Consider the following 57,671-nt stretch of genomic DNA (forward strand, 5'->3'; position numbering starts at 1 on the left):
CTACATATTGAGAAGTGGGCCTTAAGATGTGGTATACTGAAGAGTATGAATGAAATGCAAAGAGGAGGTGCCTTGGAAGATGAAGGGCAAGCTAGTGCGGGCTGAGGGACACCTTGCCAATATTATACCGATTCACTTGGATGCTTCTTTCTTCTTTGAAAGAGCTGTCCGCTCGCTGGACCGAAATCATGTCGACAAGGCATTAAAATATTTTCGCAAAGCTGTTGAATACGAACCGGAAAATCCGGTAAATCATTGCAATATGGCGGGTATATTATCGGAGAAGGGGGATTACGAAGCCTCCAATGCCATTCTGGCTAACGTGCTGGAAGTGGTAGATCCGTCAATGACGGAATGTTATTTTTATATGGCGAACAATTATGCAAATATGGATCGGTTTGAGGAAGCCGAGCAAGCACTTGTTACCTATCTGGAGGAGGACACCCAAGGTCAGTTCATGACGGAAGCCGAAGAGATGATGGAGCTTCTGTACTATGAGCTGGATCGTCCGACCAAACTGAATCGAATCAAATCACGCAAAGGTGTAGTGGAGCACGATCAGGCACGGGAACTACTGGAAGAAGGAAAATTTGCACAGGCTGCTGAATTGCTTGAAGGCATGTCTTCTGATTATCCTGATTACTTGGCTGCCCGTAACAATCTGGCACTCGCCTACTATTATATGGGTCTGTTTCCCAAAGCAAAAGAGACCATTGCCGAAGTGCTTGAACAGGAACCAGGTAATCTGCATGCACTCTGTAATCTGGCCATTTTCCATCAAAATGAGAACCGGGCTGATCAAGTGCTGCTTCTGATCAAGAAATTGCGGGTCATCGTGCCATTCCAGCACGAACAAGTCTACAAACTGGCGACAACGATGGGAATTTTGGGCCAACACGATACGGCCTATGTTCACTTCCGGCGTTTGCTCAAGGACGAAGAGACAGCTGCTGATCCGGCACTTGCTCACTATGCAGCCGTGGCGGCTTATAATACAGAACGGTACGATGCTGCTGAGCGTTTATGGCATCATGTGTCCAAGCTTGATCCGGGTTCCGAAGTATCCCGGTATTATCTGTCAGGTCTTGAGGCTGTAAAACAAGGCGAGCAAGAGCCAGAGAAGCTGAGCTATCACTATCATCTGCCATTTGATGAGCAGTTCAGACAGTGGGAGAACTATGGTAGTGGCATACCTGAAGAAATGAAGAATGATCCACTGATTCGCTCATCCTTCTTCTGGGCATTGCGTCATGGTGATCGGGCAACCAAGCTACAGGTTATTCATGCGCTTGGGATGATCGGTGACTATGAGGTGCAACAGGCTCTGCAATCCTTTATTGAAGAGCCTGGAGAAGAACAGGATCTGCTTGAGGTAGCACAAACTGTACTGAACGGATTGAAATCGGCTGAACATGAGGATCGGAATACTCAGGTGGTTCGACCCTTTTCTCCTGTAGCCTTGAAGTCTATTGGGAAGGTTCAATCCACTTCAGAGCAATCGGACAATGGATCAACCTCCCATTGGCAGGCTGTTGTTGATCGTGCGTTACAGATGTCTGAAGCCAAGGCTGAGTTGCAGCAAGAGATGGAACGGCTCTGGACGGATTATGTATCCCGGGTACATCCGGAGGTTCCAGGTACGAAGCAGATTGAGGGTTGGGCTGCAGGACTTGAATATTTAGCAACGAAGAATCACAGACGGCCCGTTACCTATCAAAGCATTGCTGAGCGGTATGGGATATCGGCATCAACGGTTAGCAAGTATGCTAAACAGATTCATTCGGTATGTAACAGCAAGCCACCACTTGTATAGAAAAGTTCGCTTTAACTCGTTTTCAGAAAGACATCATCAGGTGAAGGATACAACAACCGGGAAAACGGGTAAACTTAACGAATGGGCCTCGTAAACGCCTGTAGGATATCATCTTGGCAAGTTCATCGCTAGTACAACACATTCTCACCTTAATTAAGGAGGCTGTATCTATATGTCTAAATACAGAACGATTGTGATCGGAACGGGACCTGCGGGTCTGACAGCAGCGATATATCTGGCTCGTGCTAATCTGAAACCACTGGTTATCGAAGGTCTTCAGCCGGGTGGTCAATTGACGACGACAACGGAAGTTGAGAATTTCCCCGGTTTCCCGCAAGGTATCATGGGTCCGGAACTGATGGACAACATGCGTAAGCAAGCTGAACGTTTTGGAGCAGAATTCAAAAACGGTTGGGTAGAAGAGGTTGATTTCAGCAAACCACCCTTCAAGGTAAAAGTTGGAGGAATTGGTGAACTGGAAGCTGAATCGATCATTATCTCCACAGGTGCTTCCGCTCGTTATCTCGGTATTCCGGGTGAGCAGGAAAATGTGGGACGTGGTGTAAGTACATGCGCGACATGTGATGGATTCTTCTTCCGAGGCAAAAAAATCGTGGTCGTGGGCGGCGGAGACTCCGCGATGGAGGAAGCGAGTTTCCTGACTCGTTTTGCAACAGACGTGACATTGGTTCACCGCCGGGATGAATTGCGTGCATCCAAGATTATGCAGGATCGGGCTCGCAGCAATGAAAAGGTGAAGTGGGCGCTGAACCGTACTCCACTCGAGGTCGTACCAGAAGCTTTGGGTGTCAAAGGATTGAAGGTGCGCAACAACGAGACGGGGCAGGAAGAGTTGCTCGAAGCAGATGGCGTATTCGTTGCCATTGGTCACACACCGAATACAGGATTCCTGGGGAATGCGATCACACTGGACGAACATGGCTATGTTGTCGTTAAACCGGGAACAACGGAGACCAATATTCCGGGTGTATTCGCCTGTGGTGATGTTCAAGATACGAAGTATCGTCAAGCTATTACGGCTGCAGGATCAGGATGTATGGCCGCGATGGATTGTGAGAAGTTCCTTGAAGGAAGCATTGTACATGATTGGAGCGAAACGTTGGATAAATAAGCATTACATGCTTGAAGTTAGGCATATGTTAGGAATAAGAGACAACGGGAAGTCTCATGAAATGAGAGAAGCCGGAAGGCTTCTCTTTTTTTGAAACTACAGTGGGCGTGAGTTCGTATACATATAGGGCATATTAGCTGTGAGGTGAAGATTTTGGGGGAAATGATAAAAGATTGGTTACAGAATGCGACAGTGAGACGGTTTTTGATCTTGCTCTTGTTCTGTTTAATTTTGTTCAGTATGGGGAGTATGCTGCACATGATTCTGCTGTTGTTCCTGGTGACATATGTCATGAACAGGTTACAGCATTTCATTACAGGTGGTCTGAATCGATTGTTTCCGATCAATTATAAAGTTGTGGTCATCCTGCTCTATATGATCGTGATCGCAGTCATTGTGCTTGGCATTTCCAGATATTCACCACGGATCGTGGATCAGGTCGTTCAGTTGACCAACGAGATTATGAAATTTCTGGATAGTGCAGACGGTGATAATTTTGCATCCAAAATTGCGGGTTATCTTCAATCCTTCGATATTAAAAATTACACCAATGATGCATTGAAATATATTTTCGCTTTGAGCAAATGGCTGGAGTTTATTCTGCTCGTCATCATTCTGAGTCTGTTCTTCTTGTTACAGAAGCAGGAGATATCCAAGTTCACGTCCAAGTTCAAAACAAGTAAAATTGGATGGTTCTACAATGAAGTGGCTTATCTGGGAGACAAATTCGTGTCTTCTTTTGGTAAAGTCATTGAGGCACAGCTTCTTATTGCGGTGTTTAATACGGTGCTGACGATACTCGGCTTGTGGATTCTGGGCTTCCCGTATCTGTTCGCTCTGACTATTCTGGTGTTCATGCTCAGTCTGGTTCCCGTTGCGGGAGTTATCATCTCACTTGTACCACTCTGTCTGATCGGGTATCAGATGGGTGGACTGAAATTAAGCATTATTGTAATCATTATGATTATTGTTATTCATGCTTTGGAGACGTACTTCCTGAATCCAAAACTGATGGCACACAAGACCAAATTGCCAATGTTCTACACCTTTATCGTACTAATTCTGTCGCAACACTTCCTGGGGATCTGGGGACTGATCATTGGTATTCCGATCTTTGTCTTCCTGCTCGATATTCTGGATGTGAACAAGATGGAGAAGACAGAAGAGCCGGTACGTGTGGAAACGAAGTTATAACGCAGAAAAATCAACTGAGTTTAACCCCCACTCTACAACTTCAGAATTTTCATAAAAGTAAGGGTGCCTTCTATATGTAGAAGGCACTTTTTTGTTGGCAATACCGTCATTAGATAACTTTCTGCATGAGAATGACAGGTGGCGGGGTGCATAAGACGAGTCACCACTCTGAGGGGACGATGTTGATCTTTTATGAATGGAACGAGTGAAGATGCAATATCATGAGTTGAGGCTTCCTCTGTTATGGAGGAAGGAATAAAGCGTGCGTTTATAAATGAAGGTAATGAGGATGTATACGTATTCAAAAATGCTATGTGATGTGGTTCACAACCCTGGTGAAGCATGATGTGTGCAAGGTCTTATCGTCTTGACCCAGGCGTATCCTTCAATTATAGTTGGTACGTAGGACTTAAACTATTTTAGATAGATAAAGGTGGCTTGCAGCATGTCTGAGAAAATCTACGTTGGGGTCGATCTCGGCGGAACAGCAATCAAGGTCGGTATATGCGATGAACAAGGTCAGCTAATGCATACGTATGAAGGACCGACTGAAGTGGATAAGGGCGTAGACACGGTCATCGCCAACATCGAGAAGTATGTCCGACATATCGTAGCCGAATCACCGTACAGCTGGGAACAGCTTGAGGGTGTAGGTGCTGGAGTGGCCGGTTTCACGAATGTACGCGAGGGAATTATCGTTCATGCCCCTAACATCGGATTTCGGAATGTGGCCATTCGTTCGATTCTGGAAGAACGTCTGGGCAAGCCAATCAAAATAGATAACGATGCAAACGTGGCTGCGCTGGGTGAAGTATGGGCAGGTGCTGGCAAAGGCGTAGACAACTGCGTATGTTATACACTCGGTACGGGTGTTGGCGGAGGCTTGATCTTGAATGGCAACATCTATCAGGGTTTCTCCGGTATGGCGGGAGAACTGGGTCATATCAGTGTTGTACCTGATCTGGAGGCCATCAAGTGTGGTTGTGGTAAAATGGGATGTGTTGAAACAGTGTCGTCTGCAACGGGTATTATCCGTATGGCAAAGGATGCAGTAGAACGTGGTGATCATACGTCACTGGCTCTGGTCGACAAGATTGCAGCCAAAGAAGTATTTGATGCTGCCAAGGCAGGCGATGAAGTGGCACAGCGCATTGTGAATCGTGCGGCCTTCTACTTGGGCAAGTCCATGGCTACTGTAGCAGCTGTCATTAACCCGGAGATGTTCATCATCGGTGGTGGCGTATCCAAAGCAGGTAATTTCTTGTTCGATGAAATCCGTACCGTATTTGCTAAGTTGACACCGGAACCACTCCAAGAAGGGGTTCAGATTCTGGAAGCTACACTTGGTAATAATGCAGGTATTGTAGGTGCGGCAGGTCTTCTCTTGCGTTCCTAGTGACCTCGTAACAATATATGAAGACAGCAATATGATAAGGAGGGGACATTTATGCTTGAAGGTGAAGGCTCACCAGGCACAGGCGCCACGCTCATTATCATTACGGGCATGTCCGGAGCAGGTAAAACCATTGCAGTACAAAGCCTGGAGGATCTGGGTTTCTTCTGTGTGGATAATCTGCCGCCGGTATTGATTCCGAAATTTGCGGAACTAATTGAACAGTCAAACGGCAAGATTGGTAAGGTTGCATTGGTTATCGATCTGCGCGGGCGTGAATTCTTTACGGCTCTGTCCGAGTCTTTGAACTATATTAAAGATCATTTTACCATTCATTGCGAGATTTTATTCCTGGATGCTACAGATTCTGTACTTGTTCAGCGTTACAAAGAAAGTAGGCGCAGACATCCACTGGCTCCTGAGGGCATGCCGCTGGACGGCATCCGACTGGAACGCAAGATGTTGGAGGAACTCAAAAACTCTGCGACTCAGGTACTGAATACAAGCACAATGAAGCCTGCTCAACTGAAAGAACGCATCATATCCCGCTTTTCTCATCTGGAAAGCCAAATGCTGTCAGTGAATATAACGTCGTTTGGATTTAAGTACGGCATTCCGATTGATGCTGATCTGGTATTTGATGTACGTTTTTTACCGAATCCGCATTATATTGAACATTTACGACCGAATACGGGACAGAATAGTGATGTGTACGAATATGTTATGAAGTGGCCAGAGACACAGGCCTTTCTGACGAAACTGCTGGATATGCTGCATTTCCTGATTCCGCAATACCGGAAGGAAGGCAAAAGCCAGGTTATTATTGGAATCGGCTGTACCGGAGGCAAGCATCGTTCGGTAGCAATATCGGAATATTTGGGCAAGATGTTGGGAAGCAGCGAGACTGAAGCTGTCACCGTAAGCCATCGCGACGCTGACCGGGACCGTCATTGAAGAGGGTGAAGGGATGAAAGAGGCCGGACCACGAAGAGAACGTCCGAGAATAGTTGTAATGGGCGGCGGAACCGGATTATCCGTGATGCTGCGCGGTTTGAAAGAGAAGCCGCTGGATATCACGGCCATCGTCACAGTTGCAGATGACGGTGGGAGTTCAGGCATCCTGCGCAATGAGCTACAGATGCCGCCTCCGGGCGACATTCGCAACGTGCTTACGGCACTGGCTGATGTAGAACCATTGCTTTCAGATATGTTGAAGTACCGTTTCAATACAGGCGCGGGGCTTGCAGGCCACAGCTTGGGGAATTTGATTTTGGCTGCAATGACGGATATTTCGGGCGACTTTGTGACCGCAGTGCGGGAGCTTAGCCGCGTGTTTGCCGTTCGAGGTGAGGTATTGCCAGCAGCCGGGCAGGCCGTTGTGTTGCATGCGGAGATGGAAGATGGGACAATTATTACAGGTGAGTCCAAGATCCCTGAGGCGGGTGGGCGCATCAAGCGTGTTTTCCTTGAACCGGATCACGTGGAGCCGTTGCCAGAGGCAGTAGAGGCCATTCGTCAAGCTGACGCCATTCTGATCGGGCCAGGAAGCCTCTATACAAGCATCCTTCCCAATCTGCTCGTACCTAAGCTGGCTGAGGCTGTGGTAGAGGCTGATGCGGTGAAGATGTTTATCTGTAATGTTATGACACAGCCGGGAGAAACAGATAACTATACAGTAAGTGACCACCTTAAGGCGGTACACGAGCATATCGGTCATCAGCTCTTCGACTATGTTATCGTAAATAATGGTGATATTCCGCTGCAAGTACAGAATAAGTATGCGGAAAAAGGAGCAAAACCGGTTGTACTGGATATGAATGTACTCGAAAGTGCCGGCTATCAGGTGGTTGCAGATACCCTTGTTCTGTTCAAAACCTATCTACGTCATGATGCCGACAAGTTAAGTCATCACATCTACCAACTGGTACAAAATTGGATGTTACGGAAGAGGTGAAGTCCCATGTCGTTTGCAGCACAGACCAAAAAAGAGTTAACCATGATCGAGAGCGAACCGTGCTGCGAAAAGGCGGAACTTTCAGCCCTCATCCGTATGCTTGGTGCAGTGCAGTTATCGAATAAAAAAGTGATCTTGGATATTTCGACGGAGAATGCCGCCATTGCAAGACGGGCATACTCTCTGCTTAAAAAGCATTTTCAAGTGCATACGGAATTACTGGTCCGCAAAAAAATGCGGCTGAAAAAGAACAATGTATATATTGTTCGTATTCCAACCATGGTACAGGAGATTCTCAACAGTCTTCATATTGTATCGGAAGGTTTTCTGTTTACGCCAGGAATTAATACGGAGTTGTTTCAGCAGAATTGTTGTAAACGGGCCTATCTTCGCGGTGCATTTCTGGCCGGTGGATCGGTTAATAATCCGGAAGGCTCCTCGTACCATCTGGAGATTGCGTCCATGTATGAAGAGCACTGTCAGGCACTCGTTGACCTGGCCAATGAATTTCATCTGAATGCCCGGTGTATAGAACGGAAAAAAGGATTCATCCTATACATTAAGGAAGGCGAGAAAATCATTGAGCTGCTCAGCATCATTGGTGCTCATCAGGCCTTGTTCAAGTTTGAAGATGTACGAATTATGCGAGACATGCGTAACTCCGTTAACCGAATTGTCAATTGTGAGACCGCCAACCTGAACAAAACCATTGGAGCGGCGGTAAGACAAATCGATAATATTCGGTTATTGCAAAAGGAAGTTGGTCTGGAGTCGCTGCCTGAGAAGCTTCGCGAAGTGGCGGAGGTTCGACTGGCTCATCCAGATATCAATTTGAAGGAAGTGGGCGAACTCCTTAAAGGTACAGTTAGCAAGTCAGGAGTGAACCATCGGCTTCGTAAAATTGATGAGCTGGCTGAGAAAGTACGCACAGAACGTTATGGTTAAGACGGAGTAGGGTAAAGTAACAAGGTCGGCTGTTTCTGCTGAACAGAAAGGTCGGGAAAGTCAACCGTTAAGGGTCAAGGGGACTTATTTAGGGCATTGGATGCGCTGTGCAAAAGATGAAATAGGGCAAGATAATGTCCATCAAAGCACCCTGAGTTTTTTCTTCTAGTGTCCTGCACGGGTTAATGGTATAATGTTGTATAAATATAATTGTGTATTTAATGTCCAGATTTCATAATAGGGGGTAAGTTTCCATGACAAAGCACCCGGTAGTTGTCCGTTTGAAAACGGGTCTCCATGCCAGACCTGCGGCACTGTTCGTTCAAGAAGCGAATAAGTACTCGTCTGAAGTGTTCGTCGAGAAGGACGACAAAAAAGTTAATGCAAAAAGTATCATGGGGATCATGAGCCTTGCGATTAGTACAGGTACGGAAATCCAGATTAGTGCAGAAGGCGCGGATGCCGAACAGGCTGTAAACGCTTTAGTTAGTCTGGTAAGCAAGGAAGAGCTCGAAAACCAATAAGATATGATCAATCCAATGAAGAAGTCCCGAAAGGGGCTTTTTTGCGTTTTTCACGTTTATGCTATCGTCAAGTGCAACATTATGGAATTTGTCCCGTCTGTTAAGGTATCAAATCGTTTAAAGTTTGAGATGTTAACACATAAGGAGGCTATCGTGATGGGTAAACAATGGATGAAACCGTTTGGTGCGGTGCTGGTGGCAAGTACGTTGCTTGTTGGAGGAACGGCATGGGTTGCACCAGGTAACTATGCGTACGCTGCAGAGGTTCAGGGAGTACAACAGAATGTGATTAATGTTGTGGGTAAAGGTGAGATTCAAGTGAAGCCTGATATCGCATATCTGTCCATTGGTGTGAACAGTACTGCAGAGACAGCTGCATCTGCTCAAAAAGCGAATGCTGCCAAAGTTCAAAAGGTATCCAACTTGCTGAAGAATACGTGGAAGATCAGTGCAGACGACATTCAAACGAGTCAGTTCTCTGTACAACCCAACTATACGTATAGCGAAAAAGACGGACAACAAATTAAAGGATATACAGCGCATCATACGCTGACTGTCACATATCGTGAGATGGACAAGATCGGCGAGTTGCTCGATGCTGCTTCGGGTGCGGGTGCCAACAATATTGAAAATGTGCGCTTTACTGTAGAGAACCCGGAAAGTTATGAGTCCCAAGTGATTGAGAAAGCTGTTGCCAATGCAGATGTGAAAGCAGGCGCCATTGCAAAAGCAGTTAAACGTCAACTGGGTGCTGTTCTTTCCGTAAGCCAAGGTGATGCCAATGTGCCTGTGTTCTATGCAAGTGAGGCGTTAATGTCCAAAGCACAAGATACAGCAGGTGGTACGGAGATTGAAACAGGCCAGGTTAAAGTAAGCACAATCCTGAATATCACGTATGAAATGAAATAAACAAGATTGAACCGGGCTATAAGCTCAAGTAACCTTTACAAGTTTCACTTGATGGGTACAACGAAATGATGACAAAGACTTTGTCCTGTGGACAGAGTCTTTTTTTGTTGGAAATGCAAACTTTGATGAAGTTAGATAGGAGGGAACTTTATTCGAAGCAACATGAAATGCTGTATATTGGTATCTTTTTTGTATAGTTGTTCGTGACAAAAAGGTCATATCCCCTTATATTTTCCGCCTGATATTCATCAACATTGTAACTCGAGCTGTAAACCTTTCCGAAATTGGGTTAATTATAATAAAGAGGTGAGCGTATGAGATATGCGATCCGGTCAGGATTACATACGCAATGATACCTAATTGTGAATTCAGAGAGGAGTTTTATATATGACATCATGGAAAAAATGGACAAGTGCGTTGCTTGCGGCAGGAATTATTGTAGGTAGTGGTTCGGTATGGCAGGAGAGTTCGGTACAGGCGGCTTCTGTATCCTCGAAAGTGACAACCCCAGCTGAGGTAACGCTGAAATCGGGTGGGAAAACACTGACTCAAAAAGGACTTCTCCAAGGTGGATCGACTTGGGTCTCGCTGACAGCAGTCAAAGATGTAGCGGGTGGAACGTTGAAATATGATGCTAAAACGAAGTCATATACGGTAACAGCAGCCAACAATGCGATGACCGTTAGCCTGATGGATGGACAGCCAAACGTCTATATTAACGGGTATTACCCTCAGGTGGAAGCGAAATTGATTCAGGGTCGATTATATATTCCATTCTCGGCAATGCGAGATTATCTGGGTGTACAGGGGAATTGGGATGCCAAAACCAAAACGTTGACACTCAGCAAGGTGAAACAAAATAGCGTGAAAGTTAAGGCGGCCACAGTTAATGTCACTGTGAAAAATGCTGAAGTGGATGTACAATATCCGCAGGTGAGTGGACTTGCCAGCAAAGAAGCTGAAACGGCAATCAACAAAGTGCTCAAAGATGAAGTGGATACGGCTGTTGCTGCTTTCAAAAAACAAACCACTGAATTCGGCGGAGCAACCGCAAAACGTCCATATGCATTTGAAACTTCGTATGTCGTGACCTACAATGAGAACGGCGTGCTAGGTTTGATCACTCAACGTTATGAGGACTATGCAGGAGCACACGGCATGACCACCCGTACGGGACACACCTTTGCACTGGACACAGGCAAGGAGCTTACGTTAGATGATGTGCTGCAAAATAACAAAACCATGCGCGAGACGTTGAGTAAAAAAGTAGGCGAGCAACTGAAAGCCCGCGGTGGATACCTCGATGGGTATAAAGGGTTAAATAAAGATCAAGATTTCTATGTGACACCAACGGGTGTAGTTGTGTTCTTCCAGTTGTATGAATATACGGCGTACGCAGAAGGATTCCCTGAAATGCCATTTACGTATAAAGAGCTTCTCCCTAAAGGCACAGAACCTTTCAGTAATGTAAATGGAACTAAATAACGAATCATTATTATGCACTCTTAAGTTATCTTTCTTATAAAATGGAAAAAAAGAAGCCCTCATCATAATTGTGATGAGGGCTTCTTGGCGTATGGGCAACACACGGAGTGTTGCTGATTACGTGGATGTTGATGATGTTAACGCGTAGACCGTGGTCTACGTCACATCTTAGATTCCTTGGGAACCTACGTTTTCGATAACTTTATCAATGATACCGTAATCGGCGGCTTCAGCAGCACTCATGAAGTAGTCACGATCTGTATCTTTCTCAATCCGCTCCAGCGGTTGACCTGAACGCTCAGAGATGATGCGGTTCAAGGTATCACGCATTTTCAGGATGCGGCGAGCACGGATTTCGATGTCAGAAGCCTGACCTTGTGCACCACCAAGTGGTTGGTGAATCATAATCTCACTGTTTGGTAATGCAAAACGTTTACCTTTTGCACCGGCATTCAACAAGAATGCTCCCATGGAAGCCGCCATACCTACACAGATGGTAGATACATCCGGTTTGATGAATTGCATTGTATCGTAAATCGCCATACCGGCTGTAATCGATCCGCCTGGGCTGTTGATGTATAAGTGAATGTCTTTCTCCGGATCTTCCGCAGCCAGGAACAACATCTGTGCCATAATGGCATTAGCCACTACGTCATTAACATCGCTACCAAGGAAAATAATACGATCCTTCAGCAATCTGGAGTAGATGTCGTAGGCGCGCTCACCCCGGTTGCTCTGTTCAACGACCATTGGAATAAAACTCACGTGAAAAACCTCCTTGGAATGTAAATGTTATTGGTGTTTATACTTAAACTGTTACCGTATTACCCACATAATAAACAATTCCAAACAAAAAGTCAAAGAAAGTCAAACTAACTTGCAAAAAAAAGAAACCTTTCCGGTTTCATTGGTTAAATGGGTTATGAGCTGTTAAATAAAAATGGCGCGCCCGCCAAGAATCGAACTTGGATCTCAGGCTTCGGAGGCCTACGTCATATCCATTGGACCACGGGCGCACATTATGTGACAGCAATAATGATTATAGCTCATGAAATATTTAATTGCAAGCAGTTCGTTGTGGTATTGGTTTGGATTAACCTAAAAATGATCATGATGAAGAAGAGTGGATAAAGAGTGCATTTAAGTAAATGCTATTAGAGGTTTTGGACATGCCGTATGAATTGTCATTCTGAGCGATATGTAGATTGAATTCATTTGTTTCTTCTATATATGGTATGCGTGAGCTAGTCCTAGATCATGGAAGTCTAGGATTGTGAAAATAGGCGCGTACAAACGCTGGATGCGTGTCGAAATAACACGTTGAAACACTTGCATGTCACGTCAGTTTTAGGTAGAATAGACGTGGGACTTAAAAAGTTAACCTGGGACGTTTTAGGGCCACGAAAGAGAGCTTAGAACGAGAACTTGCGGGAGTGGAAAGCATGCGAACGATTTTAGAAATACAAAAGCAGCTTCTGCCTGATCTCATGGATATCTTGAAAAAGAGGTATACGATTCTGCAACAGATCATGTTATCGGATGTGATCGGACGGAGAACGTTAGCTAATTCCATGCAGATGACCGAGCGGGTTCTGAGGGCTGAGACCGATCTGTTAAAGGCTCAGGGACTTATTGAAATTGACAGTGCAGGAATGAAGATCAGCGAGGCAGGGTATGATTTGCTGCAGCAGTTAGAGCCCGTAGCCAAAGAGTTGTTCGGATTATCCGAGCTGGAAGAGCGCATCAAGCAAGCCTACGGTCTGCAAAAGGTAGTTGTGGTTCCTGGCGATTCGGACGTTTCTCCATTTGCCAAAAGGGAACTGGGCAGAGCTGGAGCGAAGGCTCTCGGCAATATCATGATTGACAACGACGTTGTCGCCGTTACTGGCGGTTCAACAACGGCCGAAGTCGCAGAACAATTAAATCCGCCAACATCGCTAAAAGGTGTCTGGTTCGTACCAGCACGCGGTGGACTTGGAGAAAGCCTTGAAATTCAGGCTAATACGATCGCATCCACAATGGCAAAACGGGTAGGGGCGCAATACAAACTCCTGCATGTACCGGATTTGCTCAGTGATCATGCCTATGAATCATTAATCCAGGACCCTAGTGTTCAGGAGATTCTGCAGCTGATCAGGCAATCACGGATTGTTATTCATGGAATTGGTGATGCCGTAGAGATGGCCAAAAGACGCAAACTTGCGACGGAGATTATAGATGAACTTCAGGAGCAAGGGGCCGTATCTGAATCTTTCGGTTATTACTTTAATGATCAGGGTGAGGTAGTACATACCATGCTTACACTGGGTATGCGACTTCAGGATATTGAACGAACCGATGTTGTGATTGGAATTGCAGGTGGCAAAAGCAAAGCTGCTGCTATACATTCCGTGTTGCGATTTGGTCAGGAAGATATTCTGATTATTGATGAGGCTGCTGCCGAAGTCATTGTTGCTGAAATGTAATAAAGTTTTACTTTGCATCACAACTATTGTTGTCTTGACGGACTTCACCGTCTGTCTTGAATATATAAGTTTCATAAAAAAATTAATCAAAACTTGGGAGGAACTTACTCATGATTAAAGTAGGTATTAACGGTTTTGGACGTATTGGACGCTTGGCATTCCGCCGTATTCAAAATGTAGCAGGCATCGAGGTAGTAGCAATCAACGACTTGACTGACGCTAAAATGCTCGCTCATTTGCTCAAATATGATACAACTCAAGGTCGCTTCGATGGCGATGTTGAAGTGCACGATGGCTTCTTCAAAGTGAACGGCAAAGAAGTTAAAGTATTGGCTAACCGTAACCCAGAAGAACTTCCTTGGGGCGACCTGGGCGTAGATATCGTTCTGGAATGTACTGGTTTCTTTACAACTAAAGAAGCAGCTGAGAAACACTTGAAAGGTGGAGCTAAGAAAGTTGTTATCTCCGCACCAGCTACTGGCGACATGAAAACCATCGTTTACAACGTAAACCATGAAATCCTCGACGGTACTGAAACTGTAATCTCCGGCGCATCTTGCACAACAAACTGCCTGGCACCTATGGCAAAAACACTGCAAGACAAATTCGGAATCGTTCAAGGTTTGATGACTACAATTCACGCTTACACTGGCGACCAAAACACATTGGATGCTCCACACCCTAAAGGTGACTTCCGTCGTGCTCGCGCAGCAGCTGAAAACATCATCCCTAACACAACTGGTGCTGCTAAAGCAATCGGACTGGTAATCCCAGAACTGCAAGGCATCCTTGATGGTGCAGCTCAACGTGTACCAGTAGCTACTGGTTCCCTGACTGAGCTCGTAACTGTTCTGAACAAAAAAGTAACAGCTGAAGAAGTTAACGCAGCTATGCAAGAAGCTTCCGATCCAGAAACTTTCGGATACACAGAAGACGAAATCGTATCTTCCGATATCCAAGGAATCACTTTCGGTTCCCTGTTTGATGCAACTCAAACTAAAGTTCTGACTGTTGGCGACCAACAATTGGTTAAAACTGTAGCTTGGTATGACAATGAAATGTCCTACACTGCACAATTGGTTCGCACTTTGGAGCACTTTGCAAAAATGATTAAGTAATATCTGCAATAACATAGAGCGGAAACAGATGCTATATTGTTTCCGCTCTTTATATATCTACATTTTGCAAATTTCTCAAAAACACCAGGATTGACAAGGGATTTTAGCTCTTGATTGGTCCACCAAATACATGGGTGCGGAGGAAATACAGATGAACAAAAAAAGTGTACGCGATATCGAATTGACAGGAAAACGGGCTTTTGTCCGTGTAGATTTCAATGTGCCGCTCGAAGATGGTAAAATTACAGATGACAAACGTATTCGTGCAACGCTTCCTACAATCAACTTCTTGATTGAAAAAGGCGCTAAAGTCATTTTGGCAAGCCACATGGGTCGTCCTAACGGCGAAGTGGTTGAATCCTTGCGTTTGACTCCAGCAGCTGAGCGTTTGTCTGAATTGCTTGGTAAAACAGTTGTTAAAGCTGACGATTCTGTTGGTGACGCTGTTAAAGCTCAAATCGCTGAACTGAACAACGGGGACGTATTGTTGCTTGAAAACGTTCGTTTCCACGCAGGCGAAGAGAAAAACGATCCAGAACTCGCAAAACAATTTGCTGAACTGGCTGATGTTTTCGTTAACGATGCGTTTGGCGCGGCTCACAGAGCACACGCTTCGACTGAAGGAATCGCTCACTTGCTTCCAGCAGTGTCCGGTTTGTTGATGGAGAAAGAACTTGAAGTGTTGGGTAAAGCAATCTCCAACCCTGAGCGTCCTTTCACAGCTATCATTGGTGGATCCAAAGTTAAGGACAAAATCGATGTAATCGACAACCTGTTGAACATTGCAGACAACGTAATCATCGGTGGCGGTCTGACTTACACGTTCTTCAAAGCACAAGGACATGAAATTGGACAATCCTTGCTGGATGATTCCAAACTTGATGTTGCTCTCGGTTTTATCGAAAAAGCGAAAAAATTGGGCAAAAACTTCTACCTGCCGGTAGATATCGTAGTGTCTGACGATTTCAGTGCGAAAGCAAACACACAAATCGTTGACATCGATGGTATCCCAGCAGATTGGGAAGGTATCGACATCGGTCCTAAAACACGTGAGATTTATGCTGACGTAATCAAAAACTCCAAATTGGTTGTGTGGAACGGACCAATGGGCGTATTTGAAATCGAGCCATTCTCCCACGGTACTCGTGCAGTAGCGGAAGCTTGCGCTGAGACAGAAGCTTACACTGTAATTGGTGGCGGTGACTCCGCAGCAGCAGCTGAGAAGTTCAAATTGGCTGACAAGATGAACCACATCTCTACAGGTGGCGGTGCATCGCTCGAGTTCATGGAAGGTAAAGTACTTCCAGGCGTAGTGGCATTGAACGACAAGTAAGTTTTAGTAGTCTATAGCATGAAGGAGTTGAAACCCATGAGAACACCGATTATCGCAGGTAACTGGAAAATGTTCAAAACGGTTTCCGAGTCCAATGACTTCATTCAGGAAGTTAAAGGAAAAGCGGAAGTTGAAGGCGTGGAGACTGTAATCTGCGCACCGTTTACAAATCTGCCATCCCTGGTAGAAGCCGTTAAAGGTACAAACATCAAAATTGGTGCACAAAATCTTCACTTTGAAGATAACGGTGCATTCACAGGTGAAATCAGTGGCGTGATGCTGAAAGACCTGGGTGTGGATTATGTCATTATTGGTCACTCGGAGCGCCGTCAATATTTTGCGGAAACCGATGAGACTGTCAATAAAAAGTTGCATGCAGCATTCCGTCACGGATTGACTCCAATCTTCTGCCTTGGTGAGACGCTTGAAGAGCGTGAAGCGAACCAAACAAAAGACGTATGCAAAGTGCAAACAGTAGCTGCTTTTGCAGGTCTGTCTGCAGAGCAAGCGGCACAAGTTGTTATCGCTTATGAGCCAATCTGGGCGATTGGTACAGGCAAATCCTCTACTTCCCAAGATGCGAATGAAGTTATTGCTTACATCCGTACGCTGGTGAAGGATCTGTACAACGAGACGGTTGCGAATGCAGTTCGTATTCAATACGGCGGCAGTGTTAAACCGGAGAACGTAACAGAATACCTCGGACAAAGCGACATCGACGGCGCACTTGTTGGCGGTGCCAGCTTGCAGCCGGCTTCGTTCATCGCGCTTGTTGAGGGGGCGAAGTAAGATGACAGCTCCAAAACCTGTAGCACTGATCATCATGGATGGCTTTGGTCTTCGTAACACGGTGGAAGGCAACGCGGTAGCGCAAGCCAAGAAACCGAACTACGACCGTTTCATGAGCCAATTCCCACATACAACACTCACTGCTTGCGGTGAAGCTGTAGGTTTGCCAGAAGGGCAAATGGGTAATTCCGAGGTAGGTCACCTGAACATTGGTGCTGGCCGGATCGTATACCAGGATTTGACCCGTATCTCCAAATCCATTCGTGACGGCGAGTTCTACGACAATGAAACACTTGTCAAAGCCGTTCGCGAAGCGAAACAAAGCGGCAAAAAGCTTCATCTCTACGGCTTGTTGTCCGATGGCGGCGTACATAGTCACATCGACCACCTGTTTGCTATGCTAGATCTGGCCAAAAAAGAAGGAATGAATGATGTATATATTCATGCTTTCATGGATGGCCGTGATGTTATGCCAGACAGTGGTAAAGACTTCATGCAGAAGCTGATCGCCAAGATTGAAGAAGTCGGTGTAGGTAAAATCGCAACGGTTCAAGGTCGCTATTACGCGATGGACCGTGACAAACGTTGGGAACGGGTTGAGAAATCATACCGCGCCATCGTTTATGGAGATGGACCAAAATACACTGACCCACTCAAAGCGGTTGAAGAATCGTATGAGAAATCCGTATTTGATGAATTCGTTGAACCAACGGTTATCGTCAAAGCGGATGGTGAGCCGGTAGGTTTGGTTGAGAGCGGCGATTCCGTTATCTTCCTCAACTTCCGTCCTGACCGTGCGATCCAGTTGTCGCAAGTATTCACAAACCAGGATTTCCGCGGTTTCGATCGTGGTCCGAAGTTCCCTGTGGGCTTGCACTTTGTATGCTTGACTTTGTTCAGCGAGACGGTTGAAGGTTATGTGGCATATTCGCCGAAGAACCTCGACAACACCCTGGGTGAAGTTCTGGTACAGAACAATAAAAAACAACTGCGTATTGCAGAAACTGAGAAATACCCGCACGTTACCTTCTTCTTCAGCGGCGGTCGTGATGTGGAGCTTCCGGGCGAAACTCGTGTACTGATCAACTCACCAAAAGTTGCAACGTATGATCTGCAACCGGAGATGAGCGCGTATGAAGTAGCCGACGCATGTGTTCGCGAGATCGAAGCAGACAAACATGACGCTATCATTCTGAACTTTGCTAACCCTGACATGGTTGGACACTCCGGCATGCTGGAGCCTACCATCAAAGCGGTTGAAGTAACAGATGAGTGCATGGGCCGTGTTGTGGATGCAGTACTTGCCAAAGGCGGCGTTGTACTGATCACGGCGGATCATGGTAACGCGGATATGGTGTTCGATGAGAAAGGACGTCCGTTCACAGCTCATACAACGAACCCAGTTCCATTCATCGTTACGGATGCCAATGTAACTTTGCGTGAAGGCGGAATCCTGGCGGATATCGCGCCAACGATCCTTGACCTGATGCAATTGCCTAAACCGGCTGAGATGACAGGTACATCCGTCATCGCTACCCGTAAATAAGTTACGCAACAACATATATAATTGGACGGTTTGGCGTTTGCACATGGAACGAAGGAAGCAGAAATTGTCTGAAGAAGCGTTAGCGTTTGCCTTTATCACATGATTCCAGCTTATGAGAATAAGTTCAAAGGAATCAGGGGATAACAGCGATCGGAAGACGATTCTGCTGACGTAGTGAAATAAGGGCAAACACAAGTTGGTCCCAAAATTAAATCCCAACTATAAAGGAGATTATCACAAATGACTATTATTTCTGACGTGTACGCTCGCGAAGTCCTCGACTCCCGCGGTAACCCTACAGTAGAAGTTGAAGTATACCTGGAGTCCGGCGCAATCGGACGCGCAATCGTTCCATCTGGTGCATCCACTGGTGCCCACGAAGCAGTTGAGCTTCGCGATGGTGACAAATCCCGTTACCTCGGTAAAGGCGTTCTGCAAGCTGTTAAAAACGTAAACGAAACAATCGCTCCAGAAGTTATCGGTATGGATGCATTGGATCAACTGGGTATCGACAAATTGATGATCACTTTGGATGGTACGCCAAATAAAGGTAAACTGGGTGCTAACGCAATCCTGGCTGTATCCATGGCAGTAGCTCGCGCAGCTGCTGACGCTCTGGACCTGCCATTGTACGTTTACCTGGGCGGATTCAACGCTAAAGCATTGCCAGTTCCAATGATGAACATCATCAACGGTGGTGAGCATGCTGACAACAACATCGACGTTCAAGAGTTCATGGTTCTTCCAGTTGGAGCACCAAGCTTCAAAGAAGCTCTTCGCGTAGGTGCAGAGATCTTCCACAACCTGAAATCCGTATTGAGCTCCAAAGGCTTGAACACAGCTGTAGGTGACGAAGGTGGTTTCGCACCAAACCTTGGTTCAAACGAAGAAGCAATCACTACAATCATCGAAGCAATTGAAAAAGCTGGTTACAAACCAGGCGTTGACGTATTCTTGGGTATGGACGTTGCTTCCACTGAGTTCTACAAAGATGGTAAGTACACACTTGCTGGCGAAGGTAAATCTTACACTTCCGCTGAGTATGTTGACCTTCTGGCTTCATGGGTTGAGAAATACCCAATCATCACAATCGAAGACGGTATGTCCGAAGATGACTGGGATGGTTGGAAATTGCTCACTGAGAAATTGGGAGACAAAGTACAACTCGTTGGTGATGACCTGTTCGTAACAAACACTGAGCGTCTGGGCAGAGGTATCAACGAAGGTATCGGTAACTCCATCCTGATCAAAGTTAACCAAATCGGTACATTGACTGAAACATTTGATGCAATCGAAATGGCTAAACGCGCAGGATACACAGCTGTAATCTCCCACCGTTCCGGTGAGTCCGAAGACAGCACAATCGCTGATATCGCTGTTGCAACTAACGCTGGTCAAATCAAAACGGGTGCTCCTTCCCGTACAGACCGTATCGCGAAGTACAACCAATTGCTCCGCATTGAGGATCAACTGGGTGAACTGGCTCAATACAATGGTCTTAAAGGATTCTACAACCTTAAAAAATAAGCTGGATATCCAGCTTTTACGGACAAGCCGGATAACCGGCTTGTCTTTTTTCATTGAAACGGAGTAATGATATAACATAAGGATCACGCAGATGGTGAAATTTAGGGCATTGTATAAACTGTACTACTTGTAGTACAACCATAGCTATGTTACAATTAAAGTAACTGTTTTTATGGTGAGATGTTATGCCCACATGGGTAGGAGGTGGAAAGAATGGATATTGCTTTGAAATTGCTGCTCGTTGTTTTCTCGATCGGTCTAATCACTGTAGTATTGCTGCAGCACGGGAAAAGCGCTGGTTTGGCGGGTGCCATCTCCGGTGGTGCGGAACATCTTTTCGGTAAAACGAAAGCGCGCGGATTGGATCTCTTCCTGCAACGTGCAACGGTGGTACTGGGTGCAGGATTTATGATTTTGTCTATTATTGTTACAGTGGCTTCCAAGTAAGATCCGGAATTGCTGTTCAATGAATAGCTTAAGCTAATGGCTTAATTGATGAACCTTCGTTTCGTGAAGAAACGGGGGTTTTTTAATAAATTCTTACACGTCCAAACTTTTCCAACAATCTAATCTATAGACTCCATGATTTTCGGTCTTCTTCTCACTTCTGTTTGGTTTTCCTTCCTTATCATGCAACACACCCCTATCATGTATGGTATGACCCTCGCTTATTCGTTACGCGAACTCACTCCTTATAATGAATGTCATGTGTACAGATATTTTTTGGGTCTAGTCCTTTTCAGAAGCGTACTGCATCTGTGCCGCATAAAATGTCTGTAGAGATATGTGTAAAGCGTGATTATCCCGGAGCGCCCGGCAACCGCGGTTTTTTTGCGAGGTACGGATGGTCCGGATTGAATTCGTGTATACTAGGGTATGAGATAGTATGGTTTCACTACTACACTCTACACGGCAGTGGCTATGTGTATCATGAAAATGGTAAGAATTCCGATACATAAAGAGATGAGACTTGCTTACACTTTTATGTTTCCAGAGGTGAATATATTAATGATAACAGAACAACAATTGCTCGACTTCATGCGGGAGACCGCTTATAAACCCATGACTTATCAGGAGTTGGAACAGCACTTCGCGATCGAAGATGCAGCTGATTTCAAAGCCTTTTTGATTATGCTTAATACGCTGGAGGAATCCGGTAAAGTTTTGCTGACCCGTAACAATCGCTATGGCATGCCAGAGCGCATGGATTTGGTACGCGGACGTTTACAGGCTCACGCCAAAGGTTTCGCTTTCCTTATTCCTGAGGATCGGGAGCACCCGGATGTGTACATTCACGCCAATGATATGAAAAGTGCGATGAATGGTGATACGGTATTGGTTAAAGTCACATCTCAAGGACCTTCAGGTGGTCGCCTGGAGGGTGAGATCGTCCGTATTGTTACTCGTGCTGTGACCCAAGTCGTTGGTGTGTTCCAGAGTCATGAGGTGTACGGATTTGTCATTCCGGATGACAAACGGATTAATCGCGATATTTTCATCCCGCGTACCAACTTTGCTGGGGCGGTTGATGGACAGAAGGTCGTAGCAAAGATCGTCAGCTATCCGGAGGGCCGTGCGGCAGCAGAGGGTGAAGTGATCGAGATTCTTGGTCATAAGGATGAGCCGGGTATTGATATTTTGTCCGTCATTCGCAAGCATCAGCTGCCTGAAGCTTTCCCGGATGAAGTGGTAGAAGAGGCGGAGAAAGCACCAGACTCCATCACGGATGAAGAGATAGTACAACAGGGTCGCCGTGATTTGCGCGGACTTAACATTGTCACGATAGATGGCGAAGATGCCAAGGATCTGGATGATGCTGTTAACGTAGAGAAGCTTCCTAACGGTAATTATCGTCTTGGCGTTCATATTGCCGATGTCGGCTATTATGTACAGGAGAATTCCAAGCTTGATCAAGAAGCTTATAACCGTGGATGCAGTGTGTATTTGGTAGACCGGGTCATTCCTATGTTGCCACAACGTCTGTCCAACGGGATCTGTAGTTTGAACCCGCAGGTAGACCGCTTGACCCTGTCTTGTGAGATGGAGTTCAACGACCAGATGAAGGTTGTAAAACATGACATTTTCACGAGTGTAATCAAAACCAAGGAGCGGATGACGTATTCGAACGTCCGTAAAATCCTAGAAGGTGAAGAGCCGGAATTGCTCGAGCGTTATAAGGATCTGGTAGATGATTTCCATCTGATGAAAGAGATCGCCTTGAAGCTGCGTGCTATGCGTATGCGCCGTGGTGCGGTTGACTTTGATTTTGAAGAATCCAAAATCATTGTGGACGCAGAATGCAAACCGGTAGATATCGTAAAACGGGAGCGTTCGATTGCCGAGCAAATCATTGAGGAGTTCATGTTGGCAGCGAACGAAACAGTGGCAGAGCATTTCCACTGGTTGAAGGTTCCGTTCATTTATCGTGTGCACGAAGATCCGGATCAGGAAAAACTGCAAAATTTCCTCGCCTTTGCGGCGAATTTTGGACACCAGGTCAAAGGACGTGGCAATGCGATTCACCCACGGGCGCTTCAATCGTTGCTTGAGGATATCAAAGAAACGAAAGAACAAACTGTGATTAGTACGATGATGTTGCGTTCGATGAAACAGGCAAAGTATGATTCTGAAATGTCGGGTCACTTTGGCCTCGCGGCAGAATTCTATAGTCACTTTACGTCTCCAATTCGTCGTTATCCCGATCTTGTCATTCACCGGGTGATTCGCGAAGTCATTGAAAATAATGGTGCTTTGCCGGAGAATCGTCAGGAGTATTTGGCAGCACGCATGTCCGATATTGCGCAGCAGTCTTCGGAACGTGAACGTGTGGCGGTAGAAGCTGAGCGGGATACGGAGAAAATGAAAAAAGCCGAGTACATGCTCGATAAAGTAGGCGAAGAGTTCGAAGGCATGATCAGCAGTGTGACCAGCTTTGGTATGTTCATTGAACTGGAGAACACGGTTGAAGGCCTGATTCGCCTGAGCGCGCTCACGGACGACTATTACCATTTTGACGATCAGCATATGGCTCTGATTGGTGAACGTACCTCGAAAGTCTTCCGCATCGGTGATGAAGTGAAGATTCGTGTGGCACGTGTAAGCATGGAAGAGTATACAATTGATTTTGAAATGGTGGATATGAAACCTCGCGGTGAACGTCCTGGCGGCTTCGGTGGCGGACGTAGCGGGAAAGGTGGACGTCCTCCTGGTAGCGGCGGCGGACGCGGCGGTGCCAAGGGTGGACCAGGTGGATTCAGCGGTTCACGTGGCGGCAAAGGCAGTTCGACAGGTGCTGGAGCTAGCCGTGGTGGCAGATCAACGGAAGAGAGCAGCAAAGGTGGACGTGGCGGTCGCAGTGGAGCAGCGAGTGCAGGCGCGGGAGCAGGCTCATCTGGTGGCTACGCAGGTAAAGGCGGTGGCAAACCTAAAGGTGAGCGTCGTGCTAGTGATGCTGGTGGATCAACTGGCCGGGGCAAAGGCGCGGTGAGCTTTGGTTTTGGCTCAGGTAAAGGCGGATATGGCTCTACATCGGGTGGATCGGATAGTAGTTCAACCGGTGGACAAGGAAGTGGCCTGAACAGCGGCAGCGGTCGCGGTGAAGGAAGCTTTAAGTCCGGCAAGGGCGGCGGTAAAGGTGGAAAAGGCGGAAGTGGACGCAAGAACACTTCGCCGAGCGGCGTATTTATTGGAGAGAATGCAACTCCTGGTGGCGCTCAGGAAGGCGGAGCACCACGACGCAAGCGGAAGAAGAGCAACGGTGCAGCTGGTAACGGCACGGCAGCTTTTGTACGAAAAAAGAAAAAATAAAGCTAACTTAACTTGAAGAGATGGATTACAATTCGTTCCTCCAGGTTAAGCGTTGGAGAAAATAGTCACTTCAGCCGGTGTGTTGTTTCGCACAGTTCGAAAGTGGTGTAAAGAGGAGAGGCGGCAGAGGTCGCCTCTTTCTTGATTTTAACAGCCGTACTTGCTACAATTGAGGTCTGGCACGTGGTACCTTGGTGCAACATTGGGTGCGCTGCTATAGAGCATGGTACCGGCTTATTTTACGGAGAAGGAGTGAGGACATGGGCAAGAATGATGGACAGAGTAAAGTGCTCGCACAGAATAAAAAGGCTTCCCATGACTACTTCATTGAAGATACGTATGAAGCGGGCATGGTGCTTACCGGAACGGAGATCAAATCTCTTCGCAACGGCCGTGCGAATATTGGTGATGCATTTGCCACGATTCGGAACGGTGAGATTCATATTCACAATATGCATATTAGTCCTTTTGAACAAGGGAACCGAAATAATCCGCTCGATCCGACACGTACGCGCAAGTTGTTGATGCATAAAGTGCAAATCCACAAGCTGCTCGGGCTGTCGAAACAGGATGGGTACAGCATTGTGCCACTGAAAATCTATATACGTAACGGTTATGCAAAGCTTTTGCTCGGACTGGGTAAAGGTAAGAAGCAATTCGACAAACGTGAAACTGCTGCGAAACGCGATGCTCAACGTGATATCCAACGGGTACTGCGCGAGAAGCAGAAGGTTGCACGTTAAGTTGATGGCTGGGCGTAAATGCTTTACTTTAGGTGTATAAGTTAGTTTTGTAATGGAGATTTGAAGAGTGATGTACGAATTAAGGAGTCTCAAGGTTTGTCCTGAAATGGGCAAGATTGAGGCTTTTTTTATTTTTAGTGGAAAGGGGATGTGGTGTGAGTTGCTGAAGTGTATTGTGTGGTGATTTCCTTTGATATGTGTTGAAGGGAAGTCGGTAGGAGCATGGAGCTTGGCGCGTTGATGAATCTAAATTTTTAGCCTTTGCGTAGTTTGCCTGAAACGTGGGTAAGATACTTAGGTGCCGTTGTTCGTGATCCGATCTGGGTAAACTTTACTTCCGATTGGTGACGCGGTATAATATGTAGACGATTGAGCTTGTTGTATTGGATAACCTTGTACACATGCTCAGCCTACTGGAATGTCTTCCAGCAATCTGTACTATTTCGGTGATGTCTCCTGTGTTATGATTACTCATGTAGCAGACAGGAATGCCGAGTTTGAAAGAAGCATCTTTTTACCTTGGAGGAAAAAGATGTGCAGCACCTTTGCTCCGTATTCACGGATTAATCCTGGAGCCCTTCTTAATTTGAGGGGGCGTTTATGGATTCGACGGGGATAGTTCGAGCATGGGTAGCGGGTAGTGGGGACGCGTCCGCTTCATCAACGCTAAAGCCTATTAAACGGCAAACAACAAACAAACTACGCTTTCGCAGCCTAAGAAACTGTGTGCGTGCTTCTACCCTGCATCGCCCATGTGACAGGGATAGGGGCTAACTAGTAGTGGGATACGCTGTCACATCTCCGCCTGGGGTGTGCTGAAGAAGACAATCAGGCTGACCCAACGTATAGCCGGTTACGGGGCGATACTCGGGTGACATCAAAACTGTGACTACACCCGTAGAAGCTTATGTGCCGTTATCTTCGGACAGGGGTTCGACTCCCCTCGCCTCCATTAGAGTAAAAAACCATCAACCAGTAAATCTGGTTGGTGGTTTTTTAGTTTATGATATAATAAACAGAAATTTAGATTGGGGGACTCAGGATGTTTACAAATCGAAAACAACTCCAAGAAATTTTAAACAAAGCAAGTCAACATGCACGGAAACAAGCTAAAGAATCAGGCGCCTCTATTTATTATATAAAGAATAACAAACGCGTTCGTGAGGATGCTGCGGGTAATAAATTTGAAATTATATTTGATGCTACTGGGAAACGCCAGGAGTTTGAGTATCATGAGTGAAATCAGACCAGTCATGACGGTATTTGCTGGAACCAATGGAGCAGGGAAAAGTACACTCAGTATGCAAATGAGAGAGTGGCTTGGTGAACTGGTTGATCCGGATCAAATTGCAAGAGAGTTGAAGCCAGAGAATCCGCGCAGTGCTGACCTGTCTGCTGGCAGGGAAGCTGTGAAAAGAATCCGATCTCTCATTAAAAGTGGTGTAAACTTCGCTATTGAAACGACACTGTCCGGATCATTTGTTTTAAAACATATGGAAATTGCAAAAGAAAACAGTTACGAAATTGTCGTATACTATATCGGCCTTGAGGATGTGCAAATGCATATAGATCGTGTTGCCTCTCGTGTTGAACAAGGTGGACATTGGATTGCAGAAGAAGACATTCGTTATCGATATGGTCAGTCTTTGAAGAACCTTAAACCGGCTCTATCTATCGCAGATCGGGTTATCATCATTGATAATACATACGAGCCTTTAATTATTGCTGAAATCATACAGGGTGATTTGATCTATTGTGTTGAGTCCATACCTGCTTGGGCTAATCCTGTTCTTGTGGGTTACTGATACACGGGACATCACAACAGTGACTATACCCGTAGAAGCTTTTGTTCCGTTATCTTCGGACATGGGTTCGATACCCCCTCACCTCCATTAGAGTAAGCAAAATCCACCAACCATTGTTCTGGTTGGTGGATTTTTATTTTATGATATAATAACCTAAATTATATAAATGGAGGGAATCGAGGTATATGTAGGTCGAAAAGCTTTAAGAAAGTATATCAGGTACATTTAGGTTCTGAAACGTATATAGGTATCTATAGCCTGCTTTAACTAGACCAAATTATGATAATAGAAAATACATACGGGCCATCCATTGTTATGAGGATTTTTAATAGCTTGTTGATTCTATTTTGTGGAGCCTACGTTGATTTGTGCTCGAATTTAGTATTAAGAAATTAGATTAGGTAACATCCATACTGAGACTACTCCCCGCAGATCTTTGGAAGAGGCTTGACTCTCAGGGTCTATTTTATGAAAAACTAATTTTATAGTGTGTAACATTACATAGCACAATGTTGATTCTATAACAGAGTAAAGGAGTAGTTATTTTGGATCCGTACTTATATTTGTTTTTTCATGTTCTATCACATGCTCTTCTTGGGGCGGTAATTGCATACTGCTTTTTGCCAAGGGATACATGGAAAAATCTTATGATATGTTTATGTTCGGGTGCACTGTGTGGAATAATTCCTGATATTTTTGGGGATAGAAGTGTAGCTCCGTGGTCCCATTCTGTATTATTTACACCTTTTTTAGTTTTAGGAATAGCATATTTGACAAAATTATTCTATAAAAAGACAAGTTTCAAATTAATCTGGGGATCCTCTATTTTTTCTGTCTTGTTTGGACACTTATTTTTAGACTATATGGGACATGATTTACCAGCATTCTACCCCCTTAGCGATAAATCATATATTATGGAAGCCATTACATTGGGAGATCCATGGATATGGTTTCCGTTAATTATTGGTCTTGGATTGAGTGTTTTTTTGAGGGACAAGCCTAAATTACCCGTAGTTACTTCGATACTATTCATATTGGTATATTTAGTTTTTCAAATAATATCAAAAGAAATAATCGAGCACAAAGTTCAAGTTCAACACCCAGTTCCTGAAAAGTCATATATTATAGTGGAGCCCGATAGTCATTATGAATTTCCTTTAGATCCCAGAAAGTGGTTAGAGTTCAGGTTTCGAGTCATCAGTCCTCATTTCTCTAAAGGTGGTGATGCAGGTATACTGGGAGAGAAATCAGACAAACTATTCTGGTACGATTTTTATCCAGTAGCCTTTGAGATAAATTTATCAAGAGGAAAGTATGTTCCAATAAATTCACAGAATTCTAAAGTTTTCCTATCTGTTACTAAGGAATGGAAAGAAGCGGGTTCTAACTTTATTCAGGGAAAGTATGATGGAAACATTTTTACCTACAAAGAAACCACCAATGGTCAGTGGGAAGAAGTTATACCGCAATAGTTTTCTACAGTTTCTATCCACCATCAACCAGCGGTCTGGTTGGTGGTTTTTCTGTTTATGCTATAATCTTTGTAACATAAGTTGATGCTAGCCCGATATACTCTGTATCTCCCAAAGGAGGCCAAGAAGCATGAGCCAAACGCAGCAAGAGATTCGCGATTTTGTTGCAGGGATACAATCATATGTCTCGCCCGTAAATGTGATTAATCCTTGGAGAGATTATGTGACGGGCTATGATATCGGCCCCGAAGCGGTGGAGATTCGTTCTGAACATTTGGTCAGGTATTTGGAACCGAGAATGTCCAAGGCTCGGTATATTTTTATTGCTGAAGCTGTGGGATATCAAGGGGCGAGGTTCTCCGGCGTACCCTTGACGTCCGAGCGAATGGTTACCGGGAATCACTCACTGGTGAATCACCAGATGATTTTTGCAGGTGAGCCGGGTGTCCGAACAAGCCTGCCCAATATCGTCAAACCTAATCGGAGTCAGGCACTGTATGGTTTCACAGAGCCGACAGCATCTATTATATGGGGCGAAGTGTTATTCAGTTCCAGGTGGAAACCAACGGACTTTATATTTTGGAACATCTATCCCTTTCATCCTTATCAATCTTCTGAAAACAGGATGACGAATCGTACGCCGACTTTGGCAGAGTTGGAGGATGGTTTGCCGTTTGCCAGACAGCTTATGCAACTAAATCCTGATGCTCAGATCGTGGCTATTGGCAGAAAGTCAGCAGACACGTTAAGCTCCCATCTCATTAAACATCACCATGTTCCCCATCCTGCAAATGGAAGGGCAGTACAATTCCAAAAAGCAGTAAGGTCAATTATCTAGCCATTTTGAACTGGAGAAATGTAAGGCTGACATATGCACCTTATCGTTCAAGTGCTCGCACATAACGTAATGCCTATCCTATAAGATTGGTTGGTGAAGCTGAATGAATGAAAAATACTGGCTTGTGGTGCAATATCCACTGAAGAGCGCGCAGGGTAGCAAACGAGATCATTGGTTGAAGGAAAAGGTGATGGAATATCTGGAAACCGTTCTGACCCAGGCGGATTTGGGGGAGGTGGATGGATGTGATCTGGGTAGCCGTGTGGCTGATCCAAAGCAATATGTAATGAACATTTTCTGTGTGGTAACGGACGAGGATCGGAGCATAGCGCTAGTTAAAAAAGTGCTGAGGGAGAGTCGGTTGGATTACACCCGCATCCAAATCGCTACGATGCCATATGGCACAGAAGGAAGCTACACGCTGAAATATGCCTCCAAAAAAGGCGTTACCGAATTCTCGCTTTGATCACGATTCGCTGTTTCTTACCATAACGAACTCTGTACTTGTCCTGCCCATGGGCAGTTTGCCTCCGACACTTTCCCCACTTAAATTCATCATACGAGAAAACGATGATTGGACTTCCCAACCTTAACCACTCGATCAACACACTGCCATTAGTAAGAATGATGCCCGTAGATATTGTAATCTTGCTCAAAAGTATGTGCATATCAAGTAGACGTGTATCATCGTCTTTTGTGTATTCAGACCCTCCGCTTCTCCCCCGCTTCACTCTCCATCCGGCACAAACCACAACTTATTATCTGTACCTCCAGCATTTATAAAGCAGTACTCCTTGCGGCTCCAATTACTGGGGCCCTACCCGTAGCATTCACAACAATCAGATCCCCAAATCTCATTCTATTTCACTCAGTCAAACTATCCCCAAGCGATAAAAAGAATTGAGCCTGCTCCATACACAGTCCTATAATATACAATTGTATAAAATCCGAGAGAGTGGTGGATATCACAACAGGTCATCCGATCACAACCGATAAACCCATCACACATCGGAACCAAAGGAGGTCACATTGAATCAAAGAGCAAACGATGCAACATCAGATGAAGGAGCAGTAACAGAGGGAGATGAAAAATAGAAGTGAAAGCAACGACCCAATCAGATATTGAGACCGATGCAGAAGTAAACGCAAATACACAAGCGAACACCAGTGCAATGAAGAAGAATTGGGCTCCCCGTTTCAAAGAGTTTATTCGACGCAAGCCCAAGACGCTGGCTTTTAAAATCCCGTTTGCCTACTTTGTCATTATTCTGCTAACGGTGGCGTTCAGTGCGTTGGTGTTGAATCGAATCTCGGAAAATGACGCGCAGCGAAAGATTAATGAAGCATCACTGCAGACAATCACATCCATTGAGACCAATGTTAATCTGATGATCGGGAACGTGAACAATTATTCGAAGATGATTTTCTCCGATCCCAACTTGCAGAACCTACTGCGGCAGGGCAATGTGTACTCCAATTTACAGACACAGTCCAAGGTCAGCGCGTATTTGACCAATCTCATGCAAGCGGTTCCAATTATTGATTCAGTCTATATTTATGATAATTCGGGTCACCGATTCTCTGTCGGTACACAGGAATGGCCCACGTTTATGGAAGCGAATGTGAAGGAAGCGCCGTGGTACGAACAGGCTTTGAAGCACAACGGACGATATCTTCTCAGGCTGAATGGTGGCAACAACGATAGCGGAGTCTCGGCGACGGGGGAGAATGATGGGCAAGAGGTGGTCTCATTTATTCGCCTCATTCGCGATTTGGATGATACGTCTCCACTTGGCTTTCTGGTCATGAACATCAAGGGGGCATCCATTGCTCAAGCCTATGCCAACCTATCTGCACCGGATTCATTTCAGGTCGCCATTCTGGATGAGCATCAGCGGGTGATCGCAACGAACGCAACCGATGGAAAGAAGGCTGTGCCTGCTGTATCCGACTCATCCATGTCTGCCGCTTCTGTACAGGGAGGGATGTACGAGATGTTAGAGGCTAATCAGGCCAAGTTAAAACAAACATTTCAAGAGCAGCCCTCCGGCTTCATCACTTTACATTCACGTGGACAGGAATATGCGGTGACCTATCGTTCGGCTGGTGATGATCAGTGGAAATTCATCAGCATGAGTCCATACCAGGCTACAGATACCCGTAATAAATCCATGGTGTTGCTTGCGTTGATTCTACTGGCAGTGAACGGGACGGTCTTTTTTGTCAGTTCATTCATCATCTCGCGCAGCGTCATTAAGCCGATTCACAAGTTGCTTCGTTCCATGCAGAAAGCACCAAGCGGCAATTTCCGCAAAGTGACGGTTGAGCTGAACAGCTACGAATTCGCACAGCTATATGGAGGATACAACCAGATGATTGAGCAGATTGACCAGATGCTGAAGTGCATCATTCAGGAGCAGCAGACGATCCGCCGAGCAGAGCTGAATACACTTCAGGCGCAGATCAAGCCGCATTTTCTATACAACACACTGGATTCTATTACCTCTCTGGCGATGTCGGGCATGAACGATAAGGTATGTGAGCTGTTAGAAGCGCTTGGAAGTTACTATCGGCTGAGTGTCAGCAAAGGCCGTGAACTAATTACACTGCACGAGGAGGTTGAGATTGTACGCAATTATCTGACGATCCAACAGGTGCGATACCCCGGTGTATTTGAGGTGCAATACGATATTGATTCAGATTGTGAGCGAGTGATGATTCCCAAGCTTGTACTCCAGCCGCTGGTGGAAAATTCACTGTATCATGGCATTCGTCCCAAAGGCAGCCCGGGCACGATACGCATTCAAGCTCGTCGATCCAAGGAAGGGGTGCTTCTAACGATTACTGACGACGGAGTCGGTATGTCCGAGGAAGAGATACAGCAGGTTCAACGCAAAGAAATAAACAGTTCTAACCGTTCTGACTCAACTAACTCATCTAACCCCTCTAATTCAACTAATATTTCCAATCTTTCTAATCCTACCTTTAACTCTAAACACAATCCAAGCTTTGGTTTGTGGGGGACGATGGAGCGGCTTCGCATTTTTTATGACAAAGAAGATGGACTCAAGCTGCATAGCGAGGTTGGAAAAGGAACAACCATTATCATAACGATCCCGAAGGGAGCCGATGAATCATGGAATTAACTATCGAACCATTAAAGGTATTGATTGTGGATGACGAGTACCTCATCCGAAATCTGCTGCGTATGCGTATCGATTGGAAGCAGCAAGGTATGACCATTATTGGCGAGGCCTCCGATGCTGAAGAGGCTTTGGAGCAGGTTGAGCTGCTGCGTCCAGACATCGTGTTCACGGACATATACATGCCCAAGATGGGCGGCATTGAACTGAGCGGCATTCTCATGGAGCGTTACCCGAACATAAAAATCGTGGTTGTGACGGGACATGATGAATTTGAGTATGCTCGTCAGAGTGTGAAGCTGGGCATATCCGATTTTATTTTGAAACCCATTCGTGCTTCTGAGTTATTACAGGTTACGGCGAAGCTACGAGCGGCAATCGAGCAGGAGATGGGGCGTGAGTACGAGCTGATGAAGCTGCGGGAGGAGATGAAGCAGAGCCTGCCTTATCTCAGGGAGAGGTTTGTGAATCAATGGTTAAGTGACGTGATACCTGAGCATGAACTACAAGAGAAGGCGCATTTCTTCGGCATTCCCATCTCTTCAGGTAAACCAGGGTTGCGCATTGCAGTAATGGAGGTTGAGGTTGCTGTACCGCAAGCGAAGATAGATGCACCAGAGGTATATCCACATTTGTCCGAGACATCTCATCAAGTTCATGAAGCTCATCAAGCCCGTCAACCACACCAACTCAGCCAAGTTCAAGGAGCGCCTCAACACGGTCAGCCCCAATTAAGCCAGCATCAGACAGAAGCCCATCCACAAACCGTTGAGGAAATACATATTCTGCTGCGAATGGTAGGCATGAAGCAGGTGCAGGCTTTTTATCCGGAGGATTCACAAACCATTATCGTTATGGACCCGCATAACCGAATCGTTGTACTCTCGCTTGGTGTGGATACGGAATTTGCCAATCAGGTACAGCAGCTTCAGGAAGAACTTCAACAGACGCTTAAGCTCGAAGGGTGCGAAGTGGATGTGACTGTAGGGATTGGGCAATGGCAATCAAGATGGGGAAAGGCTTGTGTGGGCTACCGGGAAGCTTGTCGTGCACTCGATTATCAAGCGTTTGTGGGGAAAAATCAGGTCATTTGCTTCGAAGATCTGGTCATCGAAGGCGGAAAAAATCCCTACCACTCGGATGCTCAATTGCTCCAACAACTGCAATTTTACGTCAGTGTTGGTGCGCGGGAAGAAGCGGTATTATTGCTGGAGCGAATGCTGTCTGTGCCATTCTCGGACGTTTCACAGTTTCGGGTGGCGGCCTTGGATGTGGTTACGGAGTGCCAGCGTGCTGCCATAGAGCAGCAGCTTGAGGGAGAGCACGCATTGAACAAAGAGGCCGTTGCGGTCATTTTTACAGCAGGTCATCTGCCTGAACTAAAAAGTATGCTGGAGCAGCATGTCCGCACCGTATCGGATGTCATACAAGCCAAGCGACAGGCCAAGGAGGGCAATCTGATCGACCGGGTGATGGCTTATCTTGAAGAGAACATGGGCAATGCGGAAGTGGGGCTTTCCAGCACCGCGGCTGCTTTTTACGTAAGTTCGGGCCATCTGGGGCGGCTGATGAAAAAAGAAACCGGGCAGACATTTGTGGAATATATGACACAGCTTCGTATGAGAAAGGCCGAAACGCTGCTGAAGCAGACCGATTTAAAGGGGTATGAGATCGGGCAGCAGGTAGGCATCCCGGACCCGCATTATTTCAGCGTCTTGTTCAAAAAACATATGGGTCGGTCAATGAATGAATATCGGAATGTAAAAACCTGAAAAACGAGAATGCAAAAATGGGGAGTGTGGGGGAGTGCAGAGAAGGTTTGAGCGTAAACCCACTTCCAGTTCCAATTCCACATATGTTCGAATATTACAAATCGATGCCTGTTTTCTAAATGGAGAACAACGCACAGTTCGCCTAAAATATGGGCTAGAACCAACTAAAACACATAGGGAGGTCCATAGAGATGAAAGCGCTATTAAAAAAATCAGCAAGTCTAATTCTGACTCTGGGAATTGTAAGCAGTCTCGCGGCATGTTCATCCGGTTCGTCCGGTGGTGCACAGGGGGAAAGCGATGGCAAGATCAAGCTGACGCTGTGGGATCAATCGGTCGGCAATACCGATCCTTCGGCCAAGCTGCTGCCCGAGATTGTTGAGAAATGGAACAGCGAGCATCCGGACATCCAGGTTGAACGTACGGGCACGACAGGAGAACAGTACAAAACCAAAGTCAAAACATCGATTGCAGCTGGTGAAGCACCAGACCTGTTCTATGGCATGGGTGGTGGCAGCTTCATGCAGCCGTACATCAAATCCGGTAATGTGCTGGAAATCTCAAGTTACCTGACGGACGATATCAAAGAACGAATGGGTCCGGGTATGGCGGAGGCCATCAATATGGACGGCAAAATCTACACATTGCCCGTGTATACCCATATCGCCAACCTTTACGTGAATACGGAATTGTTCGAGCAGGCGGGTGCCAAGATTCCGACCACATATAACGAACTGCTGGATGCAGTCACCAAGCTGAAAGCGGCAGAAATTACCCCGGCTGTGATTGGAGAGAAGGACCGCTGGCCGGGCATGTACTGGTACGACATTATTGCGATGCGTCAGGCAGGCAATGCTGCGGTGATGGAAGCCTTTAAAGATCCGTCAAAGTGGGATTCGCCCGATTTTGTTGCCGCTGCGACCAAAATGCAACAGCTTGCACAAGCAGGAGCGTTCAACAGCAGCATGTTCAGCATGAGCTATGACGAGATGCTTGGGGCATTTAATGCAGGCAACGGGGCGATGATGTTCCAGGCCAACTGGGTGAATGCAGGCATTGGGGACCCGTCCTCCGCAGTCAAAGGCAAAGTGAAAGTGATTCCGTTCCCGGTGTTTGAGGATGGCAAAGGCACAAATAACGAAATCTTCGGCGGTGCCGCCGATGGTTTCTACATCAACCAGAATACCAAACATCCGAAGGAAGCCGTGGAATTCCTCATGTATCTGAGTGAGCAGCTTGGTACGCAAGGTTTCCTGGCTGGAGCGGGTCTGCCAAGCTGGAAAACCGATGCACTCGACACATCCAGCCTGTCCTCCCTTGATCTGTCTGCGGCAGATATTATGAAAACGGCGACCTCATTCATCGCGTGGTGGGATAACATTCTGCCTGCGGAGTCTGCCGAAGCGCATAAAAACCTGATTGCCCAGCTGCTTGCCGGCGATGTAACACCGGAGGAGTTCTGCAAACAGATGGCACAGCTCAAACCAACAGAGCTAAGTCTATAGAAAACAGATAGGCAGGTATACGTGCGTGCAAGCTTACATGCTTAAATGCTTACAGGCCTTAGGTCCTTACACTAGAAGTCTTTGCAAATTGCCTGTGAATATCTTGTGCATAGACCTTGTGAGCTTGCAATGCTACCGCTTCCAATCATGAAGATGAACCCAAACAAGGCGTGGTCCGGAATATCCCGGTCACGCCTTTGAGAGGAGAACAACTATGAACTCTGTATTTTCCAATAAAGGCACGATAGCCGTCTTCGTACTACCGACACTGCTTCTGTTCTGCGGCATTGTGCTTATTCCGATCTTTGTCTCCAGTTATTACAGTCTGCTGGACTGGAACGGCGTAGGCAGGGGTAAATTTATCGGCCTGGACAACTATGTAGAGATGTTTAAGGATACCCGTGTGCTGAATTCGATCAAAAACTCTCTCTTATTCGCGGGTGCTTCGGTGTTCATTCAACTGCCGATCTCGTTGGTGCTCGCACTGATTCTGGCGTCCAACGTCAAGGGGGAAGGCTTCTACCGGACCGTGTATTTCATTCCGGTGTTGATCTCAACGGTGGTTATTGCCCAGTTGTGGTCAAAAATCTACAATGCCGACTATGGCCTGCTGAACGTGCTGCTGCAAAGTATCGGCTTATCCAGCCTGGCACAGGATTGGCTGGGGCAGAAGGACACCGCCCTGGCAGCATCGTTTATTCCGACCTTGTGGCAGTACGTAGGGTATCACATGCTGCTGATGTATGCAGGTGCGAAGTCCGTGTCTCAGGATGTGCTTGAAGCTGCTCGAATGGATGGTGCTTCCCGTATTCGCACGGCGTGGTCCATCATGATCCCGCTGATGAAGCCAATTCTGAAGGTAAGCCTTGTTTTTTCCGTCATCGGCGCATTCAAGGTGTTTGACCTGATCTATGTGCTAACGGGCGGCGGACCGTTCTACACCACTGAAGTGCCAAGCACGCTGATGTACGCTACCATTTTTGATACGTTCCGGTACGGATATGGCAGTGCGATCTCGGTCTTTATCATTGTGGAGTGTCTGGTGTGTACGATCCTCATTAATTCATTGTTCAAAACGGAGTAGAGGGAGGTGAAAGGCATGAGTACCGTAGAAGTCATGTTGCAAAAAAATCCCAAGAGGAGGTCCATCTCCGGACCGATCGGGAAAGTGTTCCTGCAAGCGTTTCTGATCCTCGTTGCGATTGTGCAGATCTACCCGCTCATCTGGCTGGCGCTGTTTTCCCTGAAGGATAACAGTGAGATTTTCAGCGGTGATGTAGCCGGGTTGCCCAAAGCGTTCCTATGGAGCAATTACACCAAAGCAATGTCCGACGGCCATGTGCTGACCTATTTTATGAATAGTGTGCTGGTTACTGCGGCCTCCATTGTCTTGGTGCTGATCCTGTCCTCCATGACGGGATACGCAATCACAAGAATGAATTGGAAGCTCAGCGGGTTGACGATGACGATTATTTTGCTGGGCATGATGGTGCCGATTCATGCGGCGCTGCTGCCATTGTTTATTATTTTGAAGAATCTGGGCCTGCTCAACAGTTACTGGTCTCTGATCATTCCCTATGTGGCATTTGGCATTCCGATGGCTGTATTCATTCTGGGCAGTTTTTTCAAAGGTATCCCAAGAGAGATGGAGGAGTCGGCGGTTATCGACGGCTGCGGCATATACCGGACATTTTTCTCTATTATTCTGCCTCTGGTAACCCCGGCTATATCAACGGTAGCCATCTTCACATTTCTATCATGCTGGAATGAGCTGATGTTTGCAGTTACGTTTATCAATAACACGGCTTACCAGACGTTGACGGTGGGCATGATGTCGATGGTGGGAACGTACATTACGCAATGGGGTATCATTGGTGCGGGACTGATGATTACGACGGTGCCAACGGTGGTCATCTATCTGCTGCTGAACAAACAGGTGCAGAAGAGTATGATCGCAGGTGCGGTCAAAGGTTAGCTGGAGGCTGGACTGGGGAGCGTAAGAAGGGGCTTGCTGCTCGCTCACTGTACTCTCTTTCTGGTAGATATCGGCTTGATTCCGGACTTCGCAAGGAGTAATCTCTGGACTAGACTGGAGCCTGTGGACATGGAATAATAAGGGGGTAAGTAGCCAGGCAGTTGCAGAGAGGGGTCATTATTTATGGTCAATATCGCGATGGTAGAGCAGGAGTCTGTTCGGGAAAAGGTTGTGGCGTTCACGTTTGATGATGGGCCGCATCCGGTGTATACACCTCAAGTGCTTGAGATTTTCCGGCGTGCCGGTGGGCAGGCGACGTTTTTCATGATTGGCCAAGAGATGGAGAACCACCCGGAGATTGCGGCGGAGGTGCACCGTGAAGGGCATGAGATCGCCAACCATACATACACGCATCCGGACCTGACCAAGTTGACGCTGAAGGAAGCCGGGGTGGAGCTGCAACGCTCAGAAAATCTTGTTCAAGAAGTTACGGGGCAACCTGCCCGCTGCTTCCGCCCGCCGTATTTTGGCGTAAACGATGATATACTGTCTCTGGCGGCGGAGCGTGGATATCGCACGATTGGTGCGGTCAACGGTGATGCGAAAGATTGGGATAATCCCGGCGTTGAGCATATCGTGGAGCATACCCGGTCTGCGGTAAAACCTGGCAGCGTGCTGATATTCCATGACGGGTATGGAGACCGTTCCCAGACAGTGGAGGCGGTTCGTATGCTGGTGGAGGAACTGGTGGGGGAAGGGTACCGTTTGGTTACGGTGAGTGATTTGTTAGACATTTCTAGTGAGCATGATGAAAAGACGACATAATCAAGTGGACCCATCATTCTTTGAATGACTGGGTCCTTTTTATATATAATTTATATAGGAAGAACGGAGCGGAAGCACAAACTTTGCTTGCCCTCTCAAACTACTTTATAATAATAGGCTAAACTAGATTATGTCAGGAGGAAACAATGGACTTTATCAGAAATCAACTAGAAGAACTCGGCATGAGTGGACCTTCCATTGGATACCTTTCGAATGTGATTATGGTTATTTTTATAGCGGTGATCTCCGTACTGGCGAATGTGATTGCCAAGCGAGTGGTACTGAAGACGGTGCATCGTATCGTAAGTAACAACCGTTTCAAGTGGGGCCATATTGTGGTTCAAAAAAATTTATTTCAGAAACTGTCGCATCTTGTGCCAGCCATTATAATCTATTATTCTGCTTATATCTTTCCATCCTATCAGGCATTGATTGAAAAGGCTGCGATGACATACATGATCGTTATCATGATCACAGTGCTCAACGCGCTGCTCAATGTGTTTGATGACATCTATCGTACCTATGATGTCTCCAAGATCAGACCGATTAAGGGATACATTCAAGTCGCGAAAATTGTGCTATACATCATTGGTGGCATTGTCGTCATCTCGAACATGATCGGACAGAATCCGTTGATTATTCTCAGTGGACTTGGTGCGTTATCGGCTGTACTGATGCTGGTGTTCAAGGATTCCATATTGGGTCTGGTGGCCGGCGTTCAACTATCTTCGAATGATATGGTGCGCGTAGGTGACTGGATTGAAATGCCGAAATATAATGCAGACGGTGACGTGATCGACATTACACTGAACACGGTAAAGGTTATGAATTTTGATAAGACCATTACGATGATTCCGAGCTACGCCCTGATTTCCGATTCCTTCAGGAACTGGAGAAGTATGCAGGTATCCGGCGGCAGAAGGATTAAGCGAAGCGTCTATATTGATATTAGCAGTATCCGTTTTTGTACCGAGGAGATGGTGGCAGAGTTTGAGAAGATTCACTACCTGACTGAGTATGTCACAGCAAAAACAAAAGAAATTCATGCATACAACATGGAACATCAGGTGAATACAGAAAGCAATGTGAACGGAAGACAGCTCACGAATGTGGGTGTGTTCAGGGAATATATCCATCAATATTTGAGAAATCATCCAAAAATTCATAAGGATATGACGCTCATTGTCAGACAGCTGGCACCGGGAGATAACGGGCTGCCTCTGGAGATCTATGCTTTTAGCAATGATACTGCCTGGGGAGTGTATGAATCAATCCAAGCGGATATCTTTGATCATATCTTTGCGGTTGCTTCGACATTTGGGCTTCGGGCGTTCCAGAATCCAACCGGACATGATATTGTGCAACTGAAAGAGGATAAGCAATATGCACGAGAGTATTGAGAGAGGTATTACACACTACTCTGATCCTCTAAGAAATACGGCCACCGCTAGGTGGTCTTTTTTGTGTTTCTCATGTTTTAAAATGATACAAACTACTTCGGAAAGGGTCAGTATGAGATTTAAGATCACACCCCTTTTTTAACATAAAATATAAAAAAATAAAAAAATATTTTCGGTACAGTACAACGAAGATAAATTTATAGCATCTGGAAGTATAAAAGCGTATCACCGCTTAAAAACAAGTTCAGTTTATACAGTTTTTTCTGTATGTACGCAACAAACGCTTTTTATTGTTTGAGATCGGTTTCATTATTTGTTATCATAACGGAGTTGATTGAGCGACTGTCGTATTATGTCTAAGAATGTCTACATTTCTGCAGAATGTAACGCTAGTATCTAAACAACACGAGGATCACAGAGGGGAAGATTTATTATGAAGGCAATGAAAAAATGGATGATGGTTGCAAGTTTAGCTGCGGTATTCACACTAGGTGCATGTTCCTCCAATGCTGCTACAGTTGGAGACACCTCGAGTGTCGGGGAGCAGGTTAATTATAAGATTACAGGAACAGACCCAGGTGCGGGTCTAATGAGACTGACAGCTCAGGCAATGAAGGATTATGAGTTATCAGATTGGACGTTGATGGAAAGTTCAGCAGCAGGTATGACAGCCCAGTTGGATCGATCGTATAAAAATAAAGAACCGATTGTCTTTGTTGCTTGGTCTCCGCACTGGATGTTTAATACCTATGACCTGAAGTATCTGGATGATCCGAAGATGACATATGGTGAACCTGAAGAGATTCATTCGATTGCGCGCCTTGGACTTCAGAAGGACCACCCGGTTGCCTATGAATTCCTGGATCGTTTTAACTGGACGTCGGAAGATATGGGTGAAGTGATGGTAGACATACAGAATGGAATGGAACCGGAAACCGCTTCGGCCAAGTGGGTGGATGGACATGAAGATAAAGTTCAGGAATGGACTGAAGGACTGAAACCCGTCAATGGAGATCCGTTCACCTTGAGTTATGTAGCTTGGGACTCGGAGCTTGCCAGTACTAATGTCGTCCGTTATGTGCTCGAAGAGAAGCTGGGGTACAAAGCCAAAGCGTTGCAAGTGGAGATCGGACCGATGTGGCTCGGTGTTGCCAACGGCGATGTGGATGCGATTGTAGCTGCATGGCTACCAGTGACACATTCAGATTATTGGGAGCAATATGGTGACAGACTGGATGATCTGGGCGCTAATATGGTTAATGTAAAATCTGGATTGGCTGTTCCCTCCTATATGGAAGATGTGAACTCAATCGAAGATTTGCAGTCTTAAGTTCCCATCGATGTTACTTCATGAAAAGAAAGAGTATATCTTTGTCCCGAGGACACTACGAATGGAATTGAGATACGTGGCGGTCACCATAATTGGTGGCCGTTTTTACATATACACCCACTTTCTAAAATTCGTTACTTGGACGTAATAATATGCAAACAATAGCGAAGTAGAGTTGAAGTATAGACATCTAGACATCCGTACGGAATTAACGTCAGCCTTTACAAGTGATGTGATCATCAAGCTGGCTCCGTTTAATGATCAGGGTAAAACCAAAACAAGCAAAGGTGGTAAAGAAGAGCATACACCTGCGAATAATACGCGCACGTATGAGGAAACATTCAAATCATATGTCGCCAAGAATCCTGATAAATGACTGCTACCCGACCATGTCTCTACCCTTGGGGAAGCAAGAGGCAAGATCGTATTGCTGAGAAGATTCGATATGACATTCGCTCAGTACAGGACTATATGAACCCGAAAGTAAATACATTCTTACGACCAATACCAAAGGCTGTTTTGGCATTTCGGTTATGGATTTCATCGAGAGAGTACATCAGCCAAAAATATTGCAATCAATTTCTAATGTAAGATATATCGTGTGTGATGTGAGGCTCTATATTATAAGACACTGGTTCTTTGTGACAGGTGTCTTTTTTTACATTTATAAGGAACCTAGCAATAGTTGTGCGATTTGATTCAAGCATATACAAGGGGTTAAGATAATTCGAGAGGGTAAATTTTTCTCCAGATAAGGGTAGAAGATCATATTTCACAAAGGGGAGTTCTTACATGAATCATCACATTCCGGAGTATACATTGAACGATGGCTTGAAAGTACCTGCAATTGGATTTGGTACCTATAGTTTAAAAGGTGAAGAAGGCGTTAAATCGATCGCGTCGGCAATGGATGCGGGTTATCGATTAATTGATACGGCGTATAACTATGAGAATGAGGCAACGGTGGGCAGGGCAATCAAGCAAAGCTCCATCGCCAGAGAGGATCTGCTTATTTCCTCGAAGTTGCCGGGGCGTTATCACGCTCATGATAAAGCACTTGTGGCGATCCAGGAATCCCTGTACAGAGCGGATCTGGATTATTATGACCTGTATCTGATTCACTGGCCCAATCCGAAGAAGGACATGTATGTCGAGGCATGGCAAGCGCTGATCGAAGCCAAAAAGCGTGGATATATCCGATCCATTGGAGTGAGTAACTTTCTTCCTGAACACAATGAACGGCTGATCAAGGAAACGGGCATAGCACCGAGTCTGAATCAGATTGAGCTGCATCCATTCTTCGACCAAGCCGATCAGCGTGAACAAGATACGAAGCATGGCATCGTGAACGAATCCTGGAGTCCGATTGGACGTGGCAATGATGCCGTACAGGATATTCTCAAGGATGAGAACATTCTTCGAATCGCGGAAACGCATGGCAAAACGCCAACCCAGATCATTCTGCGCTGGCATGTTCAGCTGGGTTCCATTCCAATTCCGAAAGCCGGCTCCTTGCAGCATCAGCAGGAAAATATCGATATATTCGATTTTGAGTTGAGCACAGAAGAGATGCAGGTCATCTCTGCATTTAATCGTCCGGATGGACGGTTGTGGGATCAGGACCCAAGCGAATACGAAGAATTTTAAAGAACGACAAATGAAGGGCTGCTCCCATGTCAGATATGACAGGAGGCAGCCCTTTATTGTTGAAGCATAGTAAGCATTGTTGCAGTTTTCCATGTTACGTAAGTTCTGTTTAGTGTCCGGCAGGGATACGGAAGGTCAGAATCTCATACGGTTTGATATCAAAAGTAATTCGACCATTTTCCACAGCGCATTCCGCTTCGTTGTTCTCGAGCAAATCACAGGCGTACGCCGTAGCACCTGCTCCCTCAGGCAATTGCAGAGAAGCACGGCTGCGACGGCCGTATGCTTCATAAAGACGGATGATCATATCATCGTTGTTCTCGGCTTTTTTGATAACCTCCAGCACAACATTATCCTGATCGACCGATGCAAGTGACCATGTTCCCGGCAACGTACCGGTTTGCGATGCAATCTCACGGGCAACCAGCGGACGATTGAGATCATAAGCGGCTTGGATGACACGTCCTTCACGGAAGTCGCCCTGATGCGGATAGAGCGCGTAGGTGAATACGTGCTGCTCTTTGTCGGCATTTTCATTCGGGTACGTTGCGCTCTTGATCAGTGACAGTCGCATCACCGAGTTATGAATATCATATCCGTATTTGCAGTCGTTCAGCAGAGCAGCACCGTACCCGTTCTCCGCCAGATCGGCCCACTTCTGCCCGCATACTTCAAACCGGGCTTGATCCCAGCTCGTATTACGGTGGGTAGCACGCTCAACGTTGCCGTACTGGATTTCGTAGACTGCTTTCTCACTCCAGATATCGAGCGGGAAGGCGGCTTTCAGCAGCAAATGCTCCTGCTTCCAGTCCACAAACGTACGGAAATCAATCCGGCGTGTATGCACGTAGAAGATGATTGTCTGCTCAATGATCGAGTCCAGGAACTGTCGCTTCAATTGAAGCACGGAACGTACTGGCCCACTTTCAACCCACTCCAGCGACTGCAGGTCGTTAATCTCCCACATATGCTGTTCATAATAGTCGTCAATGTTCCATGCCTCGTATTCCGCAGGTCGATCCTCGAACACTTGCAGCACGTTACCACGCTTGCCAGACTGAAGCAGCTCACGGCCCTCCAGCTTGTCCCATACGGATGTGAACTCGGCACTTTCATTCAGGTGAATATCGTACCAAGGTGTATGGATGTGGCGCCGATCTGCTTCCCACTGTGCAACCGAAACTCCCGCGACAAGCTCGTCTGTTAGATCTGGTGTGATTCGGAAAGATTTATACCCGGAAGCAGGCACGTTCTCTGCAAGGAACACGAGGCCTCCCTCGGGAGTCCGCTGGCTTGGTACAGGGCGATCTCCATCATAGATGGTTACTTTTCTCGCAAAAGCAGGCAGTTCAACCACATCCGTCCGTAAGAATCCGGTGGTGTTAAATACCACAATGGCTTCGCCATCAGATGTAATTCGGCTTGCAATGCCGTTCAGCGCACTGTCTTTCAGCTCATCCGTGACACGCAGAACTTCTTCATATTGCTCCTTGGAATCCACATATACCTGCTCAATGGAGCTGCCCGGCAGAATATCATGGAACTGGTTCAGCATCGTAAGCTTCCATGCATGCTCCAGTGCATCGGTTGGATAGGCCGCCTGTGCATTCGCCTGACGATGAATCATGGCATACAGCTCGGCATCGGCCAGCGCAAATTCGCTATGACGGTTGTACCGTTTGTTACGCGCCATGGACGTGTAGGTACCCCGGTGATACTCCAGATACAGCTCACCCGACCAGCGAGGAACGGAAGGAACATCCGCGAGATTTTGCTCCAGCTTCTCGAAAAACTCGCGTACAAAGGTACGTTTCACTGCGGGTACACCCGGCAATCCAACATCAAGTCGTCTGCCATGCTCCAGCATCTCCTCGGTTGGTCCGCCGCCGCCATCCCCGAATCCGAAACATTGCAGGACATCTGCATTGATGTTTTTGTTCTGGTATCGCTGCCACGTGCCTTTCACTTGCGAAGCATTAAATCGTCCATTATAGGTCGTTTCGAAGCGGCGCTGCCTGAAATCAGGATGTTTGTCATAGTCTGTTGCTGTGATGAAATGGGTCAGGACCTCTGATCCGTCGATTCCTCGCCAGTACATCGTGTCGTTTGGAATCTGATTTGTATCATTCCAGGCAATTTTGGTTGTCATAAAATAATCAATGCCGCTCTTACGCATAATCTGCGGCATCGCTGCACTATAACCAAATACATCCGGCAACCAGAGGACACGGTTCTCCACGCCGAATTCTTCCTTGAAGAAACGTTTCCCGTATATAATCTGACGGATCATGGATTCACCCGAGATCAGGTTACAATCGGCCTCCAGCCACATTGAGCCTTCCGCTTCCCAGCGGCCTTCGGCCACCTTTTCCTTAATTTTCTCATATAGGGATGGGTAGTCTGCTTTCAGGTATGCATACAGCTGGGGCTGAGAGGACATGAACGTGTATTCTGGGAACTTGTCCATCAAGTAGAGTACACTCGCAAAGCTGCGAATGACCTTCTCCCGAGTCTGATCCAGCGTCCACAGCCATGCCACATCGATATGCGTGTGTCCGATACAGTGCACGGTAGGGATTTGATCACCGGCAGGGCGGATATTACCATAGACATGATCTTGCAGATATCGGCGCGCTTCCAGCACCGACGCATGGAATTCTGCGCTGTTTTCCTGGCGCAAATCTAGCAAATTCACGGCTTTATTCAGATGTTCGACTAACTTCAGCCGCTCCAGATCATCCTCACGCAGCAGATCCGCAGCATCCAGCGCAGCCTTGAGATCATAATACAAATCGGAGACTTGCTGATGATGCTCAGCGATATATACATTTAGAAAAACATCCGCTGCAGACGTACTGCAATACGCGTATAATGCCAGCTCAAACTCTTCGCCCTTCACTGCGGATGGAGTCAAGTCAATCTCCGTATGGTTAACATCCAGACCGCAGATCAATTCCCCATTGAGGAATGCCAGAAATTGCGGATTATCGTAATTCCAGATATCATCAGCACCGGTAACGATGGCACACACGACCTTTTTTCCTTCCATCTGATCTGGGATTTGAATGCGGGTTTTGAAGCAGCTGTGTACATCTTTGCCACCCCAGCCATCACCCTTACGGAATACGTTCCAGGAGGAAGGGTCCTCATGCACCAGTTCCCAGGAGTGGTATCCACTTTCTTTATGATAAAGCTCAGGTAGATATGTCTTTGAGGTTAGTCGTGCACGTTCCAAGTGTTTAACAATGGTATGGATTCGAGTATATAAGGAATTCATTTTCATGTTGGTATCCCACCTTGGTTTGTAGTAAGTACAGGCTGTAGTCATTGTTGGAGCGATAATACTGCAAGCGCTAACATATCAACTCTATCATAACAAAAGAGAAATGGGCGAAACTACGTATTGTATGCTGAAAATAACGTCTTTTTATTGCATTTCATGCTAAAATAAAATCATTAGAATCAGGATAGGGGGCATGTCCATGACACCATCGGTTTTGGCATACGAGCAGGGATATGCGATCCATGTGAACCAGCCTGGAGATTCGCTTTTTTATCATCTGGATTATGACGAACGCTCCCATGAACTGAATATGGAATTTCAGCATTTCCATGATTTCTATGAAATCTGTATTCTTCTGGATCGAACAGCTGCGCACATCATTGAAGGCAGTTTATATGAGATCCAGCCTCTGGATATCGTTCTGCTGCGGCCTTCATTGCTGCATAAAACGCAATATCCGAAGGGTGCCCCGCCGAAACGATTGATGATCACCTTTGCCATGCCACGTAATACACCTGGTCTTGAGAGCGGTTACACGGAGCTGTTCTCGATCTTTAATAAACCGGTCCCGATATTCCGATTTACAGAAGAAAGACGCAAGGAAGTCCTCGCGCCGATCAATGATATTTTTGCTATATCGCAGCAGTCTTCTGTCCTTCAATCGGTTATGATTCATAGCAAGTTCGTGGAGTTTCTCTGTGCCCTTCATCGGTACTCGGCAGAGAATGGATATGTGCGTGAAGAGACAGGATCATCGATGTCCCGACGCATGTATGCCATTGCCTCTTATATTCACAGCCATTATCAGCAGGATTTATCTTTGGATGAGGTGTCCAGGCGGTTTTATGTAAGTGCCCACCACTTGTCCCGCCAATTCAACAGGGTCACTGGTTTTACCTTCACGGAGTATGTGCAGATGACCCGTATTCGAAATGCCCAGCAATTGCTGCTGAATTCGAGTGAAAAAATTACAGATATTGCTGCACAGTGTGGATTCACAAGCTTCTCCCAGTTCAATCGTATCTTCAACAAACAGAACGGAATGTCCCCAAGTGCCTATCGCCGGGGCAGACCTTCAGCGAACGTAAGATGATGCTTGCGGGCGAGACCCGAGTGACTTGAACACCTAGATGAGATGTACGAGGGTAGTGATGGACAGGTCTAAAGTGCTACTTAAGTGGTTATTTTCTGGGCAGAAGCCTTGCATAACATGAATAGATAAGGATATGACGGGTATGTTGATGTATCAGTATACTCATGATTCTGCCAAGGATAATCCTCCATCATTCATCCGATATACTTTATCGCAATATTCAAGCATACGCTCATCATGGGTAACCATAATGGCTGCTTTTTGGCGTGATTTTACCTCGTGTGCAATTAGACTGACCACTTCATGTGCTCGTTTGGTATCTAAACTTGCTGTCGGTTCATCCGCCAAAATGATGTTGGGATTATTCATTAAAGCACGAGCTATTGCTGTCCGTTGTTTCTCACCACCGGATAACTCTTCGGGGAAACTTTTTAACTTCAAACCCAGCCCCAGTTCTTCCAGCAGTTTGGTGGCAAATTCCTTATCCTGCTTTCCAACCTTGCCAGACATTCTTTTTACCACAAGCAATTGATCAAGAACATTTAAATAGGGAACCAAATTCGAAGATTGCATAATAAACCCAATTTCTTGCAACCTAATATTAGACAGTTCTTTCTCAGTAAGTGCAGAGATGTTATTCCCATTTAGTTGAACCTCTCCTTCAGAGGCTTTAAGCATTGCTCCAGCAACAGATAAGAACGTACTTTTACCAGAACCGGAAGGTCCAACCACAGCAACAAATTCTCCCGGCTCTACTGATATGGATACATGATCGAGTGCAGTAATTTGATTGTTTCCTTCGGCATAATACATGGTGACTTCATTCATGTGCAATCCCTTAACCATTATTCAACCCTCCCGAGCGCCTTGAGCGGATCAATCTTTGTAATTTTACGAACAGAAACCATCGAACTTAACATAGCGATAATGAGCAGGATAACAGAATATGTGACAACAAGACTGGTTTCCAGCTTGAATGGCATACCTTTTGGCATGATCGCTGCTGTTCCATAGGTCAGCAAGATTCCAATAACAATGCTAGTCAGTGAAAGTACAAACACTTGAGAGATAATGGTTTTTCCCAAGAATCGGTTACTGGCACCGATCGCTTTCATAATGCCGAACTGATTGGTCTTTTGCATCGTGATCACATAAAAGAATACCCCAAGCACAAATGCGGAGATCGCAAGCAAAAATGCAAGCATCATTAGAATCGTACCGTTCTCTTCTTTGTACCCTGGCATACCTTGAACGGCTGCCGCTCGGGTAACCGTATCCGTACCTGATAGCATGTTATTAATTACATTTGGCTCGATATCCTTGCCTTGTAACATGATCGCATTCACGGGTCCTGTAACTCCTTTATCCGAACCTGGAGCCGCAAAGGTAATCTGCCACCATTCATCCATTGGAGTAAATACGGATGCGACGTGGTTATAGGTCTGATTCTCCACATATCCGATAATTGTCAATGATTCCGTCGTTCCATCCAGTTGAAACGTGTCCCCAATTTGATAGCCCTCATCTTTCATGGTTGAATTCACCACGACACCCGTAGGGTTCTCGGAAGACAGGCTTTCACCTTCTACAATAGCTGGTTCCAAAAAGCTTCCTGGGTCAATTCCTATAATCGCTATATCTACCTTATCTTCATTCTTGGTGTTATTCTCTTTCAGTGCTGTTGCCATCGTACTTCCCATGGGTGCAGCAGCATCCACATTTGGCAGCTTTTCTGCCTCAGCAACCAATTGATCTGACAGCAGTGACTTGCTCATTGAAGACTGTGACCCTTCTTCAAAGATGACATAATCAGCCTTCATGGTCTTGAATGTTGAGGCAGCTAGCGTAGATAAACCATTCCCCAGACCGGATAAAATAAAGACTAACCAAGCCATTAGTACGAAAATAATTATAATCATTAAAAATTTCATTTTACTATGCATTAATTCCTTCATAGCTAAAAACATGTTCTGTTCAACTCCTTCTTTCGTTTTTATTGACACATGTGTCAAATTAGAGGTGTAGCCACGTGGTTTATATAATTAAACGATATAAATGACACATGTGTCAAATTTAATCCAAGAATAAATCTAGCTCTTGGCTCCCCCAACCCACATTTGAAACAACAGCTTCCCCCAATCAGGCGTAGGGATATTTAGCATATTAGGCGTATTAATTAAGTTAAAAAAAACACCAATAAGTACAGGTAGAGGAATATCTTGTCGCAGGGCTTGATCCTGCTGAGCGCGTTCAAACAAGCGTGATAATTGAATTTTAAGAGTCATATGTGCTTTCTCAATAAATTCAATATCTCTCGCTGCTGCGGAAGAATTAGTCGTATTAATTTTACTAGCATCTCCCAAAAGTTGATGGAGCGTAGATTCTTCTGCGTAAATGAGGAGCAATTGTTCGAGAGCATCCATTGGATCTGTCTCATCAATGGCTAATGAATTCTCTAATACGGTTGATATGGAGCGCTTCATACAAGCAGCAACAATCTCTTCTTTATTAGAGTAATATTGATATATCGTGCTCCGGGCTCCAGACAGATGCTGTGAGAGCAGCTTGAGATGAAAACCGTCGTAGCCATGCTCAAGTATTAACTTTTTTGTTGTGTCCAGTAGCTCTGTCTCAGTGAAAGATTGTTTTCTTCCCATAAAATCTCTTCCTTTTTATCGTTTAAAATCTATGTGTTAATTTCACGCGATCGATGAGTGTTGTTAACGAAGAAGTACTACGCTTCTCTAGTTTACTATGACCAGTTTAGCATATGTTTGATAGGCATCCTACAAAACAAGACCAGCTGTCTTAATAATGGGTGTTAATCCAATTGAAAACTCCGGTATACCAGTGATTGGGAAGGTCATATTGTAATCGGGTTGATCAAGCCAATCACTTTTCGCTTAATTATAAACTTGTGGACCACATACAAAAAAGGCAAACCCTCTAAGTTACAAAGGGAATGCCTTCTCCTTCTATATAAAGCTACTCTAAACCAGATCTTTCGGCGCCAGCTCAATAGCGGAGCGGATGGCAGCCAGCATGCTTTTATCATCGGCGATATTTTTGCCAGCGATATCGAAGGCTGTACCGTGGTCGACAGACGTACGGATGATACCGCCTTTCAGGCCAACGGTGATATTCACGCCTTCCTCGATGCCCATTACCTTGATCGGCGCATGGCCTTGGTCGTGGTAGCAGGCTACAACGATATCGAAGTCACCGCGACCAGCGCGGAAGAAGAGAGTGTCCGCAGGGAGTGGACCAACGACGTTAATGCCTTCTTGCTGCGCACGCTCAATGCCGGGCTGCAGTTTCTCTTCTTCTTCACCATTACCGAACAAGCCGTTCTCTCCGGCATGAGGATTGATTCCGCATACGGCAACGCGCGGATCCTCAAAGCCTGCTTTTTTCAACGTATCATGAGCAAGCTTCACGACGGTGTAGGTTCTTTCCGGATTAATACTCGCAATAGCATCGATCAGACCCATGTGTGTTGTCAGGTGAATAACGCGCAGATTAGGCGTTGTCAGCATCATTGAGAAGTCCTGTGTATCCGTCAGGTCTGCCAGAATCTCGGTGTGCCCCGGATACAGGTGCCCACCCTGATGCAGAGCTTCCTTGTTCAAAGGCGCGGTGCAGATGGAGTGAATCTGCTGCTTTTTGGCAAGATCAATGGCTTTGGCGAGAAACTGGAATGCTGCATCCCCAGCCACGGCAGATACTTTACCGTATTCCAGATCCGCAGGAACGAGGTTCAGATCAATCACATCCACAGTACCGAATTCATACTTGGCTTCAGAAGGTTCTTGAATCGCATTAACGTTCAGATTTGAACCGATGACCGGCAATACACGCTCCAAAATTTTCGCATCACCGATAACGAGTGGATTGCACTGATCGTACATTTCTTGATGACCCAGTGCTTTCATAATAATCTCCGGTCCAATACCTGCTGCGTCGCCCATTGTAATCCCAATTGTAGGTTTCATACGAGAATACCCCCTTTTAATTTTTGAATCGCATGGATAAAGACATCGGGTTTACCGAATCCACCTGCTTTGGTAATCACATGTAGATCATCAATCCCGATAAACTTGGAGATTGGTACGCCGATTTCAAGCTCATCCAGCAGCTCGAAGCCGCTAATATTCCATTTTAGACAGATTTGCTTAGCCGTGTCACCGCCGGTCATGGATACCCCTTTGAACAGTCCCTCTTCCAGCAGTCTGGCACAGATCTCACCCATCGCAACTACAATCTCGTTGCTGACTTCCGTGTGATTGAGACCACGAACTTCGCCCGTTGCCCGTGCCAGTTCGATATCCACCTGTTCAGCGGTGGAGTAGAGGACAACATCTTGTCCTTCCAGCGCTTTGTCTCGGACCTCGTTATAGACACGTTCCATCTCTTCCGCGCGGTCTGCGGTTGCGGATACCGCTTTGAAGGAATGGAAGGAGATTGAAGCTACGCGGGACTTGCGCATCAAGCGATGTAGCTGCTCGCGGGAGTTTTTATTCACGCTGCCAACCACCGTTAGGATTGGACCGGAATTCTCCGGGATCTCAAGTGACGCAGCCCTGGATTCCAACTCGTAATGTGCGGGGAGGTAATTGGCAATACCCGCCGAACCTGCCCAAGTACAGGTATACTCCAACTCGCGAGTCATCTGCAGAATCAGTTCCAGATGTCTTTCTTCGGTGGAGTCCACCATTACATACGGGATATTATTTGTTTTCAATTGCTCTAGCTTGGTGCAAATATGATTCTGCCCGGCTTCCAGATCGGCGACGGTGATCTCGCCAACTTCGTACTTGGTCTGTTGTTTCAACAAGTCCGGAAGGTAGGAAATCGTTACAGGTGTCTTCGGATCATGGGCAATTTCAGTATCTGCCAGCGGAACGCCGTTCAGGTAATGAATTCCTTCCAATATCGTCCGGTTATTCTTTGGATATCCCGGGGCAATCATCATAAAGTCCGGCTTTACGACATCATACACAGCATCAATCTCGATGCCGATATTACCGCGCATGGTGGAGTCCATTTTTTTGAAAATCGTCTCAAATCCGTTATTCATCAGCAATTCAGCAGCCCGATATACACGGTCATACGCTTCCTGCGAGGATATGGAACGACTATCTGTATCAAAGACAACGGCATCGTAACGTGTAAGAGGGCCTTCATCCATATTAAAAAGAACACTGGTCTTCAAGCCATGACGGGCAAGCTGCACCCCGCTGTCATTGGCACCGGTCAAATCATCTGCAATAATGGCTAATTTCATGCAGTCATCCCTCCTTGTAAGCACAATTTAATAAAAAGTCCGTTCAGATCCTCCATTAAGCATAGATTAAGCACATTAAATCAGGTGATTGATACCCATTTATGTGGTTGGTCGTTGATTGTATTTCTCGACTCCGCCTGATTTCTCCAGTCGTTTGGAGAGGAACCCGATGAAGATGGGCAACAGGATGGCTGTTGTTACAACGCTCGCTGCAATTTGTACCGTAGCAATCTCGGCAATTGGGCCAAATGAAGCATTAGCAGCCACGATGGCAGCAGGTGTACCTACGGCATTCCCAGCTGTTGAACCTTCGGAAGCACCCACGATGGGGTTCCAGCCGATGGCTTTAAAGAGCAGAAATCCAATTCCACCTGTGAGAAGAACAGTCAGAACGCCAAGCATAATTCCACCAAGTCCACCTTGGATGATCGACGAGAAGTTGATTCCCATACCCAGTGAGAAGGCAAAGAACGGAACAAGTTTGTCGCTGCCTTTGTGCAGCCACTCCGCAAGATTGCGGTCCAGATTACCAATAATGACACCAACGATGAGCGGAAGCAATACAGCAACGAATGCCATAGGAGAGAACATGCCGTTGGCAAAGCCCATCGCACCGAAGATAGAGAGCGCTACCATGGTTAGGAATGGACCATCGCTGAGTGCGAGGAATGGATAGGCTGCTTTGTCATCTTCTTTGCCGTATTGACCAGCGAGTGCAATGTACAAACCGCCGTTCGAGTTGGTCATTGCTGCAATAATGGCCAGTGGGGCAAGACCCAGGAATAATCCACTTGAGTCAGCAAATAGAATGGCAACGAGACCGAGTGCTGCACCGATCGCCCACTTGATGACCAGCAAGGTAACGCCCTTGCCGACGGATGAGCCCGCTGTTTTGAACGTAATCTGTGTACCCGCAATCAACAGGAACAGCGCGATCAACGTACTGGAACTGTTAACGAAGAGAGCTTCCGTGAATCCACCAATGCGCAGGGCATTCGGGAAGAATGTATTGATGGTTGCACCAAGTAACAGGGGAACGACCATCATACCGCCAGGGATGCGATCTAAAGTTGCTTTAATGTTCATAGTAGTAGCTCCTTATGAAGTAATCGTTTTTATGAAGCGCTTGCAGGGATTATATTATCCCATATCGTTTAATATAGCAACAATAAATTATTGTGAATTTTAAACACTCGGTTAAATGTTTAAAAATGCAACACATAAAAGCGATAAAAAAAGACGCAAACTTAAAGTTAATCTTTAAGTTTACGCCATAATGTGGCCCGGTTAATCCCCAGACGCTCTGCTGCCTTTGATTGATTGTTATTTTCCTCCTGAAGCACGAACTGAATAACTTCTTTCTCAATCTCCTTTAGCGTACCGTTCAACTTCATTGGGCTTGAAGAAGGTTGCTGATCCAGCAAGCGGGACAAGGTAGCCGTGGTAATTACATAATCCTGTTCATTGAGTGCAGCCTGCTTGATCAGATGTTTCAACTGGTTGACGTTCATATTCGTGATCTGATCCCGGATCAGCTGTAGTGCATCTTCTTTTATCCTTACCGCAGTAGTTCCGTATTTCTGGTAGTAATCTGTCAGGAAGTGCTGCATCAATGGAGCCAGATCCTCCGATCTATCTGCAAGATTTGGCATCATGATTGTATTAAGCTCCAGATCAAGTGACCAATGCGGGTTTAATATCTGTTCTCCGAGTATAAACACCCCTATCTGGTTTTGAAGGCAACTCTGGATAAAGGCGAGCAACTCCGGATCTTCCATACGTGTTTCCATGTGGTTAATCTCTACATTTCTAACCTTGGCGAGTGGTATCTTGTGCAAATGACCGGGCGGAACTTGCGGGAGATCCATCTGTAATAACAGTCCGCCACCGGAGTACATCTGATGAATGTGTTTGACCAGAAAAGATTTACCGGAATCCGCTTCACCCTGCAGATAGATCGGTTCATGATTCTCGTAAAGTGCTCGAATGTTCTTCAATACCGCCTGCATGGCAGGGGATTCGGCAACGATGGGCTCCATCGATGCGTCCGTGAACGTTGTTATGCCGAATTGTGCAAAGGCATAGGGTTGTCCTTTTTCCAGCATATACACCTTGTAGTTCTTGTTGTCCAGGGTCGTTTCATAGGCGTTAACCGTGAGCTGGTAATCGTCCACCATGAACACATTTTGGATGTGGGATTGATGGAATTCCAGACTGGTGTTGGTCAGATACATGTGATTATCGGTCAGCGGATTTTTCTCAAAATCGGTCAGATTCTCGAATACAACTTCATTCCGTTCATTTAAAATAAGTAAATTCGGATGTTCCCGTGTAACCAGATCATTCAGGATGATCGATATCGCATGATTTTTGCTCAAATAACGGTAGACCAGCTGTGCATCCTCCATCGCTCTAAGGATGGATTCCTGGCCCGATTGGATTAACAATCCTTCCAGACCATAGGTCTTCGCGGTGTTTACGGTGATCACATCTCCGACAATCTGTCGGTACCCGGAAGCCTTCAACTCCAGGAGCAATCGTGCGACATCTTCCGAGCTATGTATGGTATAGACCTTGAGGGGCAGATCCATCAGATCGATAATCGATTGTGCACCAGAGGTGATGTTGGAGAAGCCAACGATGGCTGTCTGGCCGTTAAACTGGCTTGCCAGGGTAAGTGAACGAATCATATCATAGCCCGATAACTGCACATCAATGACGGGAATGGTCACTGCTTTTTTAATGAGTTGGGCGGTTCCGCCGCGGCTGATGATAATCTCTGCACCGTTTTTCTCAGCTTGAGTTGCTAATTCCACACCGTTCGCCAAGTCGCCCACGTCCGTCTGAATGGTTAACTGGGGAAAACGAGGAATGCACTCTTGTATAATAGGAATCATCGATTCGTAGGGAGCAATAAAGTGAACTCGTGTACGCATATTTTTCCTGCCTTTATAGAAAACTTTGATCCCCTTATTATAGCCAACTTGCGGAGGAATGGCACCTTTGGGGGAAGCAACACGGTCATGTCTGCAAAATGCCTATGTATATGCCGCCATAATTCTCCGAGTTGAATGTGATGAAGTGCACTGAACCGAACCGTCATCTATTTCAAAATTAATGGATAATTGCACATGATAAGTGCGGAGAAGTGAGGAGATTTCATATGGGAGAGATTCATAAAGTGGCTGAGCCGGATCACATCATTAAGGATGTTGTCGGGAAGTTCCCGTGCAGGGTGCTGTGGAGTGAAGGCCGCCCATGTCTGGAGTATCAAAGGGAAGAGGATGTGGCGTTAATAACCGAATACGTCCGCATTACATACAACGTTGAGCTATTGGATGTGTTTTTTACAGCGGTGGAGAGCCTTCCGGTTGAGCCATAGTTAGGAGGGAGTTGTAGAATAGGAGCAAAATTAAAACCTTAACGCCGATCGAGATCGGATCAAAGATGAAGTATGCAATTCATTAATGAACTGTGATTGAGGAAGAATGATACTGATAATTACGAGAAAATTTTTGGATCATAAGGCGACACTATAAGTGCTTGTCCCTTCTTATATTAAGTTGTTATAGTACGGATTTGGATCGTTGTAACTCCACATGCCATCGTGAAATGTGAAACGTATGTGGGCGTATTCATGTATTATAGTATACATATGAACTTTTCGGAGGAGGAACGAGTAATGGGAATCTTATCGAGGTTTAGAGACGTGATGAAGGCGAATGTGAACCACATGTTGTCGCGGGCGGAAGACCCGGAGAAGAGTGTGAATGAATATATGCGCAGCCTGAGCAGTGATCTGGGTCAGGTGAAGGCTGAGACGGCAGCGGTGCTGTCAGATGAGAGCCGTGCGAAGCGAGCATTCGATGAGTGCAGCGCCGAGGTCAAGAAGTTACAGCGGTATGCGGAAAAATCGGCGGAGTCGGGAGACGAAGATAAGGCACGCGGTTTTCTGGAAAAGAAAGTGAAGCTGGCTGACAAAATGAACGAATTACAGGTTGCCTATGAACGTGCTTCTGCCAAAGCGATGATGATGAAGCATATGAATGATAAATTGGTTGCAGATCTGGGACAACTGGAAGCGCGGCATGCAGAACTGAAAGGTCGCATGGCAGATGCAAAGGCGCAGCAACAGGCCAATGAACGGAATGCATCTGCGGGCAGAGCTGATGCTGCATTGAAAGCCATGGAAGACAAGGCAAACCAGGCGCTGAACGAAGCAGAGGCTTTGGCAGAAATTCGCGCTGGAGCACAGGAAGATGATTTGGACGAATTAATTGCCCAGTTGGAGAGGGACATGAACGCAGATGCGGGTAATAATGAGAATGCATCGCCAAGTGCAGAGGAAGAACTCGCAGCGATTCAGGAAAAGCTGAAGAAGTGAGTTTAACTTGTACACTACAACGTAGAGGACAGAAAAGAATCATATTTCGTTAACATTGAGGTGAGCAGATGCCGGTTATTGAATATAAATGTCCAAACTGCGGCAGTGGTATGATCTTTGACAGTGTGTCAGGTGCATTATCCTGTCCCAGCTGCGGCCGCCAAGACAACATAGAGCAGATCCCCGACCCCTTGAAGAGACAAGTATTCACCGAAAATGAGGTCAAAGAATACCACTGTAACAGCTGTGGAGCTGACATCGTGACGGAGCCGGAGACTAGTGCGACGACATGCAGTTTCTGCGGTGCAGCGGTTGTACTCAGTGATCGGCTGACGGGTAATCTGGCCCCTGCGATGGTGATTCCCTTTTCCATCAACAAGGATCAAGCCAAGCAGGCTTTCAAAAAGTGGTGCAAAAACGGCCTGTTAACGCCAAGTGGCTTCATGTCCGCCGATCGGATTCAGAGCATTACTGGCATGTACGTGCCGTTCTGGTTGTACGAGTTACATAACAAAATCGAAGTGCATGGTCGTGGCACCAAGGTCAGATCCTACACCCAGGGCGACTACCATTACACGGAAACACAGCATTTCGATATATACCGCCGGATTCGGCTGAATTACGTGAACCTGCCCATTGATGCATCGGAGAAAATGAAGGATGAACTGATGGATAAGCTGGAGCCTTTTCCATATAATCAGCTGAAATTGTTCAAGACCCCGTATCTGGCGGGGTACATTGCGGAAAAATATAGTTATACGGACGAGGAACTTTTTCCACGGGCCAAGGATAAAACGAGATCTTACATTGATTCTTATATTGCTTCAACCGTATCCGGTTATAGCAGCGTGAGCTACACGGACAAACAGATTGATACCACGCTCAAAAATGCGGACTATGTGCTGCTCCCGGTATGGATGGTCAACTATGACTATAATCGTGCACAATACACGTTTGCCATGAATGGTCAGACAGGTAAAGTGGTCGGTAAACCGCCGATCAGCAAAGCCAAAGTGGCCGGATGGTTCGCAGGAGTCTCTGCGGTCTCGTTGTTGTCACTGAAGCTGGTTTCCTGGATGATGGGAGGCGGATTCTTATGAGAAAAAGAACCCCTCTGGCCGTGATGGCTACGCTCCTTTTACTAGTGATCACCCTTGTCGCTCCGTTGATTCCCATGTCATCGGCATCCGCAGCGGAGAGCAAAAATCTCATCTACGATGAGGCCAACCTGCTGAGTG

At 46.2% G+C, this 57,671-nt stretch carries 48 protein-coding genes, 1 tRNA gene and 1 other RNA gene (1 of these 50 cut by a window edge); 40 read left to right on the forward strand and 10 right to left on the reverse strand.

Annotation, left to right across the window (positions count from 1 at the left end; translation table 11 throughout):
- Window positions 1-79 precede the first annotated feature (79 nt).
- The 10 genes from MKY92_RS00855 (at window position 80) to MKY92_RS00900 (ending at window position 11,349) form a co-directional block, all read left to right on the forward strand.
- On the forward strand, window positions 80-1,813 hold the full coding sequence (locus MKY92_RS00855; protein ID WP_339298772.1) for a tetratricopeptide repeat protein: 1,734 nt from the start codon (window positions 80-82) through the stop codon (window positions 1,811-1,813).
- Window positions 1,814-1,985: 172 nt separating this feature from the next.
- Complete coding sequence (gene trxB, locus MKY92_RS00860; RefSeq protein ID WP_091012024.1) at window positions 1,986-2,945, forward strand: thioredoxin-disulfide reductase; 960 nt, start codon at window positions 1,986-1,988, stop codon at window positions 2,943-2,945.
- A 162-nt stretch (window positions 2,946-3,107) separates the two neighbouring features.
- Window positions 3,108-4,139: an AI-2E family transporter gene (locus MKY92_RS00865; RefSeq protein ID WP_036616412.1), complete on the forward strand. Its 1,032-nt coding sequence runs from the start codon at window positions 3,108-3,110 to the stop codon at window positions 4,137-4,139.
- Window positions 4,140-4,584: 445 nt separating this feature from the next.
- On the forward strand, window positions 4,585-5,535 hold the full coding sequence (locus MKY92_RS00870) for an ROK family glucokinase (RefSeq protein WP_062837749.1): 951 nt from the start codon (window positions 4,585-4,587) through the stop codon (window positions 5,533-5,535).
- 51 nt (window positions 5,536-5,586) lie between these two features.
- A complete protein-coding gene (gene rapZ / locus MKY92_RS00875) occupies window positions 5,587-6,486 on the forward strand; it encodes an RNase adapter RapZ (RefSeq protein WP_047841457.1) in 900 nt (299 codons plus the stop codon).
- 13 nt (window positions 6,487-6,499) lie between these two features.
- Complete coding sequence (locus MKY92_RS00880; RefSeq protein ID WP_017691250.1) at window positions 6,500-7,486, forward strand: YvcK family protein; 987 nt, start codon at window positions 6,500-6,502, stop codon at window positions 7,484-7,486.
- Between the two features lie 6 nt (window positions 7,487-7,492).
- Complete coding sequence (whiA, locus tag MKY92_RS00885) at window positions 7,493-8,431, forward strand: DNA-binding protein WhiA (RefSeq protein WP_091038642.1); 939 nt, start codon at window positions 7,493-7,495, stop codon at window positions 8,429-8,431.
- 254 nt (window positions 8,432-8,685) lie between these two features.
- Window positions 8,686-8,955 (forward strand): HPr family phosphocarrier protein, encoded by a 270-nt coding sequence (locus tag MKY92_RS00890; protein WP_017691248.1) that lies wholly within the window; start codon window positions 8,686-8,688, stop codon window positions 8,953-8,955.
- Window positions 8,956-9,111: 156 nt separating this feature from the next.
- A complete protein-coding gene (locus MKY92_RS00895; protein ID WP_074092967.1) occupies window positions 9,112-9,864 on the forward strand; it encodes an SIMPL domain-containing protein in 753 nt (250 codons plus the stop codon).
- Between the two features lie 387 nt (window positions 9,865-10,251).
- Window positions 10,252-11,349 (forward strand): DUF4163 domain-containing protein, encoded by a 1,098-nt coding sequence (locus MKY92_RS00900; protein ID WP_339298773.1) that lies wholly within the window; start codon window positions 10,252-10,254, stop codon window positions 11,347-11,349.
- Between the two features lie 168 nt (window positions 11,350-11,517).
- On the opposite strand, the gene clpP is transcribed toward MKY92_RS00900, so the two are convergent.
- Both clpP and MKY92_RS00910 read right to left on the reverse strand, forming a co-directional pair.
- The gene (gene clpP / locus MKY92_RS00905; RefSeq protein WP_017691245.1) at window positions 11,518-12,114 is read right to left on the reverse strand and encodes an ATP-dependent Clp endopeptidase proteolytic subunit ClpP; all 597 of its coding nucleotides are present in this window, start codon (window positions 12,112-12,114) and stop codon (window positions 11,518-11,520) included.
- Between the two features lie 176 nt (window positions 12,115-12,290).
- Window positions 12,291-12,365 (reverse strand) — tRNA-Arg (locus tag MKY92_RS00910).
- 426 nt (window positions 12,366-12,791) lie between these two features.
- Between MKY92_RS00910 and MKY92_RS00915 the strand changes: the two genes are divergently transcribed.
- From MKY92_RS00915 to MKY92_RS01035, 25 genes are all read left to right on the forward strand, one after another.
- Entirely contained in the window at window positions 12,792-13,814 is a 1,023-nt protein-coding gene (locus MKY92_RS00915) for a sugar-binding domain-containing protein (RefSeq protein ID WP_339298774.1), read from the forward strand.
- 110 nt (window positions 13,815-13,924) lie between these two features.
- The gene (gap, locus tag MKY92_RS00920) at window positions 13,925-14,932 is read left to right on the forward strand and encodes a type I glyceraldehyde-3-phosphate dehydrogenase (RefSeq protein ID WP_017691243.1); all 1,008 of its coding nucleotides are present in this window, start codon (window positions 13,925-13,927) and stop codon (window positions 14,930-14,932) included.
- A gap of 151 nt (window positions 14,933-15,083) precedes the next feature.
- On the forward strand, window positions 15,084-16,265 hold the full coding sequence (locus tag MKY92_RS00925; protein WP_036674741.1) for a phosphoglycerate kinase: 1,182 nt from the start codon (window positions 15,084-15,086) through the stop codon (window positions 16,263-16,265).
- A gap of 36 nt (window positions 16,266-16,301) precedes the next feature.
- Window positions 16,302-17,054, forward strand: a complete 753-nt coding sequence (gene tpiA / locus MKY92_RS00930) for a triose-phosphate isomerase (protein WP_036616221.1) — start codon at window positions 16,302-16,304, stop codon at window positions 17,052-17,054.
- A gap of 1 nt (window position 17,055) precedes the next feature.
- Window positions 17,056-18,600 carry a 2,3-bisphosphoglycerate-independent phosphoglycerate mutase gene (gene gpmI, locus MKY92_RS00935; RefSeq protein WP_036616224.1) on the forward strand — a complete coding sequence of 515 codons (1,545 nt, stop codon included), beginning with the start codon at window positions 17,056-17,058 and terminating at the stop codon, window positions 18,598-18,600.
- A gap of 240 nt (window positions 18,601-18,840) precedes the next feature.
- Window positions 18,841-20,127 carry a phosphopyruvate hydratase gene (gene eno / locus MKY92_RS00940; RefSeq protein ID WP_036616228.1) on the forward strand — a complete coding sequence of 429 codons (1,287 nt, stop codon included), beginning with the start codon at window positions 18,841-18,843 and terminating at the stop codon, window positions 20,125-20,127.
- Between the two features lie 213 nt (window positions 20,128-20,340).
- The gene (secG, locus tag MKY92_RS00945; protein WP_339298775.1) at window positions 20,341-20,574 is read left to right on the forward strand and encodes a preprotein translocase subunit SecG; all 234 of its coding nucleotides are present in this window, start codon (window positions 20,341-20,343) and stop codon (window positions 20,572-20,574) included.
- A 561-nt stretch (window positions 20,575-21,135) separates the two neighbouring features.
- Window positions 21,136-23,934: a ribonuclease R gene (rnr, locus tag MKY92_RS00950; protein WP_339298776.1), complete on the forward strand. Its 2,799-nt coding sequence runs from the start codon at window positions 21,136-21,138 to the stop codon at window positions 23,932-23,934.
- A gap of 260 nt (window positions 23,935-24,194) precedes the next feature.
- On the forward strand, window positions 24,195-24,677 hold the full coding sequence (gene smpB / locus MKY92_RS00955; protein WP_076254288.1) for an SsrA-binding protein SmpB: 483 nt from the start codon (window positions 24,195-24,197) through the stop codon (window positions 24,675-24,677).
- 590 nt (window positions 24,678-25,267) lie between these two features.
- Window positions 25,268-25,632: a transfer-messenger RNA gene (ssrA, locus tag MKY92_RS00960) on the forward strand.
- A gap of 87 nt (window positions 25,633-25,719) precedes the next feature.
- The gene (locus MKY92_RS00965) at window positions 25,720-25,917 is read left to right on the forward strand and encodes a hypothetical protein (protein WP_036674733.1); all 198 of its coding nucleotides are present in this window, start codon (window positions 25,720-25,722) and stop codon (window positions 25,915-25,917) included.
- Window positions 25,910-26,482, forward strand: a complete 573-nt coding sequence (locus MKY92_RS00970) for a zeta toxin family protein (RefSeq protein ID WP_339298777.1) — start codon at window positions 25,910-25,912, stop codon at window positions 26,480-26,482. The genes MKY92_RS00965 and MKY92_RS00970 overlap by 8 nt, the downstream gene beginning before the upstream one ends.
- A gap of 545 nt (window positions 26,483-27,027) precedes the next feature.
- Window positions 27,028-27,954 carry a metal-dependent hydrolase gene (locus MKY92_RS00975; protein ID WP_339298778.1) on the forward strand — a complete coding sequence of 309 codons (927 nt, stop codon included), beginning with the start codon at window positions 27,028-27,030 and terminating at the stop codon, window positions 27,952-27,954.
- 130 nt (window positions 27,955-28,084) lie between these two features.
- Complete coding sequence (locus MKY92_RS00980) at window positions 28,085-28,792, forward strand: uracil-DNA glycosylase (protein WP_339298779.1); 708 nt, start codon at window positions 28,085-28,087, stop codon at window positions 28,790-28,792.
- Between the two features lie 103 nt (window positions 28,793-28,895).
- Complete coding sequence (locus MKY92_RS00985) at window positions 28,896-29,258, forward strand: hypothetical protein (protein WP_339298780.1); 363 nt, start codon at window positions 28,896-28,898, stop codon at window positions 29,256-29,258.
- Window positions 29,259-29,889: 631 nt separating this feature from the next.
- Window positions 29,890-31,938: a sensor histidine kinase gene (locus tag MKY92_RS00990; RefSeq protein WP_339298781.1), complete on the forward strand. Its 2,049-nt coding sequence runs from the start codon at window positions 29,890-29,892 to the stop codon at window positions 31,936-31,938.
- Window positions 31,929-33,707 (forward strand): response regulator, encoded by a 1,779-nt coding sequence (locus MKY92_RS00995; RefSeq protein ID WP_339298782.1) that lies wholly within the window; start codon window positions 31,929-31,931, stop codon window positions 33,705-33,707. Before MKY92_RS00990 ends, MKY92_RS00995 begins: the two co-directional genes overlap by 10 nt.
- Window positions 33,708-33,898: 191 nt before the next feature.
- Window positions 33,899-35,212 (forward strand): extracellular solute-binding protein, encoded by a 1,314-nt coding sequence (locus MKY92_RS01000; protein ID WP_339298783.1) that lies wholly within the window; start codon window positions 33,899-33,901, stop codon window positions 35,210-35,212.
- Window positions 35,213-35,426: 214 nt separating this feature from the next.
- The gene (locus MKY92_RS01005; RefSeq protein WP_339298784.1) at window positions 35,427-36,296 is read left to right on the forward strand and encodes a sugar ABC transporter permease; all 870 of its coding nucleotides are present in this window, start codon (window positions 35,427-35,429) and stop codon (window positions 36,294-36,296) included.
- A 15-nt stretch (window positions 36,297-36,311) separates the two neighbouring features.
- Window positions 36,312-37,187: a carbohydrate ABC transporter permease gene (locus tag MKY92_RS01010; RefSeq protein WP_339298785.1), complete on the forward strand. Its 876-nt coding sequence runs from the start codon at window positions 36,312-36,314 to the stop codon at window positions 37,185-37,187.
- A gap of 183 nt (window positions 37,188-37,370) precedes the next feature.
- The gene (locus tag MKY92_RS01015) at window positions 37,371-38,012 is read left to right on the forward strand and encodes a polysaccharide deacetylase family protein (protein ID WP_339298786.1); all 642 of its coding nucleotides are present in this window, start codon (window positions 37,371-37,373) and stop codon (window positions 38,010-38,012) included.
- Window positions 38,013-38,158: 146 nt separating this feature from the next.
- Window positions 38,159-39,412, forward strand: a complete 1,254-nt coding sequence (locus tag MKY92_RS01020) for a mechanosensitive ion channel domain-containing protein (RefSeq protein ID WP_339298787.1) — start codon at window positions 38,159-38,161, stop codon at window positions 39,410-39,412.
- A 433-nt stretch (window positions 39,413-39,845) separates the two neighbouring features.
- Window positions 39,846-40,742 (forward strand): glycine betaine ABC transporter substrate-binding protein, encoded by an 897-nt coding sequence (locus MKY92_RS01025; protein WP_339298788.1) that lies wholly within the window; start codon window positions 39,846-39,848, stop codon window positions 40,740-40,742.
- Between the two features lie 175 nt (window positions 40,743-40,917).
- Window positions 40,918-41,118 (forward strand): hypothetical protein, encoded by a 201-nt coding sequence (locus tag MKY92_RS01030; protein ID WP_339298789.1) that lies wholly within the window; start codon window positions 40,918-40,920, stop codon window positions 41,116-41,118.
- 416 nt (window positions 41,119-41,534) lie between these two features.
- Window positions 41,535-42,389: an aldo/keto reductase gene (locus tag MKY92_RS01035; protein ID WP_339298790.1), complete on the forward strand. Its 855-nt coding sequence runs from the start codon at window positions 41,535-41,537 to the stop codon at window positions 42,387-42,389.
- A 109-nt stretch (window positions 42,390-42,498) separates the two neighbouring features.
- Here MKY92_RS01035 and MKY92_RS01040 read toward each other — a convergent pair whose 3' ends face one another.
- The gene (locus tag MKY92_RS01040) at window positions 42,499-45,672 is read right to left on the reverse strand and encodes an alpha-mannosidase (protein ID WP_339298791.1); all 3,174 of its coding nucleotides are present in this window, start codon (window positions 45,670-45,672) and stop codon (window positions 42,499-42,501) included.
- Between the two features lie 199 nt (window positions 45,673-45,871).
- On the opposite strand from MKY92_RS01040, the gene MKY92_RS01045 reads away from it, so the two are divergent.
- Window positions 45,872-46,765: an AraC family transcriptional regulator gene (locus MKY92_RS01045; RefSeq protein ID WP_339298792.1), complete on the forward strand. Its 894-nt coding sequence runs from the start codon at window positions 45,872-45,874 to the stop codon at window positions 46,763-46,765.
- Between the two features lie 162 nt (window positions 46,766-46,927).
- On the opposite strand, the gene MKY92_RS01050 is transcribed toward MKY92_RS01045, so the two are convergent.
- The 7 genes from MKY92_RS01050 to MKY92_RS01080 all read right to left on the reverse strand — a co-directional run bounded on the left by MKY92_RS01050 (window position 46,928) and on the right by MKY92_RS01080 (window position 54,985).
- Window positions 46,928-47,611, reverse strand: coding sequence for an ABC transporter ATP-binding protein (locus MKY92_RS01050; protein ID WP_339298793.1), 684 nt, complete (start codon window positions 47,609-47,611; stop codon window positions 46,928-46,930).
- The gene (locus MKY92_RS01055) at window positions 47,611-48,732 is read right to left on the reverse strand and encodes an ABC transporter permease (RefSeq protein ID WP_339298794.1); all 1,122 of its coding nucleotides are present in this window, start codon (window positions 48,730-48,732) and stop codon (window positions 47,611-47,613) included. Before MKY92_RS01055 ends, MKY92_RS01050 begins: the two co-directional genes overlap by 1 nt.
- Before the next feature lie 123 nt (window positions 48,733-48,855).
- Window positions 48,856-49,422 (reverse strand): TetR/AcrR family transcriptional regulator, encoded by a 567-nt coding sequence (locus tag MKY92_RS01060; protein WP_076210202.1) that lies wholly within the window; start codon window positions 49,420-49,422, stop codon window positions 48,856-48,858.
- 333 nt (window positions 49,423-49,755) lie between these two features.
- The gene (gene pdxA, locus MKY92_RS01065) at window positions 49,756-50,757 is read right to left on the reverse strand and encodes a 4-hydroxythreonine-4-phosphate dehydrogenase PdxA (RefSeq protein ID WP_339298795.1); all 1,002 of its coding nucleotides are present in this window, start codon (window positions 50,755-50,757) and stop codon (window positions 49,756-49,758) included.
- Window positions 50,754-52,049, reverse strand: coding sequence for a four-carbon acid sugar kinase family protein (locus MKY92_RS01070; RefSeq protein WP_339298796.1), 1,296 nt, complete (start codon window positions 52,047-52,049; stop codon window positions 50,754-50,756). The genes pdxA and MKY92_RS01070 overlap by 4 nt, the downstream gene beginning before the upstream one ends.
- A gap of 99 nt (window positions 52,050-52,148) precedes the next feature.
- Window positions 52,149-53,135 (reverse strand): 2-keto-3-deoxygluconate permease, encoded by a 987-nt coding sequence (locus MKY92_RS01075; protein WP_339298797.1) that lies wholly within the window; start codon window positions 53,133-53,135, stop codon window positions 52,149-52,151.
- 167 nt (window positions 53,136-53,302) lie between these two features.
- Window positions 53,303-54,985 (reverse strand): PrpR N-terminal domain-containing protein, encoded by a 1,683-nt coding sequence (locus MKY92_RS01080; RefSeq protein ID WP_339298798.1) that lies wholly within the window; start codon window positions 54,983-54,985, stop codon window positions 53,303-53,305.
- 227 nt (window positions 54,986-55,212) lie between these two features.
- On the opposite strand from MKY92_RS01080, the gene MKY92_RS01085 reads away from it, so the two are divergent.
- The 4 genes from MKY92_RS01085 to MKY92_RS01100 all read left to right on the forward strand — a co-directional run.
- Window positions 55,213-55,431, forward strand: a complete 219-nt coding sequence (locus tag MKY92_RS01085; protein WP_339298799.1) for a hypothetical protein — start codon at window positions 55,213-55,215, stop codon at window positions 55,429-55,431.
- A gap of 300 nt (window positions 55,432-55,731) precedes the next feature.
- Window positions 55,732-56,433 carry a PspA/IM30 family protein gene (locus MKY92_RS01090; protein ID WP_339298800.1) on the forward strand — a complete coding sequence of 234 codons (702 nt, stop codon included), beginning with the start codon at window positions 55,732-55,734 and terminating at the stop codon, window positions 56,431-56,433.
- 68 nt (window positions 56,434-56,501) lie between these two features.
- On the forward strand, window positions 56,502-57,533 hold the full coding sequence (locus tag MKY92_RS01095; protein ID WP_047841485.1) for a hypothetical protein: 1,032 nt from the start codon (window positions 56,502-56,504) through the stop codon (window positions 57,531-57,533).
- Window positions 57,530-57,671, forward strand: the 5' end (the start) of a protein-coding gene (locus tag MKY92_RS01100; RefSeq protein WP_339298801.1) for a TPM domain-containing protein. 659 nt of this gene lie beyond the right edge of the window; the window shows 142 of its 801 coding nt (coding positions 1-142); the start codon lies at window positions 57,530-57,532; its stop codon lies off the right edge, out of view. Before MKY92_RS01095 ends, MKY92_RS01100 begins: the two co-directional genes overlap by 4 nt.

The sequence above is a fragment of the Paenibacillus sp. FSL R5-0623 genome (assembly GCF_037974265.1).
Lineage (GTDB): Bacteria > Bacillota > Bacilli > Paenibacillales > Paenibacillaceae > Paenibacillus.

Coding starts and splice junctions, on each gene's coding strand:
- MKY92_RS01005 (WP_339298784.1), top strand. CDS start 35,427: ATGAACTCTGTATTTTCCAATAAAGGCACGATAGCCGTCTTCGTACTA.
- MKY92_RS01055 (WP_339298794.1), bottom strand. CDS start 48,732: ATGTTTTTAGCTATGAAGGAATTAATGCATAGTAAAATGAAATTTTTA.
- smpB (WP_076254288.1), top strand. CDS start 24,195: ATGGGCAAGAATGATGGACAGAGTAAAGTGCTCGCACAGAATAAAAAG.
- MKY92_RS00965 (WP_036674733.1), top strand. CDS start 25,720: ATGTTTACAAATCGAAAACAACTCCAAGAAATTTTAAACAAAGCAAGT.
- tpiA (WP_036616221.1), top strand. CDS start 16,302: ATGAGAACACCGATTATCGCAGGTAACTGGAAAATGTTCAAAACGGTT.
- MKY92_RS01015 (WP_339298786.1), top strand. CDS start 37,371: ATGGTCAATATCGCGATGGTAGAGCAGGAGTCTGTTCGGGAAAAGGTT.
- trxB (WP_091012024.1), top strand. CDS start 1,986: ATGTCTAAATACAGAACGATTGTGATCGGAACGGGACCTGCGGGTCTG.
- rapZ (WP_047841457.1), top strand. CDS start 5,587: ATGCTTGAAGGTGAAGGCTCACCAGGCACAGGCGCCACGCTCATTATC.
- MKY92_RS00870 (WP_062837749.1), top strand. CDS start 4,585: ATGTCTGAGAAAATCTACGTTGGGGTCGATCTCGGCGGAACAGCAATC.
- MKY92_RS01010 (WP_339298785.1), top strand. CDS start 36,312: ATGAGTACCGTAGAAGTCATGTTGCAAAAAAATCCCAAGAGGAGGTCC.
- MKY92_RS00895 (WP_074092967.1), top strand. CDS start 9,112: ATGGGTAAACAATGGATGAAACCGTTTGGTGCGGTGCTGGTGGCAAGT.
- MKY92_RS01090 (WP_339298800.1), top strand. CDS start 55,732: ATGGGAATCTTATCGAGGTTTAGAGACGTGATGAAGGCGAATGTGAAC.
- pdxA (WP_339298795.1), bottom strand. CDS start 50,757: ATGAAACCTACAATTGGGATTACAATGGGCGACGCAGCAGGTATTGGA.
- MKY92_RS00985 (WP_339298780.1), top strand. CDS start 28,896: ATGAATGAAAAATACTGGCTTGTGGTGCAATATCCACTGAAGAGCGCG.
- MKY92_RS01075 (WP_339298797.1), bottom strand. CDS start 53,135: ATGAACATTAAAGCAACTTTAGATCGCATCCCTGGCGGTATGATGGTC.
- MKY92_RS00900 (WP_339298773.1), top strand. CDS start 10,252: ATGACATCATGGAAAAAATGGACAAGTGCGTTGCTTGCGGCAGGAATT.
- MKY92_RS01060 (WP_076210202.1), bottom strand. CDS start 49,422: ATGGGAAGAAAACAATCTTTCACTGAGACAGAGCTACTGGACACAACA.
- MKY92_RS00880 (WP_017691250.1), top strand. CDS start 6,500: ATGAAAGAGGCCGGACCACGAAGAGAACGTCCGAGAATAGTTGTAATG.
- MKY92_RS01035 (WP_339298790.1), top strand. CDS start 41,535: ATGAATCATCACATTCCGGAGTATACATTGAACGATGGCTTGAAAGTA.
- MKY92_RS01085 (WP_339298799.1), top strand. CDS start 55,213: ATGGGAGAGATTCATAAAGTGGCTGAGCCGGATCACATCATTAAGGAT.
- MKY92_RS00915 (WP_339298774.1), top strand. CDS start 12,792: ATGCGAACGATTTTAGAAATACAAAAGCAGCTTCTGCCTGATCTCATG.
- eno (WP_036616228.1), top strand. CDS start 18,841: ATGACTATTATTTCTGACGTGTACGCTCGCGAAGTCCTCGACTCCCGC.
- MKY92_RS01040 (WP_339298791.1), bottom strand. CDS start 45,672: ATGAAAATGAATTCCTTATATACTCGAATCCATACCATTGTTAAACAC.
- gap (WP_017691243.1), top strand. CDS start 13,925: ATGATTAAAGTAGGTATTAACGGTTTTGGACGTATTGGACGCTTGGCA.
- rnr (WP_339298776.1), top strand. CDS start 21,136: ATGATAACAGAACAACAATTGCTCGACTTCATGCGGGAGACCGCTTAT.
- MKY92_RS01045 (WP_339298792.1), top strand. CDS start 45,872: ATGACACCATCGGTTTTGGCATACGAGCAGGGATATGCGATCCATGTG.
- MKY92_RS00925 (WP_036674741.1), top strand. CDS start 15,084: ATGAACAAAAAAAGTGTACGCGATATCGAATTGACAGGAAAACGGGCT.
- MKY92_RS01070 (WP_339298796.1), bottom strand. CDS start 52,049: ATGAAATTAGCCATTATTGCAGATGATTTGACCGGTGCCAATGACAGC.
- MKY92_RS00865 (WP_036616412.1), top strand. CDS start 3,108: ATGATAAAAGATTGGTTACAGAATGCGACAGTGAGACGGTTTTTGATC.
- MKY92_RS00980 (WP_339298779.1), top strand. CDS start 28,085: ATGAGCCAAACGCAGCAAGAGATTCGCGATTTTGTTGCAGGGATACAA.
- MKY92_RS01080 (WP_339298798.1), bottom strand. CDS start 54,985: ATGCGTACACGAGTTCACTTTATTGCTCCCTACGAATCGATGATTCCT.
- MKY92_RS00970 (WP_339298777.1), top strand. CDS start 25,910: ATGAGTGAAATCAGACCAGTCATGACGGTATTTGCTGGAACCAATGGA.
- MKY92_RS01050 (WP_339298793.1), bottom strand. CDS start 47,611: ATGGTTAAGGGATTGCACATGAATGAAGTCACCATGTATTATGCCGAA.
- MKY92_RS00890 (WP_017691248.1), top strand. CDS start 8,686: ATGACAAAGCACCCGGTAGTTGTCCGTTTGAAAACGGGTCTCCATGCC.
- MKY92_RS00855 (WP_339298772.1), top strand. CDS start 80: ATGAAGGGCAAGCTAGTGCGGGCTGAGGGACACCTTGCCAATATTATA.
- gpmI (WP_036616224.1), top strand. CDS start 17,056: ATGACAGCTCCAAAACCTGTAGCACTGATCATCATGGATGGCTTTGGT.
- MKY92_RS01025 (WP_339298788.1), top strand. CDS start 39,846: ATGAAGGCAATGAAAAAATGGATGATGGTTGCAAGTTTAGCTGCGGTA.
- MKY92_RS01000 (WP_339298783.1), top strand. CDS start 33,899: ATGAAAGCGCTATTAAAAAAATCAGCAAGTCTAATTCTGACTCTGGGA.
- secG (WP_339298775.1), top strand. CDS start 20,341: ATGGATATTGCTTTGAAATTGCTGCTCGTTGTTTTCTCGATCGGTCTA.
- whiA (WP_091038642.1), top strand. CDS start 7,493: ATGTCGTTTGCAGCACAGACCAAAAAAGAGTTAACCATGATCGAGAGC.
- MKY92_RS00995 (WP_339298782.1), top strand. CDS start 31,929: ATGGAATTAACTATCGAACCATTAAAGGTATTGATTGTGGATGACGAG.
- MKY92_RS01095 (WP_047841485.1), top strand. CDS start 56,502: ATGCCGGTTATTGAATATAAATGTCCAAACTGCGGCAGTGGTATGATC.
- MKY92_RS01020 (WP_339298787.1), top strand. CDS start 38,159: ATGGACTTTATCAGAAATCAACTAGAAGAACTCGGCATGAGTGGACCT.